Below are 48,795 nucleotides of genomic sequence, written 5' to 3'. Positions count from 1 at the left end.
AACGCCTCACCCGCCTGGAGGAGACCGTCCAGCGCCTCATCGAAGCCCAGGCCCAGTTCGAACAACGCCTCACCCGCCTGGAGGAGATCGTCCAGCGCCTCATCGAAGCCCAGGCTCTGACCGAACAGCGCCTGGCCCGCTTGGAGGAGATCGTCCAGCGCCTCGTCGAGGCCCAGATCCAAATGCAGAAGCGCCTGGATGAAGTCCAAAACCACCTGAATCTACTCCGCGGTTGGCAGTTGGAGGAACGCTACCGGGCCCAACCTCACCGCTTCCGGCGTCTAGTGGCTAATCCCCACGTCCTCGAGCCCGCCGAGCGTGCCCGCCTGGTCGAGGAGGCCGAGGAGACCGGGCGGCTCAGCCCCGAGGAGGCGGACGATCTGGGAGCGACCGACCTGATCGTCCGCGGGCGCATGCCCCAGGGGCGCGGTAGGGTGTATCTCGCGGTGGAAGTTTCGATCACTGTCAACACCGACGATGTGGAGCGGGCAGCGGCCCGGGCCCTCCTTTTGGAGCGGGCGCTGGCTCGCGGCCGGCGCCGGCCGACGGTGCGGGCCGCGGTGGCCGGTTTGCGCATGCATCCGCTGGCGGCGGAGCGGGCCCGCGCCCTGGGAGTCTGGTGGTTGCGGGACGGTCAGGTCGTCCCGCCGGAGCGGATTCCGCTCCCTGCGCTTCCGCCAGAGCCCTGACCGGTCCAGCCGCGGGTGTCCCAGCACTGCCCTGAGGCCGACCCATCGCCCAAAGCCTCCGAAGGGGGAAGAGGCCCTGAAAGGCCCATCCGCACCCCCACCTCGTCCAGATGGCGCAACAGATCCGCGGGATCCTCATATACCCGATAGGCGCCAGCCCGCTCCAGCTCCTCACGGCCGTAACCGCCTGAGAGCAGTCCGACGCCCAAGGCGCCGGCCCGCCGGGCCGCCAGAAGATCCCACACGCTGTCGCCGACTACCACGCAGGCAGCGATGGGGACACCCAGCCGCTCGGCGGCGGCCAGGAAGAGATCGGGGTCCGGCTTGGCGTAACGCACATCCTCCCGTGTGACCACGGGGACCTCCGGGCCCAGGCCCAGCAAGTCTACCATCGGCTGCGCCACCGCTCGCTGGGCGCTGGTGGCGATGGCCCATGGGACGCCCAACCGGGTGAGGGCCGCCAGCAACTCCCGGGCCCCCGGGAGCGGCCGCACCTGATGCTGCCACCGGGCGAAGGCCTCCGCGTGACGACGCTGGATCTCCGCCACTTCCTCAGGGCCTACCTCCCGCCCGGTTTCCCGCAGAAGCGCCCGCAGCAACAACCCGCCGCTCATCCCGATCCGCCGGTGGATGCGCCAGACCGAGAGGGCGATCCCTACGGCCTCCAGCGCCTCCCGCCAGGCCAGCACATGCTGATAAACGCTGTCGACCAGCGTGCCGTCCAGGTCGAACAGGAACGCCAGGCTTTGCCCCATGCGGCCTCCCCGGTATCGGAATCGGCAACTTTCGCAGGGCACCCGCGGCTCACCGGACGGGCTCCCCACCGATCCACACCGCCGCCGGACGACCCCAGCGGTCCCACAGGACGAGATCGGCAGGAGCCCCCGGCTGCAGCCTTCCCAGCCACCGGAGGCCCAGGGAGCGCGCGGGCGTGAGGGTGGCGCTCCGGACAGCCGTCAGGGGATCGAGGCCGACTTCTTCGATGAGCACCCGCAGGCCCTCGTTCATCAAGGCGACGGAGCCCGCCAGGGCCCCATCGGGGGTTTGGCACCGGCCGTCAGCGACCTCCACTTCGTAGCCCAACCAGCGATAGCGCCCGGGGGGAAGGCCCGCCGTCGGCGCGGCGTCGCTGATCAGCGCCACGCCCCCCGCCCCTTTCACCCGGAAAAGCAGCCGCAGGGCCGCCGGATGCACATGCTGCCCGTCGGCGATCACCTGGGTCACCACCCGGCGGTCCAGCAGGGCCGCGGCGAACAGACCGGGCTCCCGGTGATGAAAGGGCCGCATCGCATTGAAGAAGTGAGTGACCTGTCGGACCCCCCGCTCGATGGCCTCGACGGCCTGGGCGTAGGTGGCATCGCTGTGCCCCATGACCGGGAGGATGCCCCGGGCCACCAGAGCGGGGATGGCCGCCATCGCCGCGCCCTCCTCCGGGGCGAAGGTCCACATCCGGATCCATCCCCTCGCCGCCGCCACATACCGATCGACGGCCTCCGGGGTGAGGGGCCGGAACCAGGCCGGGTTGGCCATCCCCGGCCGCCTTGGGGAAAGATGAGGGCCCTCAATGTGCACGCCCAGAATACGGGCGCCCGCGGGCCGGCCCTCGATCTCTCGCGCCATGGCCGCCAGCCGCCCCAGGATCTCCTCCTCCGGAAGGGTCAGGGTCGTGGGCACAAAGGCCGTCACCCCGTAGCGGGGCAGCCGCCGGGCCGCCTCCGCCAGCTCGGGCCCGAAGACATCACAGCCCTCCACGCCGTGAAGGTGCAGGTCGATCAGGCCCGGCGTCACCGGACGCCCGCCGGCGTCGATCCGCTCGGCCCGCCGAGGAAGACGGACCTCCCGGGTCGGGCCCACGGCCACGATCCGGCCGTCCGCGATGAGCACCGTCCCGTCCAGGATGCGGCGGGTCGGCGTGTAGAGATCCGCGTGGACCAGGGCGATCGGATGCGCCGCCATGGGGAGAGGCTATCCCTCCACATCTACCCAGACGCTGTCGCCCTCCACCCGCACCGGGTAGACCGGAATGGGGGCGACGGCCGGCAGGCGCAGGGCCCGGCCTGTCCGGATGTCGAAGCGGGCGCCGTGGCGGGGGCACTGGACCGTGAAGCCCTCCAGTTTCCCCTCCCCCAGCGGGCCGCCGTCATGGGTGCAGACATCCCCGAAAGCGAAAACCTGGTCCCCCACTCGGGCCAACGCCACCCGGCAGCCCTCGGCCACGAAGACCTTCACCGAGCCGACCGGGACCTCATCCAACGCCGCGACGCGAACCCACACGTTCTTCACCTCCGCTGGCTGTAGGGCGATGCTGCCTCAATCCGCGAAACGCAGGAGCCCCTTCTCCCGCAGGCCCCGCAGCACGGCCTCCAACACCCCGCCCCCAACCGCCCAGGCCTTGTCCGAAACGGTAAAGCAATGCCGAACCTCCGCCCGGGGGTCCACATCGCCGACCTTCATGCCGGGGGTGACCTCCAGGCCATCGGCCAGCAGGCCCCGCAGCACGCCGGCGATGGCCGTCCGCACCGGGGTCTCCCCCACGAAGGCGACCACCTCGCCCGCCTCCACCCGGTCGCCGATGCGACGAACCTCTCGGAAAAGGCCGGCACAGGGTGCCCGCAGCACCCGCAACACGTCGTGCCCCCCCAGGGTCCCGGGGATCCCGGTGTCGGGCAGAGCGCTGCCGGTGTAATACACCCGCCCCAGGTCATGGCCACGCGCCGTCTCCACCACCGCATAGCAGTCCACCCCGGCGACGAAACCCGGACCCAAGGCCACCACCACCGGCGCGTCCGTGAGCGCCGTCCCGGTGTTGCGCTTGGCCATGATGGCGTCCACCACCACCTCCGGCCGCAGGGACCGGATGCTCTCCCCCTCCGGATCCACCAGGACCGGGATCTCCCCCCGCGCCCAGACCGCCGGGAACGCCGAGGGGTCCTCCACCCGCCGCGCGGTGTGGCCTTCGATGGTGACGGCCCCCTCATAGACGGCGCTGGCCACAGCAACCGCCCGGCGGATGGCCAGGGGGCGGGGGAGCTCCGTGACCCAGACCCGGAACCCGGCCCGGTGCAGCCGCAGGACAGCCCCAGTCCCCAGATCGCCACCCCCCTTCACGGCCACCCAGATCGCCGGCATCGCGCCTCCCTCGGGCCCCGCGCTCATCCGAGATACGCCCGGAACCATTCCCCCACCAGCGGGACAGTGGTCTCCAGATACTCCAGCGGGAGCATATGGCCGGCCCCTGGCACCACCACCAGATCGTGGCGGCACCGCAACCGGGCCGCGAAGGCTCGATGGACCTCCGCCGGGAGGATCCGATCGCCCTCCCCGACCAGGATCCGCACCGGGGTCTCCATGGCCTCGATCGGCGGCTTGTCCGCCGGGTTCAGGAAAACCGAGATCCAGGACCGCAGCCGGTAGACCCAGACGCAGAGCCGGTCGGCCTTCCAGCGACGAAGGTTCTCGGGCCGCTCGAAGACGTGGGCGGGCTCCAGGAACGCCCGCACCGGGATGGGCAACCATCCCAGGACACCGGCCAGCGGCCGCAGCGCCTCGGCCAGGGGAACCAGGACGAAATGGCGGCGCAGGTAGAGAACCGGATGGATATCCCGCAGGTCCAGCACGTTGTGGCAGACCGCGGCACGGATCCGACGGTCCTCCAGGGCTGCATAGAAGGCCAGGATCCCGCCCATACTGGAGCCGGTGACGCCGACGCGGTCGTTATACCGATCGCGGGCGAAGTCCACCGCCCGGCGGATGTTGCCGATCAGTTCCCGATACGTGAAGAGGCCCCGCGCCCCCCCGCTCCGGCCGTGCCCCTGCAGATCGAGACCGATCCCATTGAAGCCGGCCTCGGCCAGCGCCCTGAGGTAGTTCGCCCCCGGGATCATCTCCATATAAAAGCCCGCGTGGGCGGTCATCCCGTGGAGGAAGATCAAGACAGGGGCTCGGGGGTCGACCTCCAGAAGGGTGAGATGGAGCGGGAGGTGGCGGTCCATGATCCGCAGCGAACGGACGGCGATCGGCATCGGCCTCCTCCACGGATCGAAGGGGCTTGGGACCGCCCTCAGGTCTCGGGGACCACCCGGATGTGCTGGGCGAGCTCCGGGCCGATGATCACGTCGTGCGGGGCCAGGCGGAGGCGCAAAGGGCCGTTAAAGGGGGCGCGGGCGATCAACTCGAAGGCCGCCCCGGGCACCAAGCCCAGGGATCCCAGGTAGCGCAGCTGCTCGGGGTCCTCGGTCTTCACCCGCGTGATGCGGCCCCGCGTCCCCACCGGGACCTCGCTCAGGCGCACGTCGAAAAGAGGCGGCAGCCGCCCATCGGGGGTGGGGATCGGATCCCCGTGGGGGCAATGGGTTGGCCGTCCGGCGACCTCATACATCCGCTCGCACAGCACCTCATCGACCACCGGGTCCAGCCGGTCGGCTAGCGCGTGGACCTCCTCCCAGCCCACCCCGAGCACCCGGGTTAGGAAAGCCTCCAAGATCCGATGCTGCCGGATCCCCCGCAGCGCCTCCCGCTCCCCTTCGCGGGTCAGAACGATGCCATGTCGGGTCCGCCGGATCAGGCCCAACGGCTCCAGCCGGTTGAGCATCCGGACCACCGCCGGGACGGTCACATCCAACCGTCGGGCGAGGGCAGAGGCCCGCACCGGGCCCGCCTCGCCCATCCGGTAGATCTCCGCCAGATAGGCCCGCATCCCCGGGCTGATGGATCCCGCCGGGCACTCCGGAGCGTTCAGCGCCATCCCTCCTCGTCGGCATGAAATCGGCCGGACATGGCCGAGTTGCTGGACAATGCATCGGTGAGTGTAGCACAATCCGATGGGAGGTTCAATCATGGATGACCGTCCGCCGCCGGAGGGCATGCCGGGGACCTTTCCGGATGGAGCGATCATGGCGCCGCCAGCGCCTTTCGCGATGGAATTGAAAAAGAGGGCGCGAGGGGAATGGCCGGCCGTCGGCCTGTGGGGAGTGGCCGTGGGGGCCTTTGGAGCCCTGGCCTTTCGCCAGGAGCGGCTGGAAGAGGCCCTGCCGGCAGTGGGAGGGTTCGCCCTGCTGCTGGCCCTGTATCTGGGCAGCGTCCTGGTCCCCGGGGAGGCCCTCCGGCGATGGGCCGGCCGGGAGGCCGGGCGGATCTACATCGTCCCCTTCGGGCTGTGGCTGGGGGAAGGACTCCTCCGGATCCTGCGGGGGCTCCCGCTGGCGCCAGGGTTCCTGCTTTCCAGCCTGCTGCTGTTGTGGGTTCCCACCCTGCTGATCCGGCACAACCGCGCCCCCTGGGGGCCGATCCAGGCTCTGATCGCCCTGGGGGCGCTGGCCGGGCTGCTGCTCCCCGGCCCCTTCCCTTCGGATCCCGTCGGCTGGGCCTTCCGCGTCGGCGCCGGAGCGTGGCCGCTCGCCCTCATGGCCGGATGGCCACCCGCCTCCCGCCCCCGGGCGCATCTCCTCTTCTTCACCGCCGTCCTTTTCATTTGGTATGCGGTGGAGTTCGACCGCCTGCCGTCCGATCCCCTTCTCCCCAGCGGGCCCTCCGCCTTCTATCTGATCTGGATTGTCCTCTTCCTGTGGCTGCTCCTCATCGCCGGACGCTTCCCGGACCTGGGGTTCACCTTCCGCTGGCGCTGGGCAGACCTCCTGGCCGTCTTGGGGAACCTGGCTGGGTTCGCCGCCTTCGCCCTGCCCTTCGGACTGCTCACCGGCTTTATCACTCCGGCGCCGACCCCTCCGGACGCGGCCGGGGCCCTGGCGCGACTGCTGGCCATCTACTTGTTCATCGGGCTGCCCGAGGAGATCCTCTTCCGGGGCGTCCTCCATGTGCACTTCCAGCGGGTGCTGGAATGGCCCCCGCTGCGCACCCTGCTCCTGTCCTCCCTCCTCTTCGGCCTCGCCCACCTGAACAACCCGCCGAAGGTGCCCCTCTATGCCATCCTGGCCACCGTCGCCGGATTTTTCTACGGGCGGACCTATCTTCAAACCGGGAAGGTCACCGCGGCCGCCCTGGTCCACGCCTGGGTCGACGCCCTCTGGGCGCTGTTCTTCCAGACCTGAGGGCACCTGGGCCCCTGGGGGACCTCATTCGGTCTTGCGGAACAGCCACACGGCAGGGACCAAGAAGAGCATCCAGAAGGCAATGAGGGCGATCAGGTTCACCTCCATCGGATGCAGGACGAGGACCTGGAGGACCGGCTCCGGCACCAGCCCCCGCAGGGCGGTTTGCCGTATCGCGTCCACACCATAGGTGAGCGGGTCTACGCGGGCCAGCCACTCCATCCACAACGGCACCTGCCGCAGCGGGAAGAAGGCCCCGCTCACGAAGAACATGGGCATCAGCAGGAAGTTCATTATCATGTGGAAACCTTCCATCGAGCGCATGCGGGCGGCGACGAGGATCCCGAAGGAGGTCATCGTGGCGGCCACCAGGATCATCATGAAGATCAGGGTGATGACCTGGCTGGGGGTGAAGCGGACGCCCACCAGGGGGGCCAGCAACATGATGAGCAGGCCCTGGATCATGGCGGTGGTGCTGCCACCTGCCACCTTCCCCAGCGCCACGGCCGTGCGGGAGACGGGGGCCACCAGCACCTCTTTCAGGAAGCCGAACTCCCGGTCCCAGACGATAGAGACAGCCGAGAAGACGGCGGTGAAGAGCACGGCCATGCTGAGGATCCCGGGGAAGAGGAAGGCACGGAAATCCACCCCGCCCATCCCCGCCGCCACCGCCGGGGCCAACCCGTTCCCGAAGACGATCAGGAACAGCAGCGGCTGGCCCAGGGAACTGACGATGCGAGAGCGATCCCGCAGGAACCGCAGGAGATCCCGATACCAGATGGTGTAGACGGCCTTCAGGAAAGCCATGGCCTTCACCTCCGGCTCCAGAGTCGACGGCTGAGGCGCATGCGGTCCAAGGGGGAGGCCTCCTCCTCCCGGATGGCCCGGCCGGTCAGTTTGATGAACACATCCTCCAGGCTGGGCCGCCGCAGGCTGATGCTGTGGACGATCAGGGGCGGCTCGGCGCCGTCCCGGAAGGCTTCCAGCAGGCGCGGGATCATCTGGTCGCCTCGGGCAACCTCGATGAGGACGCCCTCCCAGGTGACCCGGGGCTCCAAGCCCAGGGCCTCCTGCAGACGGGCGGCGGCCCGGGCGTCATCGCTGGTCCGCATCAGGATCACATCGCCCCCGATCGTCGCCTTCAGGTTCTCAGGCGTGTCCAGGGCGATGATGCGACCGTGGTCGATGATGGCGATGCGATCGGCCCGCTCCGCCTCGTCCATGTAGTGGGTGGTGAAGAAAACCGTGGTCCCCTCGCTGTCCCGCAAGCGGAGGATGTAGTCCCAGATATGGCGGCGGGTCTGAGGGTCCAATCCCAGGGTGGGCTCATCCAGGAAGAGGACCTTGGGCTCGTGAAGCAACCCCCGGGCCAGTTCCAGCCGGCGCTTCATCCCCCCGGAGAAGGTGCCCACCTCCTGATGGGCGTGGTCCGTGAGCTCCACCAGGTCCAGCAGCCGCCTCGCCCGCTCCTCGAAAACACGCCGGGGGACGTCGTAGAGCATGGCGTGGAACCGGAGGTTCTGCCACGCCGTCAGCCGGTCGTCCAGGCTGGGGTCCTGGAACACCAGCCCGATGCGCCGGCGCACGGCGTCCGGCTCGCGCACGATGTCGTGGCCGCCCACCCGGGCAGTGCCTGAGGTGGGCCGCAGCAGCGTGCAGAGCATGTTGATCGTGGTGGTCTTGCCGGCCCCGTTGGGGCCCAGGAAGGCGAACAGTTCCCCTGCCCGTACCGCAAACGAGACCTCGCGGACGGCCACGAAGTCCCCAAAGCGCCGGGTCAGGCGCTCCGTCTCAATGGCGTTCATCGTCCTCCACCTCCTGGATGGATAGTGGTTCGCTCCTCCGCGGCCGGGAGGCCGCCGCCCAGGGTGCGCCGCAAGAGCCTCGCCGCCTGCGCCAGGAGAGCGCGCTCCTCGGGGCTCAAGGCGGCCAGCCGTCGCCCCAGACGGGCCGCGGCCCGCGCCCGCAGGCGGTTCAAGGCCCGACGGCCTTGGGGAGTCAGGCGGATCCACACCCGACGCCGGTCCTGGGGATCCCGCTCGACCGCCACCCACCCCCGGGCCGCCAGGAGACGGACAGCGCGAGAGACCGTGGAGGGGCGGACGGCCTGGGCGCGGGCCAGTTCCGTCAAGGTGTAGGGGCGGTGGGCCAGCATGCCCAGTAACCGATAGGACTGGATGGGGAAGGCCTCCCCCGTCTTCCCCCGCACCTCCGCCCAGACGTGCCGCATCACCAGATGCAGGGCGTCCAGGAGATATCGGGCCAGCCATCGCTCATCCATCGTGGACCCCCAGGCCGTCCGGTTCGATCCCCACAAGATTGTTGCCCTGGCTAAAGATCAGCGCCGGGATTATAATGCCGGCGGGTCCGGGCGTCAAAAACCTACCGGCCCCGTGGGCCCACCGTAGCCTCCGAAACACAGGCCCTAAAACAGAACATGGAATCCAATTAATAAAACTCCGGGGTGGACCTAGGGGTGGTTTTGCTTGACAGTCTCAGCGAAAATCTCTATCATCGATCTGGGTTCCTTACGGGAAGATCCTTTGGATCGGCCTTCTTCTGCCCGGAGGCAGGCGAGCGGGATCTGAGCGGGGAGGAGGATGGATGGTGGAGATCCAGCGGATGGGCCGGCGGGTGTTGCAGGGGATCGGATGGGCGCTGCTGGGAGCGGGGGCCCTGGCGGGATGTGCCGCTCGCAGCCCTTCGGTCCTCGCCCCGGTCTCCCCCAAGGGCCGCGCCGAAGCCGAGCTGTTTTGGTTCATCGTCGCCATCACGGCGGCAGTCTTCGTCCTGGTGGAGGCCTTGCTCCTTTATGCGATCTTCCGCTTCCGGGCGCGGGATCCCCAGGCCATCCCGCCGCAGATCCACGGCAACAACGCCCTGGAGATCTCCTGGACCACCGCCACCGCCCTGGGGCTGGCCTTGATTTTCGCCATGACCTGGCGCACGATGGCCGCCACCGCCCGCCCGCCGTCTGATGCCCTGCCGGTGAAGGTGATCGGCCATCAGTGGTGGTGGGAGTTCCAGTATCCCACCCTGGGGATCACCACGGCCAACGAGCTGGTCATCCCCGTCGGCCGCGCGGTCCGGGCCGAGGTCACCTCCAAGGACGTGATCCACAGCTTCTGGGTCCCCCAGTTGGGTGGCAAGATGGACGCCATCCCGGGGCGGGAGAACGTCCTCTGGCTCCAGGCCGACATCGAGGGGGTCTACTACGGCCAGTGCGCCGAGCTCTGCGGGATCTCCCACGCCAACATGCGCCTGCGGGTCCGTGCGGTCCCCGCAGCGGAGTTCGACCGCTGGGTGGAGGCCCAGCGGGCCCCGGCCACCCCGCCTACAGATCCCTTGGCCCAACAGGGCTTCCAGGTCTTCATGGGCAAGGCTTGCGTCGGCTGTCACACCATCGCTGGCACCAAGGCCCAGGGGCAGGTGGGGCCAGACCTCACCCACGTGGGCAGCCGCTCGATCATTGCCGGAGGGCTTTTGGAGAACACGCCGGAGAACCTGGCCCGATGGCTGGACAACCCACCGGCCATCAAGCCGGGCTCTCTGATGCCGCGCTTGAACCTGACCCCGCAGGAGATCCAGGCGCTGGTGGCTTATCTTTCTTCCCTGAAGTGAAGGGAGCGGGGGAGGTGACGGATGACCAGCCAGGCAGCAGCGATGCTCCAGATCTACGAGCGGCGGGGTCTGCTCTCGTGGCTGACAACCGTCGACCACAAGCGCATCGGGATCCTCTACATCCTGGGCGCCGGGCTCTTCGCCCTGATCGGCGGGCTGGAGGCCCTGCTCATCCGGACCCAGCTGGCCGTCCCCAACAACCGGGTGCTGGTGGGGGATGCCTATAACCAGGTCCTGACGATGCACGGCACCACCATGGTTTTCCTGGTGGTGATGCCGGTGCTGGCCGGCCTGGGCAACTATGTGGTGCCCCTGATGATCGGGGCGCGGGACATGGCCTATCCCCGCCTGAACGCCTTCGGGGTCTGGATGTTTCTGCTGGGCGGGCTCTTCCTCAATTTGAGCTTCCTCTTGGGGGGCGCCCCCAACGCCGGATGGTTCGGTTACGCCCCGCTGACCGAGAAGACCTTCGCCCCTGGGGCGGGGATCGATTTCTGGATCCTGGGCCTGCAGCTCCTGGGGATCTCCTCCATCACTTCCTCCATTAACTTCGTGGCCACCATCCTCCTGCTCCGGGCGCCCGGGCTGACGCTCAACCGTCTGCCCTTGTTCGCATGGACCACCCTGGTGACGGCCTTCCTCATCCTGTTCGCGATGCCCAGCATCTCGGCCGCCCTCTTCCTGCTGTTCCTGGACCGGCACCTGGGGACGCACTTCTTCAACCCGGCGGCGGGCGGGGATCCTCTCTTGTGGCAGCACCTCTTCTGGTTCTTCGGCCACCCGGAGGTCTACATCATGATCCTGCCGGCCATGGGCATCGTCTCAGAGGTGCTGCCGGTCTTCTCCCGCAAGCCCCTCTTCGGCTACACGGCGGTGGCCTACTCCTCGGTGGCCATCGGCTTCATCGGCTTCACCGTCTGGGCCCACCACATGTTCGCTGTGGGGCTGCCCCCTGTGGTCAACGCCTTCTTCTCGGCGGCCAGCATGCTGGTGGCCGTGCCCACCGCCATCAAGGTCTTCAATTGGATCGGCACCTTGTGGGGCGGCTCCATCCGCCTCCGGACCCCCTTCCTCTTCGCGGCCGCCTTCGTGGCCCTGTTCGTCATCGGGGGGCTGAGCGGGCTCTTCCTGGCGGCGGTGCCGGTGGACTGGCAGGTCACGGATACCTACTTCGTGGTGGCCCACTTCCACTATACGCTCTTCGGCGGCTCCATGTTCGCCATCGTCGCCGGGATCTATTACTGGTTCCCCAAGATCACGGGGCGCTTCCTGGACGAGCGCCTGGGCCGCCTGCACTTCGCGTTGCAGTTCATCGGCTTCAACCTGACGTTCTTCCCTATGCACTTCCTGGGCCTGATGGGGATGCCCCGGCGGATCTACACCTACGCCCCCGGCCTGGGCTGGGAGGGGTTGAACCTGCTGGCCACCGTCGGCGCCTTTGTGCTGGCGCTGGGCTTTGGGGTCTTCTTGGTGAACATCGCCCGGAGCCTGGTGGCCGGCGCCCCGGCGCCCGCCGACCCGTGGGACGGCCACACGCTGGAGTGGCTGACGGCCTCCCCGCCGCCGCCCTATAACTTCGAGCGCATCCCGGTGGTCCACAGCCGGCGGCCGGCCTGGGATCGGAAATACACGGGGAATCCCCACCCGCGGCCGGCCGGGGCGGCCGTTGTCCCAGAAGCCCCTGAAGGGAACGGACCGTCGGGGGAAGGGGATGCCCCGGCGGAACCCATCCATCTGCCGGCCCCCAGCCCGTGGCCGCTGGTCATCGCCGCCGGGCTGACCCTCTTCGCCCTCGGGCTGGTCACCCACTGGGCCTTCCTGATCCCCGGCCTTCTGCTTTTCGCCATCGGGCTGGCCCGGTGGGCAGCTGAGCCCCTGTTCCCGGAATCTTCCGGGGCGCATTCCGGCACGTGATCCGCAGCCGCCCTCCTCGCTTGCAAAAACTCCAGGAGGGGAGACCATGAAACGGTGGATCGAAGGCCTGAGGTGAATCCTGGCGGTGGGGCTGCTGCTCATCGGCTGCGCCCAGCCCGCCGGGCCCGTCGAGATCCGCATCACGATGAACGAATACAAGTTCGAACCCGACACCATCCGGGTGAAAGCCGGCCAGGAGGTCCGCCTGGTCCTGGTGAACGCCGGCCGGAGGGACCACGAACTGATGATCGGGCGGAACGTGATGCGGAACGTGAGGAGCGGCAACCCGGCCGGCTACCACACGGATTTCTTCGCCGGCCTCTCGCCCCAGGTGAGCGGGGAGAAGATCAAAAAGGAGGAAGAGGAAGCAGAAGCGCACGCCGGCTTCATGGTGGCTCTGGAGACCGGGGGGTGGGCCACGTTGGTCTTCACCGTGCACGCCGACCGCGTCGGGGAGTGGGAGATGGGCTGCTTCGAAGAGAACGGGTCCCATTATCTCTCTGGGATGAAAGGCAAACTCGTCGTGGAACGCTGAGCATGCGAGGAGGTCAGGCATGGCGCATCCGCCCACGGCCGGCCCCGAGGTCGCCGTCGACAGCCGCAAACTGGGGGTCTGGGTCTTCCTGGCCTCGGAGGTGATCTTCTTCACCTCCCTGATCATCTCGTATCTGGTGCTGCACAACCGGGTCACCAGCGGGCCCACCGCCCACGAGGCGTTGACCCTGACCATCCCCACCGTCAACACGATGATCCTCCTGGTCAGCAGCGTGGCCATGGTGTTGGCCCTGGCCCACCTGCGAGATGGGAACCGGCGGGCGTGCATCGCGTGGCTGCTGACCACCGCCTGGCTGGGGATCTGCTTCCTGATCCTGAAGGCGGCCGAATACAGCCAGCACCTCCGCGAGGGCCTGACCCCCAGCGTCAACGTCTTCGGCTCGGCCTACTACACCGTGACGGGCTTCCACGCCGCCCACGTGGCCGTGGGGGTGATCTGGATCCTGAGCGTGGCTCTGGGCCTGCGCCGCCGGATCTCCCCCCAGAACGACGTGCTGGTGGAGACAGTGGGGCTCTACTGGCACTTCGTAGACCTGGTCTGGGTGGCCGTTTTTATGGTGGTGTATCTCTTGCGCTGAGGGGGAAGGATATGGAGGCCAAGGCGCATCGGCACCCGAACTACGTCTTGGTGGGTGTGATCCTCATCCTCCTCACCATCCTGGAGGTGAGCGTCCTCCGCCTGCCGGTCCCGCAACTGCCCTTCCTGATCGGCTTCGCCGTCGCCAAGGGGGCCCTCATCGTGCTGTATTTCATGCACCTCAAGTTCGACTCCCGTCTGTACGCGCTGCTCTTCGCCTACCCCTGGCCGCTGGCCCTGCTGCTGGTGGGAATGCTCCTCTGGATCTACCTCGGGTTCCGGATGTGACGCCCGCGGCTTCGAGAAAAAACCGGGGGCGGCCCTTGGGCCGCCCCCGGTCGGTTGCAGGGGAGCGCATCACTCCCCGCCGCCAGCCGCCGCCGGCCGGGCCGGGGCCGCCCGCCAGCGGTTGAAGGCCTGGAGGCCGTCGTAGCCGATGAGGGCTGCGGCGATGAAGAGCAGGGCGGCCAGGACCAGCATGGTCACCGAGCCGATGATGGCCACCACGTTGCCCTTTGCCAACGCCGCGTTGAGGGCCGGGATCTGGTTGTAGAGCGTCACCAGGATGGCGGCCATGGTGGTGACATACATGAAAACCCCAGGGATCCCAGCATACCAGGCGGGCCGCCGCTCCGAGACCAGCCAAACGGTGACGATGAGCAGGGCCAGGCCGGCCATCAACTGGTTGGCGGCGCCGAACAGTTGCCAGAGATAGATCCAGGTCCCGGTGAGCACCAGGAAGGCGGCCAGGGCCATGGAGATCAGGCTGGCCACGTGCATGTTCTTGAAGATCGGCTGGGCCTCCCCGACCCACTCGCCCAGGGTCACCCGCATCAGGCGGAAGACCAACTGGACCACGGTGACGACGATGACCACGAACGTCGCGAAGCCCAAGGCCGTCCCATAGACCTGGAAGCCGGAGCCGAAGATCTGGGAGAGCAGGGTGCCCACGCCGCTGGCGAAGGCCGCCGCGCCCGCCCCCTTCCCGGCGATGGAGATGGCGATCAGGGAGAGCAGCCCCAGGGTGTTCTCGCCGAAGAGCATGGCCCCACCGCCCACCGGCAGGGCGTCGGTCTCATACTCCAACTGTCGGGCGGTGCCCACCGACCCGAAGAGGGCGTGCCAGCCCGAGATGGCCCCGCAGGCGATGGTCACGAAGAGCATAGGCCACAGGGGCTGGATCCCCACCGCCGCCGGCTGGAAGCCACGGAAGGCCGGCAGCTTGAAGGAGACCGCCTGGGGGTTGGTGAAGAAGCCGACGACACCGCCGATGTAACTGAGCAGGATCACCAGGGCGGTGACCCAGAACCCCAGGTAGTTGACCGGTTGGGCGAAGCGCCAGATGGGCAGGTTCGCCCCCAGGTAGCAGAAGGCCAGGGTGAACAGCATCCAGAAGACATACGAGAGGCGGACCGGCCGGTCGGCCCCCAGCAGGCGCCCGGTCTTGGGATCTGGGTTCGCCGTGGGATCAAAGTAAGTGTAGAGCGGCTTGCCGCCGGCCAGGCCGTCAAGGGCTGCGTTGAAGCCGGCGAAGATCCGGCCCACCGGCCCCTGGATGGTCTTCACCTGGTCCCCCTCCTTCACCTGCTGCATGCCCAGCGGCCCGATGGCCATCGCCACCAGCGTGATGAGGAGGGTGATGGCCGTGACCGCCACCAGGTCCATCTTCCAGCGGTAGAGCATCTGCCCGGCCAGCAACCCCATCACCGCCAGGGTGATGATGCCCAGAGGCACCGTCGGATCCGTCAGGACGCCAGCGATCAGGTTCACGAAGGCGCCGGCGACGAGCAACAAATAGAAGAAGATGAACACGAAGAGGAGGGTGCGGACGCGCGGGTTGATCAGGCGGTAGGAGATGGCGCTCAGGGAGTTCCCGTCGTTGCGGACCGAGAGGATGATGGCGCTGTAGTCGCTGGCCCAGCCGATGAAGGCCACGCCCCCCAGCAGCCACAGGAGCGCCGGGAGCCATCCCCACAGGCCAGCCGCGGTGATCGGCCCCACGATGGGGCCGGCGGCGGCGATGGACTTGAAGTGGTAGCCGATGAGGATGTTGCGGCTGGTGGGGACGAAGTCCACGCCGTCCATATACATCCGGGCCGGGGTGGCCCGCTTCGGATCGGACCGGATGATCTCCCGGTCGATCCGCTTGGCGTAGAGGTTCCAGATCAGCAACTGGACCAGGATGCCGAGGATGATCACCCAAAAAGCGCTCATGGCTTCTCCTCCGAGAGAGGGGTGAAACCACAGAGCCGGCCCTTGAAACCTCCGTTCCGCACGCGCCCGAGGAGGAGCGCGGCCCCACATCCACCGACCCGTCGGCTCCCTCAAGCGGATCCAGCCCCGTTCCACCTCCTTTCGCTTCGCCGGAAAGCCCGCGGGCGGCCGCCTGAGCCGGGTTCAGGCCGCCGCCCGCGGAGCCCCCAGCCGCCGGGCAATGGCCGCCTCCGCCGCCGCGAAATCGCCCCCCGTGAAAACCTGCCCTTCGACGATCACAGCCGGGTAGCGTCGGGCACCATAGCGCAAGGACTTCCACCACCCCTCGATGGAAACAGCGTCCACCACCTTCACCGCGATGCGATCGCAATAGAGGGCCAGCAGTCGGGCGATCCAGGCGGCGAGATCCTGGTAGGCTTTCTGGAGATCCTCGGGGAGTCCCGTCTCCATCTGCTCCTGACGGACCGACCCGCCCAGGCCGGCCTCCCGCCAGACCAATTCACAATGGAGGCAATGGTAAAATGCGGTGGGCGCGTAGGCGATCACTTCCACCCGTAAGGGCCGTTCCATGGGCCCCTCCTGGAAACACAACGAATCCGGCGCGCCCTTCATCCGAAGCGCCCGCCAATGGCGGGCCTCAACAGGTTGCTGTCTTTATTTTAGACGGCCCAGGCCGCCTTTGTCAAGCCAAAATACGCCCATGGATCCCCTCAATTCGTGGTGATATTCACCATTTTGTTATTCATATCACAAAATGATGGGGGCCATGCGATGGAGGCGAAGGCGGGGGATCTGGCGTTGCTGGTGGGGCCGGGGGGGAAGACGTTTCTGGTCCGGCTGGAGCCCGGGGCCGTTCTGCACACCCACCGGGGGATGGTGGCCCATGCGGATTGCATCGGGCGGCCGTGGGGCACTGCCATCCGCTCCCATCGGGGGGAGATCTTCTGGCTGCTGGAGCCCTCGACCGAGGAGCTGATCCGCCATCTCCCCCGCCAGACCCAGATCCTCTACCCCAAGGACATCGGCTATATCCTGCTCAAACTGGCGGTCCGCCCGGGCCGCCAGGTGGTGGAAGCGGGGACGGGCAGCGGAGGGCTGACCCTGGCCCTGGCCCAGGCGGTCTGGCCCCTGGGCCAGGTGATCAGTTACGAGGTCCGGCCGGAGATGCAAGCCTTGGCCCGCCGCAATCTGGAGCGGGTGGGGCTGGCGGAGATGGTCACCTGGAAGGTGCGCGACATCCGCGAGGGCTTCGACGAGACCGCCGCCGACGCCCTCTTCCTGGACCTGCCCGAGCCGTGGGCCTACCTCCCCCAGGCGGCCGCGGCGCTGCGGGGGGGCGGTTTCTTCGGCGCCATCCTGCCCACCGCCAACCAGGTGATCCGCCTCCTGGAGGCCCTCCCCGCCCACGGTTTTGGGTTCATCGAGACCGTCGAGATCCTCCTGCGGCCCTACCACACCGCCGGCTGGCGCTTCCGGCCGGCCGATCGCATGGTCGCCCACACCGGCTTTTTGATCTTCGCCCGCCGCCTCCTCGGCCCTCCGGAGGCCCTTCCAACCCCCGAGGCCCTCCCCGACGCCGAGGAACCGACAGGCCCCGGATCGGCGCCCCCCGATTAGGCCTGGAAGGCCTCCATCCGGAGGGTGACCCGGTCCACCCGCCGCCGATCGATGGTCACCCCCAGGCCCGGGCCCTGGGGGACCGTCAGGGTGCCGTCCGGGTTGAGGACGAAGGGCGGGTCCACCAGGTCCTCAAAATAATAGCGGTCGCTGGCGGAGAGATCACCGGGGAGGGTGAACCCGGGCAGGGAGGCCAGGGCCACGTTGGCCGCCCGGCCGATGCCGGTCTCCAGCATCCCCCCGCACCAGACCGGGATCCCCCGCTCGCGGCAGAGGTCGTGGATCCGTTTGGCTTCGAGCAGCCCGCCGACCCGCCCCGGCTTGATGTTGATGATCCGACAGGCCCCCATATCGAGGGCCGCCCGTGCGTGGCGGACGGAATGGATGCTCTCGTCCAGACAGATGGGCGTGCGCAGGCGAGCCTGGAGCTGGGCGTGCTCGCAGAGATCGTCCCAGTGGAGGGGCTGCTCGATCATCATCAGATGGAAAGCGTCCAGGGCCGCCAGCCGGTCGGCGTCCTCCAGGGTGTAAGCGGAGTTGGCGTCGGCCATGAGGGGGATCTCGGGGAAGGCGCGCCGAACAGCGGCGATCATCTCCACGTCCCGTCCCGGCTTGATCTTCACCTTGATGCGGCGGTAGCCCTCCGCCAGGTAGCCCTCGATCTTCTCCAGCAACGCCGCATCGGTGGGCTGGAGCCCGATGCTCACCCCCACCGGGACCCGATCCCGGGCGCCCCCGAGCATCCGGGAAAGGGGGAGGCCGGCGCGGCGGGCGAAAAGGTCCCAAAAGGCCGCCTCCAGGCCCGCCCGGGCCATGGGATGGCCTCGCAGCCGCTCTCCTAGCCGGGCCACCGTCTCCACGTCGGGGATCTCCTGGCCCAGCACGGCGGGGATCAGGAACCCCCGCAACACCATCCAGGCCGTCTCCGTCGTCTCATAGGAGTAGCCAAAATCCCGCGAGGCCACGACCTCTCCCCAGCCCTCCAGGCCGTCCGCGTATACGGTGACGAGGAGGGCCTCCCGATCCTGCTCCCGCCCGAAGGAGGTTTCGAAGGGCTCCTTCAAGCGCATCCGGATCCAGCGAAGCTCCACCCGTTCGACGACCATCCTTCGGCTCCTGGTTAAGGAAGTTCCCGCCAGACGAAGGGGCGCCGCCGGGATCTTGACGAAGCCCGAGGGCCTGCCTATCATTCTAGTGCATGCGGCCCGGAGACGGGCGCGGCTGGGAGGGGATCTCTGATCGGAGAGGCAAAGGATCGATGCCGCCGCTTCTGGATGTGCGGAACCTGGAGTTGCGGTTCTTCACCCGCGATGGGGTGGTGCACGCCGTCAACGGGGTCTCCTTTTCGCTCCACGAAGGCGAGACGCTGGGGATCGTGGGGGAGTCCGGGAGCGGGAAGAGCGTGACCATGCTCTCCATCCTCCGCCTGATCCCGCAACCGCCGGGCCGAATCACTCGGGGCGAGGTCCTCTTCCAAGGGGTGGATCTCCTCAAACTGAGCGAGGCGGACATCCGCCGCATCCGCGGCTCCAAGATCGCGATGGTGTTCCAGGACCCCATGACCTCTCTCAACCCGGTGCTGACCATCGGGCGGCAGATCACCGAGGTCCTGGAGACCCATCTCAACATGTCCCCCCAGGAGGCCCGCCAGCGGGCCGTCGAGCTCCTCCAGATGGTTGGGATCCCCAACGCCGAGGAGCGTCTCAACGATTATCCGCACCAGTTCTCCGGGGGGATGCGACAGCGGGTGATGATCGCTATGGCCCTGGCCTGCCATCCCCAAATCCTCATCGCCGACGAGCCCACCACGGCCCTCGACGTAACCATCCAGGCCCAGATCATCGAACTGGTCAAGCGGCTCCGGGACGAACTGGGGATGGCCATCATCTGGATCACCCACGACCTGGGGGTGGTGGCCGGCCTGGCCCACCGGGTGGCGGTGATGTATGCGGGCTACATCGTGGAGGAGGCGCCGGTCCTGGAGCTCTATCACAACCCCCGCCACCCCTACACCCTGGGGCTGCTGGGTTCCCTCCCGCGGCTGGATCGGTGGGAGCGTCGGCGCCTGGTCTCCATCGACGGGATGCCCCCCGACCTGCTGGAGCTGCCGCAGGGGTGCCCGTTCGCGCCCCGTTGCCCTTACGCCTTCGACCGGTGCTGGGAGGAGAACCCCCGACTCGAAGAGGTAGGCCCCAACCATCGGATCGCATGCTGGGTAGATGTGACCACGGGGAGGCCCCGGTGAGCCGGAACGGACAGGTCCTGATCCGGGTTGAGAACCTGGTGAAGTGGTTCCCGATCACCCGGGGGATCATCTTCACCCGCACCATCGGTTACGTCCACGCCGTGGATGGCGTCTCCTTCGAGATCCGGCGGGGGGAGACCCTGGGTCTGGTCGGGGAGTCCGGATGCGGGAAGTCAACCGTCGGCCGGACCCTCCTCCAGCTCCACCGGCCGACGCGCGGACACGTTTACTTCGACGGCGTCGACCTCACCCGCCTCAAGGGCAACGAGCTGCGGCGGATGCGGCGCCGGATGCAGATCATCTTCCAGGACCCCTATGCCTCCCTGAACCCCCGGATGACGGTGGGCCAGATCATCGCCGAGCCCCTGGAGATCCACGGCGTGGCCCGGGGGAAGGAGGCCCGGGAACGGGTGGAGGAACTGCTGCGCCTGGTCGGCCTGAACCCGGTCTTCGCCGATCGCTACCCCCATGAGTTCTCGGGCGGCCAGCGCCAGCGCATCGGCATTGCCCGCGCCCTGGCCCTGCAGCCCGATTTCATCGTCTGCGACGAGCCGATCTCCGCCCTCGACGTCTCCATCCAGGCCCAGATCGTGAACCTGCTCCAGGAGCTCCAGGAACGCTTCCACCTGACCTATCTGTTCATCGCCCACGACCTGGCGATGGTCCGCCACATCAGCGACCGGGTGGCGGTGATGTATCTGGGCAAGATCGTCGAACTGGCGGACCGCAACGAGCTCTACGAGAACCCCCTGCACCCCTACACCCAGGCGCTGCTCTCGGCCGTCCCGGTGCCCGACCCTGCGGTGGAAGCCCGACGGCAGCGGATCATCCTGCGCGGCGAGGTGCCCAGCCCTGTCAACCCGCCCAGCGGGTGCCGGTTCCACCCCCGCTGCCCCATCGCCCAGGAGATCTGCAAGCACGTGGAGCCCGAATGGCGGGAGGCCCGCCCTGGCCACTGGGTGGCCTGTCACCTGGCGGCCTAACCGATGGGGGCTTCGCCGTTAGGCGGAGCCCTGAAATCGGGGATCCTCCTGAAGCATCCGCCGCAGGCCCTCCTCCAGGGAGACGCGGGGGCGGTAGCCCAAGCGCCGCTCGGCCTTCCGCAGGTCGGCGCAGAGCCGAGCCACCCCCCCGTCCTGGGCGGGGCTGTGGATCACTTGGGCCCGCCGACCCACCACCCGCATCACCACCTCAGCCAGCTCGTTGATGGCGGTCTCCTGCCCGCTTCCGACGTTGATGATCTCGCCGTTCAGTCCCCGCAGGCGCCCCGCCGCCACCATGGCCTCCACCACATCCTCCACGTAGACGAAATCCCGGGTCTGGCTCCCATCGCCGAAGATCACCAGCGACCCCCCCTCCACCGCCTGTTTCAGGAAGCGGGAGGTCACCGGGGCATGGGCGGCCGGGAGCGGCTGCCCAGGGCCGTAGGCGTTGAAGATCCGCAACACCACCACCTCGAACCCCCACAGCCGGCCCAGGGTGAGGGCGAACTGCTCGGCCGCCAGTTTGGTGACCGCGTAAGTCGAGCGGGGCCGCGGCATGAGATCCTCGTGGACCGGCTGGACGGGCTGGTCGCCGTAGACGGCGCCGGAGGAGGCGAGGATCAACCGCCGGACCCCTGCGTCGCGCATCGCCTCCAGCAGGGCCACGGTGCCGCCGACGTTGACATCCTGATAGATCCGCGGATAGAGAATGGACTCTGGGACCGAGACCCGCGCGGCCAGGTGATACACGACGTCCACGCCCTGCAGCAGGGTCCAGAGCCGGGGGACATCCCGCACGTCCCCCCGGGCGAAGACCACCCGCGGGTCCAGGCGCTGCGGATCCCCCGCGCTCAGGTCGTCCAGGACCAGCACCGTCCACCCCTCCCGGACCAGCCGGTTGGCCAGGGCGGATCCGAGGAAGCCGGCACCTCCGGTGATCAAGACCCGCATGGTTCCTCCTGGAGCGGAAGAGTCCGTGGGGAGAGCCTGTTCACTGGGCGAGCAACCACCCGACCAGGGCGTCCATGTCCTCCACGACGTGGGTGGGCCACAGGTCCTCGGGAAGGGGCTCCCCATAGCGGTTCCGCCAGACGCAGTCCCGTTTCAGGCCCAGGGCGGGCTGGACGTCGTGGAGGAGGCTCTGGGCGATGTGCAAGACCTCCTCCCGGCGGGCCCCGTAGCGGGTGCAGAAGGTCAGCCAGTGCTGCGGATGGGGCTTGTAAGTCCGCGTGTCCTCCGCGGTGACGGCCCCGTCGACCTCCAGCCTGTGGCACCGGATGGTCTCGGCCAGCAGGTCCCGATCCACGTTGGAAAGGATGACCCGCCGGAAGCCCATGGCCCCGAGGGCCTTCAGCCCTTCTACCGTATCCGGGAAGGGCGGCCAGGCCGGGACCGATGCGGCGAAGGCCACGGCCTCGGCCTCCGGCAACGCGACCCCGAAACGGGCGGCCACCGCCCGCGCCGCCTCCGCCAGGACCTCCCGGTATCGGCGGTAAGGCCCCGTCTCCACCCGGTGCTCCTCCTCCACGTAGGCCGCCAACAGCGCCTCGGGGGGCAGGTCCACCCCGTGCCGGCGCAGGATCCCCCCAGATGTTCGGCGATCCCCGCCCGCCAGTCCATGAGGGTCCCGTAGCAATCGAGGGTCAGAAAGCGATAGCGGGCCATCGGCTGTCCGCTCCTTCCGCAGGATCTTCAAATCCCTGCCGAGAGGCCGCGGGGGCGCTCGTTGACGATCCCCGCCAGGCGCGGGACAATATCTCCGGCGGCCGTCTTCAGGATAACATCGTCCCCCAGCCCGGACAACTGGAGGTCGGATGTCCCCGATGGACACGGCGCGCAGCGACGGCGAACCGATCCCTAACCGGGAACTGGACATCCGGGGGGAGGTCTGCCCCTACACCTATGTGAAGACCCGCCTGGCCTTGGAGGAGATGGAAGTCGGCCAGGTGCTGCGGGTGCTGGTGGATTACGAGCCCGCCGTCCACAACGTCCCCCGCAGTGTCCGCCTGCAGGGGGATGAGGTGCTGAAGGTGGAGCCGGTGGGGGAGGGCCTATGGGCCATCTGGATTCGGAAGCAGAACCCTTCCATCTGAGGCGATCGGACGCAGAGCGGATCCTCGCCCACGCCCGGGACGAGTGGCCCCTGGAGGCCTGTGGCCTGCTGGGCGGGATCGGCCGGCGGGCCCTGGCCGTTTACCCGGCCCGCAACGAATGGGCCAGCCCGGTCCGCTATCGCGTCCACCCCGAGGATCTGATCCGGGTGCTGCAGGATCTGGAGGCCAAGGGGTGGGAACTGGTGGGGATCTATCACTCCCATCCCCACGGGCCGCCGACGCCCTCCCCCACCGACATCCGGGAGGCCTACTACCCGGAGGCCGTCTATCTGATCGCCGCCCCCGTCCAGGGGGAGTGGCGCCTGCGGGCCTTCCACCTCCGGGATGGGACCGCCCAAGAGATCCCGCTGATCCTGGAGCCGGACTGAGAAGGCTGGCGATGCACTGGTCGGCGGCGGAGGGGACCCCCCTGGGGACCATCTGGGTGGTGGCGGATGCCCGGGGGGTGCGCTGGGTGTTCTTTGGGGAGCACGGGGAGCAGGCGTGGGCGGCCTTCCTTGCCGCCCACCCGGGGCTGGAGCGCCTGGACCGCGGCCTGGCGGCCCAGGCCCTGGCCCAGATCCTGGCCTATCTGCGGCGGGAGCGCACGGTCTTCACGGTGCCCCTCGCGCCAGAGGGCACATCCTTCCAGCGGCGGGTCTGGGTGGAGACGGCGCAGATCCCCTACGGCCAGACCCGCACCTACGCGGAACTGGCCCGCCGGCTGGGGCGGCCGGGCGCGACCCGCGCGGTGGGGCAGGCCCTCGGGGCCAACCCGCTGCCCCTCCTGATCCCCTGCCACCGGGTGATCGCTGCCGACGGCCGGCTGGGGGGCTACACCGGAGGCGTGCATGTGAAGCGCTGGCTGCTGGCATTGGAGGGAGTCACGGTTGCGGTGGCATGAACTGGACACCCCGCTGGCGGCGTTGCTTCGGCACTGGCATGCGGATCCCCGCTTCCGGCAGCGGATCGCCGCGTGGGGATGGACACCTGCCCGCCCTGCCCGGATCGTCCCCTTCCCGGAGGATCTGGATCCCCGCTGGCGTGCCGCCCTGACGCGAGCTGGCTACGCGGGCTTATACGTCCACCAGGCGGAGGCCTATCGGGCCGCCCGCCAGGGGGCCCACGTCGCCCTGTTCACGGGCACCGCCTCCGGGAAGACCCTGGCCTTCCTCCTGCCGATCCTGCAAACCCTCTGCGAGGACCCGCAGGCCACGGCCCTGTTCCTGTATCCCACCAAGGCCCTGGCCCACGACCAACGGGCCATCTTCCGCGCGTGGCTCTCCGCCCTGGGGCTCCCTGCCGCCGCCCTGCCCTACGACGGGGACACCCCGAGCGAGGCCCGGCGGTTCGTCCGCGAGCGGGGGCGCCTGCTGGTGACCAACCCGGACATGCTCCACAGGGGGCTTCTCCCGTGGCATCCGCGCTGGGCCTCCTTCCTTAGCCATCTGCGCTTCGTGGTGATCGACGAGGCCCACGTGTATCGCGGGGTGTTCGGGAGCCACGTGGTGAACGTGCTGCGACGGCTGCGGCGGCTGGCCGCCCGCTACGGGGCCGCTCCCCAGTTCCTCCTGGGATCGGCCACGGTCGCCAACGGCCGGGAACTGGCGGAGGGGCTGGTGGAGGCCTCTGTCCATCTGATCGAGACCGACGGAGCCCCTTCTGGCGAGCGCCACTTCCTCCTCTATAACCCGCCCCTGGTGGACGCGGCCCTAGGCCTGCGCCAGAACGCCCTGGCCGCCGCCGCCGACCTCATCGGGACCCTCCTGGCCCACGGCATCCCCACCATCGCCTTCGCCCGCTCCCGCATGGCGGTGGAGCGGCTGCTGCGACGGGTCCGCGCGGCCTGGCTTGCGGGCGGGGGGGACCCGCAGATCATCCAGGGCTATCGGGGCGGTTACCTGCCAGAGACCCGGCGGGCCATCGAGAAAGGCCTGCGCGAGGGGCAGATCCGCTGTGTGATCGCCACCAACGCTCTAGAACTGGGCGTGGACATCGGCAACCTGGAAGCGTGCGTGATGGTGGGCTACCCGGGCACCATCGCCTCCGCGCGGCAGCAGGCCGGCCGGGCGGGCCGCCGCGCGCCCCTGAGCGTCGCCATCATGGTCCTCACCCCCACTCCCCTGGATCAATATCTGGCTGGGCACCCCGAGTTCCTGTTCGAACGCTCCCCCGAGGCCGCCCGCTTCGATCCCGATAACCTTGCCCTGCTGGCCGGCCATCTGCTGTGCGCCGCCTTCGAACATCCGCTGGACCCTGGGGAGGCCTTCGCCCGGACCCTGGACACCGATCGGCTGGTGGCGTTGCTGATGGAGGACGGCGCGCCCCTCTACCGGAACCCCACGGACGGCCGGGTCTACTTCGCCGCCGATCGCTACCCGGCGGGATCCCTCAGCCTCCGGACCGGGACGGGGGACCGGATCGCCGTCCGGGTTCGCCGTGGAGGCGAGGGACACCGGATCGGCGAGGTGGATCGCCCCTCTGCCCCCTGCCTGATCCACCCCGGCGCCGTCTACCTGCACGAGGGGCAGGCGTATCGCATCCAGGTGGTGGACTGGGAGCGGAGGGAAGCGTGGGCTGAGCCCTTCGAAGAAGACGAGATCACCGAGCCGATGGTGGAGGCCACGTGGCGCCTCGACCTGGAGCGGGCCCGGCGGGCCACCCCATGGGCCGCCGGCGCGTGGGGGGAGGTCACCATCACCAGCCGAGTGGTGGGCGCGCGGCGGCTGCGATGGTCGGATGGGGCGCCCCTGGGCACGATGGCCGTCGAGACGCCCGAGACGGCCCTGAGCACCACCGCGTGGTGGCTAACCCTCCATCCGACCCTGGTCCGGCGGTTGGAGGCGGAGGGCATCACCCTGGGCCCCCTCGATTACGGCCCGGATTGGGAGGCCCTCCGCCGGGCGGTCCGGGCCCGAGACGGCCACCGGTGTCGGATCTGCGGGGCGCCGGAGCCGCCGGGCCAGGCCCACGATGTGCACCACCTGCGGCCGCTGCGGACCTTCCGGGACCGCCGGGAGGCCCATGCCTTGGAGAACCTGATCACCGTCTGCCGGCCGTGCCATCGGCGCCTGGAGCGGGGGCTGGGGACCCGCAGCGCCCTCTCGGGGCTCGGCGCCCTCCTGCACGGCCTGGCCCCCCTGTTCTTGATGAGCGATCCGGCAGATCTCGGTCTCCTGGTCGATCCGGAGGGCCGGGAGACCGGGGGGCCCACCGTGCTGCTTTATGAACAGATGCCCGGCGGCGTCGGCTTCGCCGAGCACCTGTGGGCCGTTCAGGAGGCGCTGCTGGAGGCCGCCCGGGAGGTAGCGGCGACATGCCCCTGCGAGGCCGGGTGCCCCGCCTGCGTGGGGCCTCCCGTGGCGTTCATGAACTTAAAGGCCGAAACCCGACGCCTGCTGGAGGCGCTCCGGGAGCCCACGGGCGGGCTTCCCCAAAACGGGTAAAATGAGGACAAAGCCATCCCAGCCCCTGTGGAGCCCGATGCGCGACCGGAACGCCCCGACGGAGCCGAAGACCGAGGAGGCAATGGCCCTGGAGGACCTGGCCCGGCGCCCCCATCGGCCCCTGGTGGTGGTGATCTCGGGGCCCTCCGGCGCCGGGAAGGATTCTCTGATCCGCCGGATGAAGGACCTCCAGGTCCCCTTCCACTTCGTGGTCACCGCCACGTCGCGCCCGCCGCGGCCGGGGGAGGTGGACGGGGTGGATTACCACTTCCTCTCTCGAGAGGCCTTTGAGGCCGCCATCCGCGCAGGGGAGTTCCTGGAATACGCCGTGGTCTATGGGGATTACAAGGGGATCCCGAAGGGGGAGATCCGGAGCGCCCTGGCCAGCGGCAAGGATGTCATCCTGCGGGTCGATGTGCAGGGGGCGGCCACCCTCCGCCGGCTGCTCCCGGAGGCGGTCTTCATCTTCGTCGTCCCGGCCTCGCGGGAGGAGCTCCTGGGGCGCCTGCAGGCCCGCGGGACCGAGACCGCGGAATCCATCGTCCGCCGGCTGGAGGCCGTCAAGGAGGAGCTCCGCCATTGGACGGAGTTCGATTACCTCGTCGTCAACCGGGATGGCGGCCTAGACGAGGCCGTGGCCGACATCCTGGCTATCATCCGGGCGGAACATTGTCGGACCCACCCCCGCCGGATCCCCTGGGAGGGCCTGGCAGGCCCTTCGGATCGGGGTGCCGGCGGTTGAGCGGGGGGGCTGGAGTGGCGGTGGGTGGAAAGGACGGATCATGACGAAGAAACCGGATCTGTTCGCCCAGGGCCGGGCGGAGGCGATGCGGCGGGAGGCCCCCCTGGCCGCGCGCCTGCGGCCTCGGCGCCTGGAGGAGTTCGTCGGCCAGGCCCATCTGGTGGGGCCGGGCGCGCCGCTGCGACGCCTCATCGAGGAGGGCCGGCTGCTGAACTCGATGATCTTCTGGGGGCCGCCCGGCACTGGCAAGACCACCCTGGCCCTCCTGATGGCCCAGGCCGCCGGAGCCCACGTCGAGACGCTGAGCGCGGTGACGGCCGGCCTCGCCGACCTGCGCCGGGTGATCCAGGAGGCCCAGGAGCGGCGCCGGCTCTACGGGCGGCGCACCCTCCTGATCGTCGATGAACTCCACCGCTTCACCCGGGTTCACCAGGACGCCCTGCTGCCCTTCGTGGAGGACGGCACGGTCATCTTCATCGGCATCACCACCGAAAACCCCTACTTCGCCGTCGTGCCCGCCCTGGTCTCCCGCTCCCGCGTCTTCATCTTTCAGCCCCTCACCGAGGAGGAGATCCTCCTCCTGCTGCGCCGGGCCCTGGCGGACCCGGAGAACGGCTACGGCGGACAGCCCATCGAGGTGCCGGAGGAGGTCCTGCGCTTCTGGGCGCGCCTCAGCGAGGGAGACGCCCGCAACGCGCTGAACGCCCTGGAACTGGCCGTCAGCGCCGCCCTGCCTGACCCCGACGGTCGGATCCGCATCTCCATGGACATTGCCCAGGCGGTGGTCCAGCGGCGGGCCCTGGCCTATGATCGGGAGGCCCATTACGACACCATCAGCGCCTTCATCAAATCCGTGCGGGGTAGCGACCCCGACGCCGCCTTGTTCTGGTTGGCGAAGATGGTGGAGGCGGGGGAGGATCCGCGGTTCATCATGCGGCGCCTGCTGATCCTGGCCGCCGAGGACGTGGGCCTCGCCGATCCGATGGCCATCGTGGTGACCGCAGCCTGCGCCCAGGCGGTGGAGTGGGTAGGGATGCCCGAGGCGGTCTACCACCTGGCGGAGGCTACCCTCTACCTGGCCACCGCCCCCAAGAGCAACAGCGCCGGCGCCTACTTCCAGGCGGTGGAATTCCTCCGCGCCCACGGCTCTGGGGCGGTCCCGGAGCACCTCAGGGACGCCCGCCGGGACGCCGAGGTCCTAGGGCATGGCCGGGATTACCGCTACCCCCACGCCTTCGAGGGCCACTTCGTCCGCCAGTCCTACTGGCCTGTCGGCCTGCCCCGGGTCCGCTTCTACCGGCCCTCCGGCCAGGGCTACGAGCAGGAGATCGCCGAGCGGCTCCGCCGATGGTGGGGGGAGACGGAGGCCTCCCCGCCCGCCGACAGCCCATCCCCTTCTTCCTGAGCAGCCCCGGAGGGCGCCATGGCCCGGACGATCGCGGTGGTCAGCCAGAAAGGCGGCGTGGGGAAAACCACCACGGTGGTCCACCTGGGGGTGGCCCTGGCTGGGCGGGGCGCTGCCACCCTGCTGGTGGACCTCGATCCCCAGGCCGCGCTGACCGCTGCCTTCGGCCTGACCGAGGAGATCTCCCCCACCATCGAGGCAGCGTTATGGAAAGGCATCCCCCTCGGGCAGGTGATCCGGACGCTGCGGCCTCGCCTGGACCTGGCCCCGGCCTCCTTCCAGTTGAACCAAGCGGAGATGGGTTTGGGGCCGCGGGGGCCGTATCGGCTGCGGGAGATCCTGCGGCCAGTGCAGGGCCGCTACACCTACATCCTGATCGACGCGCCCCCCGGGCTGGGGCCCTTGACCGTCAACGCCCTGGCCGCCGCCGACGCTTTCCTGGTGCCGATCCGGCCGGACTACCTCTCCCTCCGCAGCCTGAAGGGGTTGCTGATCGCCGTGGGCCGGCTGCGCCAGCAATTGAACCTCCCCATCGAGTTGCTGGGCATCCTGCCCACCATGGTCCAGTTACACATCCGCCATCACCGGGAGGTGCTCTCCGAACTCACCGCCGCCTTCGGCCGCAAGGTCTTCCCGGTGTTCATCCCCCAAACCATCCGCTTTGCCGAGGCGCCGGTCGCCGGCCGGAGCCTTTTGGACTACATGGCCAGCCACCCCGGCGCCCAGGCCTACCGCCGGCTGGCCGAACTGATCGACGGCGAACGGCCCTCCACCCAGGGAAGGACCTAAGGGAGCGATGGGCAAGGGAGAGCGACCAGAGATCTCCCTGCGCGGGAAAGGGCGCGTCCTCTTTGCGGATCTGGCCGAGTGGGTGGCGGCGCCCACGCCGGAGCCCCCTCGGGAGGCGGCCCCGGCGGAGGCCGTCGGATCCCCCGCTCCGCCTCCCCACAACCCGGCGCCGATGGGCCAGGAGCCGGAGGGTTCCGCCGAGGCGTTCGCGTTCATGGCCCTGGAGGCCGCCCGGGCGGCCCCGGTGGAGCCCATCTCCTGGGCTCCCCCTCCTCCATGGCCCGAGGAACCGACGGCTCCGTCCGCCGACGGGGAGGGGATCGCCATCGACCCCCAGGCCCCGATGCGGGCGTTGCGGATCCCCGGCCTCCTGGCCGGGATCGAACCCGAAGGCCCAGAGGTCACCCCCTACGGCGCAGCGACGCCGGAGACCCGGATGGAGGAAGCGCCGATGGAGACCCCACGGACAGTGGCGGGCGCGCCGGAGAGACCGGCGGGACCCCCGCGGGCGCCCGATGAGGCCCGCGTGCGCGCCCTCAACGGCCGGATCGACGATCTCTACCGCCGCATCGCCAACGGCGCCATCCCGGATCCATCCACGGCGGATCAGGCCCTGGCGTGGCTGAAGCAGGCGCGGGAAGCCCTGCTCACCCCGGAGGGCTACGACGAAGCCGAGTATTACTACAGCCTGGCCTATACCCGCTACGCCATCGCCCGTCGGCTCTGGCGCTGGTCTTACACCTACGGCCTCTTCGTCTTCCTCTGGGGCCTCGCCTGGCTGGGGGCCTACCTCTGGGCGCTGACGGCCGGCCGGGGCTACAGCGCCCAGGTGGTCCCCCCCGGCTACGAGGGGATCTGGGAGCCGATCATGTGGGGCGGCCTGGGCGGGGTGTGCGGCATCTTCTACAGTCTTTACTGGCACGTGGCCATCAAACGGGACTTCGACCGACAGTATGTGATGTGGTATCTCGTCCAGCCGCTCCTGGGCAGCATGATCGGGATGATCATCTACATGGTCATCACCGTGGGCTTCCTCACCGTCCAGGGGACGCCAAACCCTGCCAACCCCCTCTTCATGTATCTGATCGCCTTCGTGGCTGGCTTCCGCCAGCGCTTCTTCTTGGAATTGATCGATCGCATCGTCCAGACGTTCACCCCGAACCCGAGGAGCGCCGCGTGATGGGACGTATCGCCTTCGTGTTCCCCGGACAGGGTTCCCAATATGTGGGGATGGGTCGCGCCCTCGCGGAGGCCTTCGCTGAGGCCCGCCGGGTCTTCGAGGAAGCCGACGCCTGCCTCGGCTATCCCCTCTCCCGGCTCTGCTTCGAGGGCCCGGAGGCGACTCTGAATGATACCTTTTACACCCAGCCGGCCATCCTGACGGTCTCCGTCGCCGCGTGGCGGGTGTGGACGGCGCTGGGGGGGCCGCCCCCCGATATGGTGGCCGGGCACAGCCTGGGCGAGTTCGCCGCCCTGGTGGCCGCGGGAGCCCTCTCCTTCCCCGACGCCCTGCGCCTGGTCCAGGAGCGGGGGCGCTGGATGAAATGGGCAGGGGAGCAGCAGCCCGGGGCCATGGCCGCCGTCCTGGGGCTGGAGCGCGAGGTCCTGGAGGCGATCTGCGCAGAGGCCGCCCGGGAGACCGGCGAGGCAGTCGTGGTGGCCAACGACAACTGCCCCGGGCAATTGGTGATCTCCGGCGGCAAAGCCGGGGTGGCCCGGGCGGGGGAACGGGCCCGGGCCCAGGGGGCGAAACGGGTGATCCCGCTGGCCGTCAGCATCGCGGCCCACTCCCCACGGATGGCGCCGGCCGTGGCCCCCTTCCGGAAGATCCTCGCCGAGACCCCTTTCGCCGCCCCCCGCATCCCGGTGATCGGCAACGTGGAGGCCCGGCCGCTGGACGGCCGCCCGGAGGCCCTGCGGGAGGAACTGGTCCGACAGCTCACCGCCCCGGTGCGCTGGACGGAGAGCGTCCGCTATATGGTCGAGGCGGGGGTGACCCGCTTCGTGGAGCTGGGACCGAAGGATGTGCTGAGCGGCCTGATCCGTCGCATCGCCCCCCAGGTCCGCACGCAGGCGGTGGAGGACCCCGAGGGCCTTCGCCAGGCGCTGGCCGCCATCGGCGCCGGGCCCGATCCGTGAGACCATCCCCTCATTCGAGGATCCAGCGGTCGACCTCCCGCTCGTAGGACAGGATCTCCTCCTCTCGGAAGAAGAGGCCGATCTCGAAGGCCGCCGTCTCAGGCCCGTCGGAGCCGTGGACCAGGTTGCGGCCGATGGTCAACCCGAAGTCGGCCCGGACGGTCCCTGGCTCGGCCTTGGCCGGATCCGTTGCCCCCAAGGTCTTGCGCACCACCTCGACGGCCCGGGGGCCCTCCAGGACCATGGCCACCACGGGCCCGGAGGTGATGTATCGGATGAGCCCCTCGTAGAACGGCTTGCCCTGGTGGGCAGCGTAATGGCGGGCCGCCAGTTCGGGGGAGATCCGCATCATCTTCATGGCCACGATCCTCAGCCCCCGCCGCTCCAGCCGGGCGATGATCTCCCCGACCAGACCACGCTGCACGCCATCCGGCTTGATGAGCACCAGCGTCCGTTCCACAGGAGGTTCCTCCTCGCAGGATGTCAAGGCCCGCATTCTACCACCGTTTCCCGCCACCATCCCCTACGGAGCGGCCAGCCAGCGGGCCAGCCAGGCGATCAGGAGCCCCAGCCCCCCGAACTCCACCGCCACCCGGGCGGAGAGCCGCTGTCCCTGCAGATGCCACAGGCTCATCTCCGTCAACTCATACAGCACCAGCATCCACCAGAGCCCCAGGACCACCGGCGGGAGGGTCCAGTATCGGAAGGCAGCGGCGACCCCTCCCATGCTCCATCCGATCAGCCCCACATACAGCCAGCGCCGGCGTTCCGGGATCTCCGCCTCGGCCAGACGGGCCAGGGCCAGCGCGGCGGCGATGCCGCCCCCCAGCCCGAACAGCATCAGCGTCCGCAGCCCGCTTTGAAACCCCCATCCGATGGCCGCCAGGGCGACCAGGTAACCCAGGGCCGGATGGACGAGGCGGACCAGCGTGGCTCGCAGCCCGGCGACTTCCACCCGGTAGCGCTCCCCCACCATCGCCAGGGCCAGCCCGAGCCCGCCCAGGCCCAGCTCCAGCAGCCAGGCCAGGCCCGTCGGAAGGGAGCGGGTGAACACCAGCCCTCCCACTGCCACGCCCATCGGGGTGATCCAACGGCCCATGAGGCGCCAGGGGCTCTCCTCGGGGAAGCGGGGATGGGTTCGGAGGAGGGCCTCCGTGCCGGCGGCGGCCAGCAAGGCCCCGAAGATCCCGATCCAGAAGGCGGGGGTCAGTCGGATCCCCAGCGGCGAGCCCAGGATCCAGACAGAGAGCTCCGGGCCCTCCGCAGGAAACAGCCGGACCATCACCCAGCCGAGGACCACCAGGCTGACGGTGATGGGGACTGGAAGCCAGGTCGTCTCTTCCTGCTCCATCGGCGACGCCTCGTGGGACGGTTCTCCCTCAAGGATTCTGGTCGGTGGCCTGCCCGGCCCGCCGCGCCTCCCATTCCCGATCCAGGATCCCATAGATGACGAGGTCTCCCCAGCGGTCCCGATAGCGGATGGCCTCCCGGAGCACCCCCTCCATCCGGAAGCCCAAGCGCTCCGGGATCGCCCGGCTGCGCCGGTTCTCCGGGTCCACCCGGATCTCCACCCGGTGCAGGCCCCGTTCGAAGAACAGATCGTCCAGCACCGCCGCCACGGCCCGGGTCATGATCCCTTGGCCCTGATGCGCCGCGTCCAGCCAGTAGCCAATGGAGGCCTGGGCGTTCTGGGCGTCGATCTCGTGGACCCCGATCACGCCCACCAGGGCGCCCCCCTGCCAGATCCCCAACTCGTAGCCGGCCCCGCGGGCGAAGCGCTGAAGCCCTTCTTCGATGAAAGCCAGGCTGTCGGCCGCGGAACGGACCCCGTCCACCCAGGGCAGCCAGGGTCGCAGATGGGCCCGGTTCTGGTCCGTCAGGGCGAAGAGGACGTCCGCATGCCTCCGCTCCAGGAGGCGCAGAGAAAGGCCCGATCCGAGGTTCTTCTCGAACATATCGGCCCCTTATGCCCGAAGGTCGGGGAGCAACGCGGCCAGCCGGCGCATCTGCGCCACCTGGGCCTCCGCCGACGGGGCTTCGAAGGTGAGGACGACCCCGTCTGCCCCCGCTGCGCGCAGGGACCGCAGGCCCGCCGCCACCTGCTCCGGGGAGCCCGTCAGCCGCATACGGCGCTCCCCCGTCGGCGAGGTGTACACCGGGGGGAGGGCGGCGTCCAGGGCGACGTACATCCGGCAGATCACCGTCACTGGGCGGCCGTTGGCCCACGCCCGCAGCCGCTCCACCCGCTCCCGCAAGGTCTCCGGGTCCAGGCCCACCGGGTGCCATCCGTCCCCCAGGCGGGCCGCCCGCCGCACCGCCGCCTCGGTGTTCCCGCCGATCCAGACGGGAGGACCTCCCGGCTGGGCAGGCAAGGGCTCGAACACCGCGTCCGTGATGCGGAAGAACCGGCCCTCGAAGCGTGGGCGCGGATCGGCCCACAGCGCCCGCATCAGGGCGAGGCCCTCCTCCAGGAGGCGGATGCGCCGCCGGAAGGGGACCCCCAGGTGCTCGAACTCCTGGGCCAGCCACCCAGCCCCCACCCCGAGGATCAGGCGGCCGCCCGATAACTGATCCAGGGTGGCTGCTTGCTTGGCCACCAGGACGGGATGGCGCAGGGCGAGGAGGAGGATGGAGGTGCCCAGGCGGACGCGCTGGGTGATGGCCGCCACGTAAGCCAGCGTCGTCCACGTCTCGAAGATCCGTCCGTAGGGCTCGAGGTGCGCCTGGGGCACCAGGATGTGATCGGTGGTCCAAACGGAATCGAAGCCCAGCGCCTCCGCCGCCAGGGCCACCTCCCGGATCGCCTCCGGCGAGGCGGCGCGGCCGTAGTTCGGCAGACAGACACCGATGTGCATCTTTGCCTCCTTGGGACCGGCGCGATGGAAACCCAGCGCGGGCCGCGCCTCAGGCCACACCGACGATCTTCACCAGGACCCGTTTGCGCCGCTGGCCGTCGAACTCGGCGTAAAAGATCTCCTGCCAGGGGCCCAGATCGAGGTCCCCATCGGTGACAGGGACGAGGACCTCGTGGTGCAGCAGCAGGCTTTTGAGATGGGCGTCCGCGTTGTCCTCCCCGGTCCGGTGATGGCGGTAATCCGGGCGGAAGGGCGCCAGGCGATCGAGCAGCTCCATCATGTCCTGCATGATGCCCTCTTCGTGGTCGTTGACGTAGACGGCGGCCGTGATGTGCATGGCGCTGACCAGGGCGAAGCCCTCCCGGACGCCGCTCTCCCGCACGGCCTGACGCACCCGATCGGTCAGGCGGATGATGGACCGACGCTCCCGGGTTTGGAACCACAGGTAGAGGGTGAGGGCGCGATAAGGCCCGTTCTCGTAGCGGCGGACCTCCTCCCTCACCAGGTTCTCCGCCAGCGGCGCGTCCAGTTCCACCGGGCGGTTGTCGCTGAGGATGCGTGCCGTCATGCGGCCCCCTCCTGTCGCGGGCAGGGTTCGACCGTGCAGGCTTATTTCCCCTCCACCAGCGCCCGGAGCCGCTCGACCTCTGCCTGCAAGGCGGCGATCTGCTCCCGCAGGCGCAGAATGATCTCCACCCCGGCCAGGTTGACCCCCAGACGGGTCAGCTCCACGATCTGGCGCAGGCGCTCCACATCCCGGTCCGAATACAGGCGGATGCGGCCCCGGACGCGACGGGGGGCGATCAGGCCGATGGCCTCGTAGTAACGGATGGTCTGCGGATGTAACTGCACCATCGCCGCCACCACGCCGATGCGGTAGCGGGGCTCCGTCTCATCGATCACCTCGATCGCGGCCCGATGGAGATCCCCCATCGCCCACCTCCTCTCCTTTCCTTGGGATCCCATCATCCGCCAGGGCGCTCCCCCAAGCGCACCTCAAGGGTCTGCGAGCGGCCATCCCGAAGGATGGTGAGCGTGACCGTCTCGCCAACCCGCTTGTGGTTCTCCAGGTAGATCACGAGTTCGTCCACCGTCCGCAGCGGACGGCCGTCGATGGCGACGACGAGGTCGCCGCCCAGGAACACCTCCCCGAAGCGGGTGCGCACCCGCTGGGTGGCTCCGCGCAGGCCGGCCCGGTCCGCCGGCCCGCCGGGGACGACCTGGACAGTCAACAGGCCATGTTCCGACGGGAGGCCGAAGGCTTGGGCGAAGGCGGGGGTGACCTCAAAGAAGGCAGCCCCCAGCCAGGGATGCGGGTAGCGCCCGTGGGCGATCAACTCGGGGACCACCCGCTTGATCGTGTTGACAGGGACGGCGAAGCCGATGCCGATGGAACCCCCCGTGGGCGAGCGGATGGCGGTGTTGATCCCGATCACCCGCCCGTCCAGATCGAGCAGCGGTCCCCCCGAGTTGCCCGGGTTGATGGCCGCATCCGTCTGGATCACCTCCCCGAGGGGGCGATCCGAGAGCTCCAACGTCCGGCCCAGGGCGCTGATCACCCCCACGGTCATGGTGCGATCCAGGCCGAAGGGGTTGCCGATGGCGATCACCCACTGGCCCACCCGCAACCGGGAGGAATCCCCCAGGGCGACCGGGGCCAGTTTCTCGCGTGGGACCCGGACGCGGATCACCGCCAGGTCGTTATAGGCGTCAGCGCCCACCTGTTCGGCGGGGACAGTGGTGCCGTCGGCGAAGACCACCTCGATGCGCTCCGCCCCCTCCACAACGTGATTGTTGGTGACGATGTGCCCTTGGCGATCCCAGACGAACCCCGAGCCTGTCCCCTCCTGGTAGATCGGCCCCCGCAAAAGATCGAAGGCCGCCGCCCGGGTGGTGATGTGGACCACCGAGGGGCTGACCAGCTCGTAGACAGCGATGAAGGCCGCCTCCAACGCCCGGGCCGCAGCAAGGGCCTCGGCGGGCGGTGGCGTGGGCGCCGCCGTGGGCGTCGACGTCTCGAGAGCGCCCGGGGAGGCTGTCCCTCCGCGCCCCAGCAGCGCCGATCGCAGCCCGAGGACGCCGGCCGCGGTCGCCGCCGCGCACACTGCGATGACCCCCAACGCGCCTAGAACCACCAGGATCCATCGCCGCATCGGCATCGCCCTCCGCGCCTGCAGGATGAAGACCGCCGACGGCATCACGGAGCGGGGCGCTCCCCCAGCGTGACCGGGATGGAGAGCGCGCGACCGTCTCGCAGGACCGTCAGGGTCACCGTCTGGCCCACCTCGGTGTGGTTGACCAGATAGGAGACCAGTTCATCGAAAGAGCCCACCGGATGGCCGTCGATGGCCGTGATGATATCCCCGCCCAGCAGGACCCGGATCCCCCGCACGCGCACCTCGTGGGTGCCGCCACGCAGGCCGGCCCGGCCCGCCGGCCCGTCGGGGAGGACCTCCTGGACCAGGACGCCACGCGTCGCAGGCACGTCGTAACCGCGGGCGCGCAACTCCGCCAGGGAGATCGACCCGGTGGAGGAGATCCCTAAGTAAGGGTAGCGAACCCGCCCCTCCCGGATCAGTTGCGGCACCACCCGCTTGACGGTGTTCACCGGGATGGCAAACCCGATGCCGATGTTGGCCGGCCCGGCGTTCGGGTCGGTCCGGATGGCGGAGTTCACCCCCACCACCCGCCCTTGGAGATCCACCAGCGGCCCGCCGGAGTTCCCCGGGTTGATGGCCGCGTCGGTCTGGATCACGTCTGGGATCTGAAAGCGGGTCGGGGTCTCCAGAGCTCGCCCCAGCGCACTGATCACCCCTAGCGTCATCGTCCCCCGCAGGCCGAAGGGGTTGCCGATGGCGACGACCTTCTGCCCCACCCGCAGCGCGTCCGAGTCCCCCAGTTCGGCGGGCTGCAATCCCTCCGGGAGGGCCTCCGCCCGGATCACCGCGAGGTCGCTGTAGACATCCCGGCCCACCACCCGGGCCCTGGTCACCGTGCCGTCGTAAAAGGTCACCCAGATCTCCTGAGCGTTCTCCACCACATGGTTGTTGGTCACGATGTGCCCCTGGTTGTCGTAAACGAAACCCGAGCCGCTGCCGAAGGCCGAGACCTCCGCCCCCTCCACGTCGATGTTCACCACAGAGGGAAGGACCTTCTGATAAAGGGCGACCAGGCGCTGCTCCTCCTCATCGAGCCCCGACGGGAGCGGGGGCAGCGCCGGCGCCGGCGAGGCCGGAGCCACCGGGCGCGGCGCCGCGCCCGTCGCCGGCGTTGGGGTGACGAAGACCAGTTCCCGCAGACGGAAGGCCTGGCAGCCCCCCGCGAAAAGGACCAGGAGCGCCCAAAAGAACCCACGCAACCTTCGTCGGCCCATGGCGGATCATCCCCTGAGAGGAATTCAACGGCCCCGACGCAGGCGGGCCAGTTCCGCGAAGAGCTCCCGCTCCCGCGGGGTGAGGCCCCGCGGCAACTCCACCGCGACGCGGAGGTAAAGATCGCCCCGCTCGCCTGGGCGCTGGGGATGGGGCATGCCCTCCCCCCGCAGACGGATCAGCGCACCGTTCTGGGTCTCCGGCGGGATCTGCACCATCAGGGTCCGCCCGTCCAGATGCCGGAAGGGAACTTCGCCCCCCAGGAGGGCGGTGTAGAGATCCACAGAGAGGGTGGCGTAGAGATCCTGCTCCCGACGCTCGAACCGCGGGTGGGGAGCCACCTCGATGACCAGGTAGAGATCCCCCGGCGGCCCCCCGTAACCCGGCTCCCCCGCCCCGGGGACCCGAACCCGGGAGCCGGACTTCACCCCGGGGGGGATCCGCACCTCCAGCCGGCGCCCGTCGCGGGTCCGGATCAACCGCGTGGTCCCCTGGAAGGCCTCCTCCAGCGTCAGGGTCACCGGCTGCTCCATATCCCGCCCCCGCCACCGCCCTGTCGTCCAGGCCCGGGTCCGTCGGGGCATGCCTCCGAACAGCATCTCGAAAAACTCGGAGAACCCGGAAAGCAGATCCTCCAGGTCCCCCATCTCGACCCGGACGCCCCCAGGCTGCACCCATGGGGACCAGTCGAACTGGCCCGGGTCATAACCGGCCCGCCGCCACGCCTCATACTGGCGGCGGAGCTCGTCGTATTTGCGGCGCTTCTCGGGATCCGAGAGCACCTCGTAGGCCTCATTGATCTCCTTGAATTTCTCCTCCGCCGCCTTGTCCCCCGGGTTCACATCCGGGTGATACTGTCGGGCCAGTTTCCGATAGGCCCGCTTGATCTCCTCCTCGCTGGCGTCGGGGCTCACCCCCAGGATGGCATAGTAATCCTTGAACTCCATCGCCACGTCCCGCCCTCCCAGATCTCCCCGGCCCCTCGGCCGGGCCCTTTGACAATGTCATTGTAAATCCGAGCGCCCCGCCGTCCAAGAAGGTTCCCCCCAGGCCCGAGAGGTATAATCCGAAGGGCGGGGAGAACCGGATCGGAGGGCCAGATGGATCTGCAGGCGCTGGAGCAGGCGATGGAACGGTTCGTGACCGCCAAGGGGTGGTATGCGCCGGACTCGCCCCGGCCGCAGACGCCCCGCAACCTGGCCATCTCCCTCGTCCTGGAGGCCGCCGAGGTCCTTGAACTGTTCCAGTGGAAGGAGTCGGCGGACCGCGACGCCCTGGCCGAGGAATTGGCCGACGTGCTGCTTTATCTGTTGCAATTGGCCCGCCTGCACGGGATCGACCTGGGCCAGGCCGTGATGGACAAACTGGCCCGGAACTACGAGCGGGAGTGGTCATGAAGACGGGGCGGCCGGTGCGCATCCTGGCGGTGTCGGATCAGGTGGCGGAGGCCCTCTACACCCCTCACGCCCGATCATGGCTGCCGCATGTGGACCTGATCCTCTCCTGCGGGGACCTGCCCTACGGGTATTTGGAGTTCCTGATGGAACTGTTCAACGTCCCCCTCCTCTACGTCCACGGCAACCACGACCGGCCGGAGACCCGCGCCGACGGAACGGTCCGCGCCGCCCCGGAGGGCGGCCAGAACGTGGACAGCCGCGTGGTCTGGGAGCAGGGGCTCCTCATCGCCGGGCTCGAAGGATCCCCCCGCTACCATCCGGAGGGACGCTATCAATACACGGAGGGGGAGATGTGGCTGCGGGCGCTCCGCCTGGCCCCCCGCTTGCTTTGGAACCGGGCGCGCCACGGACGGGCGCTGGATCTGCTCATCGCCCATGCCCCACCCCGAGGCCTGGGGGACGGACCCGATCCGGCCCATCGGGGCTTCGCCGCCTTCCGGTGGTTGATCCGGCAGTTCCGCCCACGCTATTTTCTGCATGGCCATCAGCACATCCCCCGGTCGGCCCGCCGAGCCCTGTCCATCGGCTCGACCTGGGTGATCAACGTCTTCCCTTACTATGTGCTCGAGATCCCGCCGAGCATCGCGATCGAAGCGAGGTGAACGATGGAGGAGTTCCCGATGGAACGCCCGGCGACGGCCGAGGCGGCGGCTTGGTACCGACGGGCCCGCCTGCGGGCCGCGCTGCGGGCGCTGCTCGCCCGCCTGACCGGACAGCCCAACCGGCTGCTGTCCTTTGAGGAGGTCCGGGCGAAGCTCGGCCTGCGCGGCTCCGCCTATCGGGGCCTCCAGCGGGTCCCCCTGGCCCACATCATCGGCAGCGTCAACCGGTATCAGGACTTCGACCGGGCCTTCCTGCCGATCCAACGCCACACAGCCGATCGCTGGATCGCCGTGGGCACTGTTCTCTTCCAGGACGGCCACCTTCCTCCGGTCCGGCTCTACAAAGTCGGGGAGGCCTATTTCGTCCTCGACGGCCACCACCGCATCTCAGTGGCCCGGGCCCTGGGATGGACCGAGATCGAAGCCGAGGTCATCGAGGTGCAAAGCCGCGTGCCCATTGGGCCGGAGCTGCGGGCCGAGGATCTGGAGATCCTGCGGGAGTATGAAGAGTTCCTAGAACAAACTCAGTTGGATCGGCTGCGCCCTGAGGCCGACATCCGCTTCACCATCGCCGGAGGCTACCAGCGCCTGCTGGAGCACATCGCCGTCCATCGCTACTTTATAGGCCTGGAAACCGGGCGGGAGATCCCAGCGGACGAGGCCGTGGCCCACTGGTATGATACCGTCTACCGCCCGGTGGTGGAGGTCATCCGCGAGCACCGCCTGCTGGAGGATTTCCCGGGGCGGACGGAGGCCGATCTTTACTTGTGGATCATGGACCATCTGTATTACCTGCGGGAGGCCTACGGCCCGGAGGTGGACGCGGAGGCGGCGGCACTGGATTACGCCGGCCAGTTCACCGAGCACCCCATCCGCCGCTTCCTAAGCGAGGTGCGCCGGGCGGTGGAGGCCCTGGGGACGCTCCCGCCGCTGGAGACGGAGCCCAAAGTCTGAGGACACCGCCCTGCGTTCGGAAAGAGGCCGCGATGGCGGGATCGCCATGTCGTTCCCACGCCCGGAGCGCCGAGGGGGCCGCCTGCCGGGTTCGATGGCTGGCGGCCCTCGGGCTGGGGGTGATCCTTCTCGCCGCCCCGGCCCAGGCCTATCAGAATGAAGAAGCCGAGCGGGGCGCCGCCGTCTTCGCCCGACGTTGCTCCACATGCCACGGCGACCGGGGGCAGGGGTTGACCGACGAGTGGCGGGCCACCTGGCCCCCCACCCATCAAAACTGTTGGAAGGCCAACTGCCACGGCCCCCAGCCGTATCCCGAGGACGGCTTCACCCTGCCCCGGGTGGTCCCGGCGGTGATCGGCCCGGGGACGCTGCGCCGCTTCGCCACGGCGGCTGACCTCTACACCTACATCCGCACCCGCATGCCCTTCCACGCCCCCGGGAGCCTTCCGGAGGCCGATTACCGCGCCGTCACCGCCTTCCTGCTCCAGCAGCACGGGATCCCGCCCGATGGCCGACCCTTCGATCCCGTCGCAGCCCATGCCCTCCCCTTGAACCCGCCCCCCGCGCTCCCCGCCCCGCCCTGGGCGTGGCTCGCCGTCCCACTGCTCGGCGGGGCCGGCCTCGCCGCCGGGGGACTTCTTTGGTTCTGGCGACGGAGGGGGCAGGGATGAGCCTCGTCCTGCTGGATCGGCTCTCCACCCATGAAGCAGAAACCCGCCGCTGGGGAGCGGCCCTGGGCCGCCGGCTCCACCCCGGCGACATCGTAGCGGTCCAGGGACCCCTGGGGGCGGGAAAGACCCGCTTCATCCAGGGCCTGGCGGAAGGCCTGGGGGTGACCGATCCCGTTCAGAGCCCCTCCTTCGTCCTCATCCAGGCCTATCCGCTGCCCGGGTCGGGGACCTTCTATCACGTCGATCTCTATCGCCTGGAGGACCCGGAGGCGGTCTGGTCGCTGGGGCTGTGGGATCTGTTCGACGAGGCGGCCGTGGTGGCCATTGAGTGGCCGGAACGGGCCGGCCGCTGGCTGCCCGAGCCCTACCTGTGGGTGACCCTGATCCCCATCGATGCGGCCACCCGCCGGATCCGCCTGGAGGCCGTCGGGGAGTTCCCCCCGGAACGCCTCCAGGCGCTGCGGACGTTGGAGGAGGAAGGATGAGGGCCCGGCGCGACATCCTGTTGGCGCTGGATACCGCAACCCTGGGGCTGGCCGTGGCGCTGTTCGATGGATCCGAATGGGCCGCAGTGGCTTACTGGCGCTCCGGCGACCGGCACACCGCCGACCTGATCCGACGTTGCCAGGAGACACTGGCCGCCGCCGGCCTGTCCCCAGAGGCGATCCTCGCCGTGGCCGCCGTCCGAGGGCCCGGATCCTTCACCGGGCTTCGGGCGGGGCTGGCTGCGGCCCAGGGGTTGGCCATGGCCCTGGAACGGCCGCTGTTTGGGATCGGGACGGAGGAGGCGATCCTCGCGGAGATCCCCTCGGCAGTGACGCGCCTGGACCTGGTGATCCCAGCTGGGCGGGGGCGTCTGGCCCTCCGCCGCTATCGGTGGGAGGACCGCTGGGTCCCCGAGGGCGAGCCCACGCTGACCACCGCGGAAGCCGTGGCGGCGGCCTGGGCTCCGGGCCGCTGGCTGGCTGGGGAATGGACCGCCCGCGAGCACGCGGTGTTCCAGCAGCGGCCGGGGGAGGCCTGGTTGATCCCTCGGGACGGCCCGGCGCGGGTGATGGGCGCCGCCCGCCTGGCCTGGAGCCGTTATCAGGCCGGCGAGCGCCCGGATCCGGCGGGGGTCCGCCCCCTTTATCTGCGGACCCCCAGCGTGCCGGAAGAGGGATGAAGGCTGCGTTTCCCCGAGGAGGCACCGTTGGGAGAGGGGATGACGGCCCTGGTGATCCCGGAGCGGGTTCCTTTCCGGATCGACCCGATGCAGTGGGAGGACGTGCCCGAGGTCATGGGGATCGAGCGGCGGGCCTTCTCGATGCCATGGCCGATGCGGGCCTACGAGCAGGAGATCCTCCATAACCCCAACGCCCACTATCTGGTGCTGCGCCCGCGGGCAATGCGGGCCGTGGCCCCTGTCCTGCCCCCGCGACGGATGCCCATCCTGGGGTATGGAGGGTTCTGGCTCGTCCCCGACGAGGCCCATATCAGCACCATCGCCATCGACGCGCCGTGGCGCGGCCGGGGGCTGGGCGAACTGATGTTCCTGGCCCTGGTGGAAGAGGCCATCGCCCGGGGCGCCAACCTGATCACCCTGGAGGTGCGGGCCTCTAACCTCGTCGCTCAGCACCTTTACCGCAAATACGGCTTGGAGGTGGTGGGGCGCCGTCCGCGCTACTACCGGGACAACAACGAGGACGCCCTGTTGATGAGCGTGGAGGGCGTCCGGCTTCCGGCCTACCGCCAGCGGCTGGAGGCCCTGAAAGCCCGCCTCTGGGACCGCCTGGCGGCTGCTGGCCCGATCCCCGCCGCTCCCATCGACACGAACTGAGCCGGGAATCGCCATGCCATCTCCTCGGGGCTTCTTCAGCGTTCGGGATCCGCCGCGAAGGCAGGGGTTCCCAAGGGGAGTCCATCGCCCAGCGGGAGCGGATGGGAATCGAACCCACCCCGGGCCGCGCCGCGGCCCGACACCGGTTTTGAAGACCGGGGGCCTCACCAGAGGCCAACCGCCCCCATCTTTTGATTATAGCCCTTACCGCTCGCCTGGCGGGGAGATCCCGCGGGCCGGGGCGCCTGCCTCATCATCCCTCCCGGAGGAGCGCCCGCGGCGTCACCGACCAGCGATCCCATCGAAGATCGTAAATAAGATCGAACACCATGCCATCGGCGGTCCGCACCCGGAAGCCCAGGGCCTCCGGCGTCCGCCAACGGCTCAGGATCTCCGCCACCGCTCGCTCCTCGCCCTCCCATACGAGAGCCACCGGGCGCTCCGGGGCGGTGGCACCGGCATAGCAACGGACGTGGGTCATCGCGGCCACCGTTCGGACCAACGGCTGTCCTTTCCACGCCTTCAGTATAAACTGCAGCGTATGGAACTTCCAGGCCCGGCGCGGCGTCGGTCTCTTGGGAAACCCGGAGGCCGCGCCGTCCCAGCGAGAGGAGGACCCGAGATGCGAAGGCTTCAAGGACAAAGGCTCTTCGGGGCGGCCCTCGCCCTGTTGGCAGCGTGTCAGACGGCCCCCCCGCCGACCGTCACCCCGGTGCCGCCTCAGCAGGCGCCGAACCCGACCCCCACGGCCTCTCCCACCCCCGCCCTCCAGGGGCCTTTCGCCGTGGTCTTGGTCCCGCCCACCGACCGCCTGAAGGTCCGGGCCGGGCCGGGCCCCGATCAGCCCATCCTGGCGGATCTCCCGCCGGACGCCACCGGCCTGTTCCTCACCGGGCGGGCGCAGACGGTCCAGGGCGCCCGATGGGTGGAGATCCGCATGCCGGACGGACGGATCGGTTGGGTGAACGCTGCCTTCCTGACCCGGGAGGTCTCCCCTGCGGTCTTCTGCGCCGATCCACGGGTGGCCGCCCTCGTCGCCAACTTCGAGGCGGCGGTCCGCAACCGGGACGGCCCGGCGCTGGCGGCCCTGATCAGCCCGGTCCATGGCCTGCGGATCCACATCAACCGCCTCAGCGATCCGATCCTCGTCAATCCCGGCGCGGCGGCCGCCCTCTTCACCGACCCGACGGTCCGCCGCTGGGGGGTTCATCCCGCCAGCGGCATGGAGATCACCGGGACCTTCGCGGAGGCCGTGCTGCCGGACCTCCTCGATGTCATCGCCCGTCCCCATGAGCGGCGCTGCGGTCTGCTGGTGCCGCCGGTGACCTACCAGCCGGCCTGGCCGGAGGCCTATCGGGCCTTCGCCCTCTACAGCCTGCACCGGCCGGGGACCCCGGGCAACGAACTGGATTGGCGGACCTGGGCCCTGGGCATCGCCTTCGTGGACGACGCCCCCTCCCTGGCCGTCCTGATGCAGTTCTTCTGGGAGCCCTAAGCCGGGGGCGAGGCGGACGGCCTCATTCCGCGTAGTAGGCGAGGCCGATCACCCCGGGCCCCGTGTAGAGGCCCATCACCGGCGAGAAGACAGTGAGATCGCACTCCCGGCAGTCGAAGCGCGCCATGACCTGGCGGCGCAGGGCCTCAGCCTCCTCCGGGGCGGCGGCGTGGAAGACCGCCGCGTGCACAGGCCGGTCGCCCACATCCCGGGCCATCTGCTCCAGCATCGCCTCAACGGCCCGACGGCGAGTGCGCACCTTCGCCAACACCTCGATGCGGCCGTTCTGAAGCGTGAGGATGGGCTTGATCTGCAACACGTCCACGGCCAGGGCCGCCAGGGCCGGCGCCCGTCCGCTGCGGATGAGATAGGTCACCGTCTCCAGCACCGCGAAAAACCGCAGGCGGGGGCGCAGGGCCTCCACCCGCGCCACCACCTCGTCCAGGGGGGCGCCGGCTTCCGCCGCCCGGGCCGCCTCCAGAACCAGGAACCCCTGGGCCATGGTGGCCGCCTGGCTGTCGATGACCCGGATGGGACCTCGGGGACCATCTGGGCGGCCAGGAGGGCGGCATTGTAGGTGCCGGTCATCGCCGCGGAGACGTGGATGGAGACGATGCCCTCCGCCCAGGCCGCCAGTTCCCGATAGGTCTCCAGGAAATCCCCCACCGAGGGTTGGGAGGATGTCGGCAAGATCCCCGCTCGCTGCCAGGCGTAGACCTGCTCACCCAGGATCAGACGCACCGGGACCACCCGGATCCCATAGGCCTCCACGAGCTCGGGCGGCAGGCAGGCCACGCTGTCGGTGACCACAGCGATCTTCACCATGTCCCCTCCCTCTGGCAGGGATCGGGAGGATCGGTCGGAGACGCCTTGGGGCGCCAACGGTCCGACGGGCCGTTGGGCGCGGGGCCGGGCCCCTCGCCCCTATGCCGATCCGGTGGGCCGTCGGAACATCCAGGCCTCCCACGACGTTGCATCCCGATCCAGCCAGAGGCGGCGCCAGAGCACCCGGCGGCGCTCCTCCGGATCCGCGGGCAACGGCTCTCGGTTGGCCTCCAGGCGCTTGATCACCGTGATCCCCAGCATGGCTAGCCCTCCTGCCGCGACCTCGAGGGGCCCACCGGCCAGAAGGACCACCGCCGGCAGCCCACCGATGGCCAGCAAGGCGAGGACGGCTGTGGCGCGCAGCAGTCGTCCCACTGCCAGGGCAGCCAGGAGCCCCACAGCGCCCGGCGGGAAGGTCACGGCCAGCATGCCCAGGAAGGGGCCGATCCCCCGGCCGCCGTGGAAGCCGAGCCACCACGGCCAGTTGTGGCCCACCACCGCCGCCAGGCCCGCGGCCACGGCCAGGGCCTGGGGGCGTCCCAGGGCCAGGGCCAGCACAGTGGGAACGGCCGCCTTGGCCACATCCACCAGGCCGACCGGGAACAGGGCCCATCGGGCGACGTGGTAATACACCATGGTCCCGCTGACCGTGCCGCTCCCCAACCGGCGCAGATCCACTCCCCGCAGGAGACGGCCCGCCAGATACGCTGTGGGGATCGAACCGAGGAGATAACCGAGAAGGATGAGTCCGACATCTGCCATCCGCCACCTCCGATGCCACCGTCCACGACAAGCATAACGCAGCGGGAAGGGCCCCGTCAACTTGCCTTCTTTTGTTGGTTTTGGCAAATCTCAATGCGGCCCCGGCGCCCTCCCCGAGGATCTATGCTAGGATAGGAGGCTGGGACAAGGGTGGGAGCCGAACGATGGGGAACATGCGAGGGGTTGGGACAGCCGCCGCGCTTTTCGCCCTGTTGCTCTCGGCGTGCCGGCCAGGGCTGCCGCCCGCCCCGACGCCGACGGCGCCGCGCTTCCCCGACCTGGGGCTGGGCAGCCCGGCCTTCGCCGACGGGGAGGCGATCCCGGCCCGTTACACCTGTGATGGCGCGGACCGCTCGCCGCCCCTGCGCTGGGGACCGCCGCCCCCGGGGACCCGCAGCCTGGCCCTGGTGGTGGACGATCCGGATGCCCCGCGCGGGCGTTTCGTCCACTGGTTGCTCTACCGCATCCCTCCGGAGCGGACCGCGCTGCCGGAGGGCGTCCCGGCGGAGCCGACGGTGGCGGGCCTGGGCGTCCAGGGCCGCAACGACTTCGGGCGCATCGGCTATGGCGGTCCGTGCCCCCCGCCGGGGCCGCCCCACCGCTACCGGTTCACCCTCTACGCCTTGGACATCGATCCCGACCTTCCGCCAGGGGCCTCGGCCGCGGCGGTGGAGCGAGCCCTCCAGGGACATATCTTGGCCCAGGGGTCTCTGACCGCCCGCTACGGACGATAGCCGGCGATGGAAGGCCTGGTGTGGACATTGGAGCTGCGGCTGGCCCTGGCGCTCCTGCTCCTCGGGCTGCTGGGGGCCTTCGGGCTGGGCCGGTGGACCGTCCGTCGGTCCCTGGACCGCTGGCGTCCTTCGATGGCCCGCACCCCGCTGGGGTTCCTGCGCCTGCTGCCGGTGGGCCGCTATGCCGACGCCAACCTTCCCGCCCGACGGATCCTCGGGCTGGACCGCCCGGCGGGTCCGTTGCCGTCCGCCCCCTGGCGCCCGCTGCTTGAGGAAGATCAACAGGCCGTCCAGCGGGAAGGGGTTGGGCGCGCCCGCGCCCTCTCCCTCCCGGACGGGCAGGCGCTGCGCTGGTGGCTGGTCCCCGAAGGGGAAACCCTCCTCCTCTTCGTCGCCGACGCGGCCACCGATCCCTCCGCATGGCCCGCCATGCGTCGGCTCCTCGGCGGGATGGCCCACGAACTGCGCACTCCCCTGGCCACCTTCTTCGTCCATCTGGAGATCCTCAAACAGCCCCATCTCGACCCGGAGCGCCACGCCCAATCCCTGCGGCTGATGGAGGAAGAGGCCCGGCGCATGAGCCGCCTGGTCCACACGGTGCTGGAACTGGGCCGGCTGTCCATGGGGGAGCCGCTGGTCTTCCGGCCTGTGGATCTGGCCGCCGTGGCTGAGGCCGCGGCCGCCCAGAAGCAGCCGGAGGCCCTGGCCCGCGGCCAGACCCTGACCCTGGAGATCGCGGAGGGCCTGCCCCGGGTGCGGGGGGACGCCGATGCCCTTAAACAGGTCTTCCTCAACCTCTTAGACAACGCCATCCGCTACAGCCGCCCGGGGGACCGCATCAGCGTGGCCCTGCGCCGGTCTCCGGAGGGGGTGGAGGCCGTGGTCGCCGACACCGGTCCGGGCATCCCGGCGGCCCATCGGCCCTATCTCACCGAGCCCTTCTACCGCGGCGAGGCGGCTGATGCCGAAGGGATCGGCCTGGGCCTGACGGTGGTGGCGGAGATCCTGCGGCATCACGGCGCCCGCCTGGAGATCGACAGCAGCACCGAAGGGGAGACGGGGACCGTGGTGCGCTTTGTCCTCCCGGCGGAGGAGGGGATGCCATGAGCCGGCTGCGAGGCGCCATCGGCGGGCTGGCCGTCCTGGGGGTGGTGATCGCCCTCCTCTGGATTCCCTCCGGTCAGGTCGTGGTCCGCCTGGGCCCGGCGCCCGAGGAGCCGTGGCCTCGACTCCGGGTCCAGCCACCCTCCCCCCGCTCCGGAGCGCCCATCACCCTCGTCGTGATCGACCGCGTCCCTTGGGCCCACATCCGGCTGACGGTGAACGGGAAGCCGGCGGCGCTGCAGCGGATCGAGGAGGGGCCTCCGCCGGGGTTCTGGCGCTGGACCTGGACCTTCCGCATGCCGCCGGGCGGCGCGATCATCGCCTTCTACCGGGATTGTCACGAGGGCTGCCGGCTACGCGGGCGATGGGCTCTGGGTGGCCCTGAGCCCACCCCCGCGCCGCCCGGGCTGCCCACCCGCCTGGGGCTGGTCTTCCCCCACCCGGATCGGGACTGGAAGGGTCGGGCCGGATGGGCGGTGGAACTGACCTATGCGCGGCAGCCGGAGGATCCCACATGGGGGATAGACGCCCTCGCTGGCCGCGTGGCCCATCACCTGGCCAAGGGCCTGCGGGTGCTGATCCGGGTGGACTACGACCGCGGCCAGGCCCTCCCACCAGCCGGGGACGCAGCGGCCCTCGCGGAATACCTGGCTTATCTGCGGCGGCTGGCCCACGATGAACGCTTGCAGGGTGTTTACGGCTACATCGTGGGAAGCGGCTACAACGAGGCGTCCGCCAACCGGCTGGCCCCAGACCGGCCTGTGACGCCGGAGTGGTTCGCCCGGGTGTTCCTCGGCTTCGGCGAATCCCCCGGGCGCACCGACAACGCCCTCCAGGTCCTGCGGGCCGCCAACCCGCGGGCGCGCCTGCTGGTGGGGCCAGTGCGGCCCTGGGTGCGGGACCATGACGGCGCGCGGCGTCACCGCGTGGACACGCCATGGCTCAACTACTTCAACACCCTGGTGGCCGCCCTCGATGAAGGGGCGCGGGCCAAAGCCGCGGTGGGGGTCCCGGACGCCCTCCCCGATGGGTTCGCCTTGCATGTGCCGGGGCGCCCCGCGGCGGCCCGG

The 48,795-nt window shown here is 69.7% G+C and carries 54 protein-coding genes, 1 tRNA gene and 3 pseudogenes; 30 read left to right on the top strand and 28 right to left on the bottom strand.

Annotated features, from left to right (window positions below; all coding sequences use genetic code 11):
* A pseudogene (locus C4313_RS03775) lies at window positions 1-689 on the top strand (hypothetical protein); the annotation flags it as partial.
* 89 nt (window positions 690-778) lie between these two features.
* Here C4313_RS03775 and C4313_RS03770 read toward each other — a convergent pair.
* The 6 genes and pseudogenes from C4313_RS03770 to C4313_RS03745 all read right to left on the bottom strand — a co-directional run.
* Window positions 779-1,444 (bottom strand): annotated as a pseudogene (locus C4313_RS03770) (HAD family hydrolase); the annotation flags it as partial.
* Between the two features lie 49 nt (window positions 1,445-1,493).
* Window positions 1,494-2,645, bottom strand: a complete 1,152-nt coding sequence (gene nagA / locus C4313_RS03765) for an N-acetylglucosamine-6-phosphate deacetylase (RefSeq protein ID WP_352428539.1) — start codon at window positions 2,643-2,645, stop codon at window positions 1,494-1,496.
* A gap of 9 nt (window positions 2,646-2,654) precedes the next feature.
* On the bottom strand, window positions 2,655-2,963 hold the full coding sequence (locus C4313_RS03760; protein WP_352428538.1) for a non-heme iron oxygenase ferredoxin subunit: 309 nt from the start codon (window positions 2,961-2,963) through the stop codon (window positions 2,655-2,657).
* A gap of 36 nt (window positions 2,964-2,999) precedes the next feature.
* The gene (yqeB, locus tag C4313_RS03755; RefSeq protein ID WP_352428537.1) at window positions 3,000-3,818 is read right to left on the bottom strand and encodes a selenium-dependent molybdenum cofactor biosynthesis protein YqeB; all 819 of its coding nucleotides are present in this window, start codon (window positions 3,816-3,818) and stop codon (window positions 3,000-3,002) included.
* A 23-nt stretch (window positions 3,819-3,841) separates the two neighbouring features.
* The gene (locus C4313_RS03750; protein WP_352428536.1) at window positions 3,842-4,711 is read right to left on the bottom strand and encodes an alpha/beta fold hydrolase; all 870 of its coding nucleotides are present in this window, start codon (window positions 4,709-4,711) and stop codon (window positions 3,842-3,844) included.
* A gap of 38 nt (window positions 4,712-4,749) precedes the next feature.
* Window positions 4,750-5,433, bottom strand: a complete 684-nt coding sequence (locus tag C4313_RS03745; protein WP_352428535.1) for a metal-dependent transcriptional regulator — start codon at window positions 5,431-5,433, stop codon at window positions 4,750-4,752.
* Window positions 5,434-5,524: 91 nt separating this feature from the next.
* Between C4313_RS03745 and C4313_RS03740 the strand changes: the two genes are divergently transcribed.
* Entirely contained in the window at window positions 5,525-6,736 is a 1,212-nt protein-coding gene (locus C4313_RS03740) for a CPBP family glutamic-type intramembrane protease (RefSeq protein WP_352428534.1), read from the top strand.
* A 24-nt stretch (window positions 6,737-6,760) separates the two neighbouring features.
* Here the strand turns inward: C4313_RS03740 and C4313_RS03735 are convergent, their stop codons facing one another.
* Genes C4313_RS03735 through C4313_RS03725 form a run of 3 tightly spaced genes read right to left on the bottom strand, consistent with a single transcriptional unit; the run spans window position 6,761 to window position 9,017 of the window.
* Window positions 6,761-7,543, bottom strand: a complete 783-nt coding sequence (locus tag C4313_RS03735) for an ABC transporter permease (RefSeq protein WP_352428533.1) — start codon at window positions 7,541-7,543, stop codon at window positions 6,761-6,763.
* Between the two features lie 5 nt (window positions 7,544-7,548).
* Window positions 7,549-8,541: an ATP-binding cassette domain-containing protein gene (locus tag C4313_RS03730; protein ID WP_352428532.1), complete on the bottom strand. Its 993-nt coding sequence runs from the start codon at window positions 8,539-8,541 to the stop codon at window positions 7,549-7,551.
* Complete coding sequence (locus C4313_RS03725) at window positions 8,538-9,017, bottom strand: MarR family transcriptional regulator (RefSeq protein ID WP_352428531.1); 480 nt, start codon at window positions 9,015-9,017, stop codon at window positions 8,538-8,540. The genes C4313_RS03730 and C4313_RS03725 overlap by 4 nt, the downstream gene beginning before the upstream one ends.
* A gap of 323 nt (window positions 9,018-9,340) precedes the next feature.
* Between C4313_RS03725 and coxB the strand changes: the two genes are divergently transcribed.
* From coxB to C4313_RS03700, 5 genes are all read left to right on the top strand, one after another.
* Window positions 9,341-10,357 carry a cytochrome c oxidase subunit II gene (coxB, locus tag C4313_RS03720; RefSeq protein WP_352428530.1) on the top strand — a complete coding sequence of 339 codons (1,017 nt, stop codon included), beginning with the start codon at window positions 9,341-9,343 and terminating at the stop codon, window positions 10,355-10,357.
* A 21-nt stretch (window positions 10,358-10,378) separates the two neighbouring features.
* A complete protein-coding gene (gene ctaD / locus C4313_RS03715; protein ID WP_352428529.1) occupies window positions 10,379-12,271 on the top strand; it encodes a cytochrome c oxidase subunit I in 1,893 nt (630 codons plus the stop codon).
* An 85-nt stretch (window positions 12,272-12,356) separates the two neighbouring features.
* A complete protein-coding gene (locus C4313_RS03710) occupies window positions 12,357-12,806 on the top strand; it encodes a cupredoxin domain-containing protein (RefSeq protein WP_352428528.1) in 450 nt (149 codons plus the stop codon).
* A gap of 19 nt (window positions 12,807-12,825) precedes the next feature.
* Entirely contained in the window at window positions 12,826-13,404 is a 579-nt protein-coding gene (locus C4313_RS03705) for a cytochrome c oxidase subunit 3 (RefSeq protein ID WP_352428527.1), read from the top strand.
* Between the two features lie 11 nt (window positions 13,405-13,415).
* A complete protein-coding gene (locus C4313_RS03700) occupies window positions 13,416-13,691 on the top strand; it encodes a cytochrome C oxidase subunit IV family protein (RefSeq protein WP_352428526.1) in 276 nt (91 codons plus the stop codon).
* Window positions 13,692-13,760: 69 nt separating this feature from the next.
* Here C4313_RS03700 and C4313_RS03695 read toward each other — a convergent pair whose 3' ends face one another.
* Window positions 13,761-15,617: a carbon starvation CstA family protein gene (locus C4313_RS03695; RefSeq protein ID WP_352428525.1), complete on the bottom strand. Its 1,857-nt coding sequence runs from the start codon at window positions 15,615-15,617 to the stop codon at window positions 13,761-13,763.
* A gap of 183 nt (window positions 15,618-15,800) precedes the next feature.
* Complete coding sequence (locus C4313_RS03690) at window positions 15,801-16,187, bottom strand: hypothetical protein (protein WP_352428524.1); 387 nt, start codon at window positions 16,185-16,187, stop codon at window positions 15,801-15,803.
* A gap of 201 nt (window positions 16,188-16,388) precedes the next feature.
* Here C4313_RS03690 and C4313_RS03685 point away from each other — a divergent pair, with 201 nt between their 5' ends.
* Window positions 16,389-17,234, top strand: a complete 846-nt coding sequence (locus tag C4313_RS03685) for a tRNA (adenine-N1)-methyltransferase (RefSeq protein WP_352428523.1) — start codon at window positions 16,389-16,391, stop codon at window positions 17,232-17,234.
* Here the strand turns inward: C4313_RS03685 and menC are convergent.
* The gene (gene menC / locus C4313_RS03680) at window positions 17,231-18,340 is read right to left on the bottom strand and encodes an o-succinylbenzoate synthase (RefSeq protein WP_352428522.1); all 1,110 of its coding nucleotides are present in this window, start codon (window positions 18,338-18,340) and stop codon (window positions 17,231-17,233) included. The genes C4313_RS03685 and menC overlap by 4 nt on opposite strands.
* 152 nt (window positions 18,341-18,492) lie before the next feature.
* On the opposite strand from menC, the gene C4313_RS03675 reads away from it, so the two are divergent.
* The gene (locus C4313_RS03675; protein ID WP_352428521.1) at window positions 18,493-19,479 is read left to right on the top strand and encodes an ABC transporter ATP-binding protein; all 987 of its coding nucleotides are present in this window, start codon (window positions 18,493-18,495) and stop codon (window positions 19,477-19,479) included.
* Window positions 19,443-20,462 (top strand): ABC transporter ATP-binding protein, encoded by a 1,020-nt coding sequence (locus C4313_RS03670; RefSeq protein ID WP_352428520.1) that lies wholly within the window; start codon window positions 19,443-19,445, stop codon window positions 20,460-20,462. The genes C4313_RS03675 and C4313_RS03670 overlap by 37 nt, the downstream gene beginning before the upstream one ends.
* A gap of 18 nt (window positions 20,463-20,480) precedes the next feature.
* Here the strand turns inward: C4313_RS03670 and C4313_RS03665 are convergent, their stop codons facing one another.
* Window positions 20,481-21,413: an NAD-dependent epimerase/dehydratase family protein gene (locus C4313_RS03665; RefSeq protein ID WP_352428519.1), complete on the bottom strand. Its 933-nt coding sequence runs from the start codon at window positions 21,411-21,413 to the stop codon at window positions 20,481-20,483.
* A gap of 40 nt (window positions 21,414-21,453) precedes the next feature.
* Complete coding sequence (locus tag C4313_RS03660; protein WP_352428518.1) at window positions 21,454-22,002, bottom strand: HAD-IA family hydrolase; 549 nt, start codon at window positions 22,000-22,002, stop codon at window positions 21,454-21,456.
* A 274-nt stretch (window positions 22,003-22,276) separates the two neighbouring features.
* On the opposite strand from C4313_RS03660, the gene C4313_RS03655 reads away from it, so the two are divergent.
* The 9 genes from C4313_RS03655 to fabD are packed head-to-tail and all read left to right on the top strand — an operon-like array spanning window position 22,277 to window position 31,076.
* Window positions 22,277-22,555, top strand: a complete 279-nt coding sequence (locus tag C4313_RS03655) for a sulfurtransferase TusA family protein (protein WP_352428517.1) — start codon at window positions 22,277-22,279, stop codon at window positions 22,553-22,555.
* Window positions 22,516-22,944 carry a M67 family metallopeptidase gene (locus tag C4313_RS03650; protein WP_352428516.1) on the top strand — a complete coding sequence of 143 codons (429 nt, stop codon included), beginning with the start codon at window positions 22,516-22,518 and terminating at the stop codon, window positions 22,942-22,944. The genes C4313_RS03655 and C4313_RS03650 overlap by 40 nt, the downstream gene beginning before the upstream one ends.
* A gap of 11 nt (window positions 22,945-22,955) precedes the next feature.
* A complete protein-coding gene (locus C4313_RS03645) occupies window positions 22,956-23,459 on the top strand; it encodes a methylated-DNA--[protein]-cysteine S-methyltransferase (RefSeq protein WP_352428515.1) in 504 nt (167 codons plus the stop codon).
* On the top strand, window positions 23,446-26,001 hold the full coding sequence (locus C4313_RS03640; protein WP_352428514.1) for a DEAD/DEAH box helicase: 2,556 nt from the start codon (window positions 23,446-23,448) through the stop codon (window positions 25,999-26,001). The genes C4313_RS03645 and C4313_RS03640 overlap by 14 nt, the downstream gene beginning before the upstream one ends.
* A gap of 37 nt (window positions 26,002-26,038) precedes the next feature.
* Window positions 26,039-26,743 carry a guanylate kinase gene (locus C4313_RS03635; protein ID WP_352428513.1) on the top strand — a complete coding sequence of 235 codons (705 nt, stop codon included), beginning with the start codon at window positions 26,039-26,041 and terminating at the stop codon, window positions 26,741-26,743.
* A 40-nt stretch (window positions 26,744-26,783) separates the two neighbouring features.
* Window positions 26,784-28,148, top strand: coding sequence for a replication-associated recombination protein A (locus C4313_RS03630; RefSeq protein WP_352428512.1), 1,365 nt, complete (start codon window positions 26,784-26,786; stop codon window positions 28,146-28,148).
* Window positions 28,149-28,166: 18 nt separating this feature from the next.
* Entirely contained in the window at window positions 28,167-28,937 is a 771-nt protein-coding gene (locus tag C4313_RS03625; protein ID WP_352428511.1) for a ParA family protein, read from the top strand.
* 7 nt (window positions 28,938-28,944) lie between these two features.
* On the top strand, window positions 28,945-30,117 hold the full coding sequence (locus tag C4313_RS03620; protein ID WP_352428510.1) for a hypothetical protein: 1,173 nt from the start codon (window positions 28,945-28,947) through the stop codon (window positions 30,115-30,117).
* Window positions 30,117-31,076, top strand: a complete 960-nt coding sequence (gene fabD, locus C4313_RS03615) for an ACP S-malonyltransferase (RefSeq protein ID WP_352428509.1) — start codon at window positions 30,117-30,119, stop codon at window positions 31,074-31,076. The genes C4313_RS03620 and fabD overlap by 1 nt, the downstream gene beginning before the upstream one ends.
* 10 nt (window positions 31,077-31,086) lie before the next feature.
* Here the strand turns inward: fabD and ndk are convergent, their stop codons facing one another.
* The 9 genes from ndk to C4313_RS03570 form a co-directional block, all read right to left on the bottom strand.
* Entirely contained in the window at window positions 31,087-31,536 is a 450-nt protein-coding gene (gene ndk / locus C4313_RS03610) for a nucleoside-diphosphate kinase (protein WP_352428508.1), read from the bottom strand.
* Window positions 31,537-31,599: 63 nt separating this feature from the next.
* On the bottom strand, window positions 31,600-32,427 hold the full coding sequence (locus C4313_RS03605) for a DUF5656 family protein (protein ID WP_352428507.1): 828 nt from the start codon (window positions 32,425-32,427) through the stop codon (window positions 31,600-31,602).
* Between the two features lie 28 nt (window positions 32,428-32,455).
* Window positions 32,456-33,031, bottom strand: a complete 576-nt coding sequence (locus C4313_RS03600; protein ID WP_352428506.1) for a GNAT family N-acetyltransferase — start codon at window positions 33,029-33,031, stop codon at window positions 32,456-32,458.
* A 9-nt stretch (window positions 33,032-33,040) separates the two neighbouring features.
* Window positions 33,041-33,931, bottom strand: a complete 891-nt coding sequence (locus C4313_RS03595; protein ID WP_352428505.1) for an LLM class F420-dependent oxidoreductase — start codon at window positions 33,929-33,931, stop codon at window positions 33,041-33,043.
* Window positions 33,932-33,980: 49 nt separating this feature from the next.
* Window positions 33,981-34,499, bottom strand: a complete 519-nt coding sequence (locus C4313_RS03590) for a secondary thiamine-phosphate synthase enzyme YjbQ (protein WP_352428504.1) — start codon at window positions 34,497-34,499, stop codon at window positions 33,981-33,983.
* A 41-nt stretch (window positions 34,500-34,540) separates the two neighbouring features.
* Complete coding sequence (locus tag C4313_RS03585) at window positions 34,541-34,864, bottom strand: MerR family transcriptional regulator (protein ID WP_352428503.1); 324 nt, start codon at window positions 34,862-34,864, stop codon at window positions 34,541-34,543.
* Window positions 34,865-34,896: 32 nt separating this feature from the next.
* Window positions 34,897-36,084, bottom strand: coding sequence for a S1C family serine protease (locus C4313_RS03580; RefSeq protein WP_352428502.1), 1,188 nt, complete (start codon window positions 36,082-36,084; stop codon window positions 34,897-34,899).
* Window positions 36,085-36,128: 44 nt separating this feature from the next.
* The gene (locus tag C4313_RS03575; protein ID WP_352428501.1) at window positions 36,129-37,304 is read right to left on the bottom strand and encodes a S1C family serine protease; all 1,176 of its coding nucleotides are present in this window, start codon (window positions 37,302-37,304) and stop codon (window positions 36,129-36,131) included.
* A 24-nt stretch (window positions 37,305-37,328) separates the two neighbouring features.
* A complete protein-coding gene (locus tag C4313_RS03570; RefSeq protein WP_352428540.1) occupies window positions 37,329-38,249 on the bottom strand; it encodes a DnaJ C-terminal domain-containing protein in 921 nt (306 codons plus the stop codon).
* Between the two features lie 153 nt (window positions 38,250-38,402).
* Between C4313_RS03570 and C4313_RS03565 the strand changes: the two genes are divergently transcribed.
* From C4313_RS03565 to rimI, 7 genes are read left to right on the top strand one after another with little or no spacing between them, the layout of a single operon-like run.
* Window positions 38,403-38,699 (top strand): MazG-like family protein, encoded by a 297-nt coding sequence (locus C4313_RS03565; RefSeq protein WP_352428500.1) that lies wholly within the window; start codon window positions 38,403-38,405, stop codon window positions 38,697-38,699.
* Window positions 38,696-39,361 carry a metallophosphoesterase family protein gene (locus tag C4313_RS03560; protein WP_352428499.1) on the top strand — a complete coding sequence of 222 codons (666 nt, stop codon included), beginning with the start codon at window positions 38,696-38,698 and terminating at the stop codon, window positions 39,359-39,361. Before C4313_RS03565 ends, C4313_RS03560 begins: the two co-directional genes overlap by 4 nt.
* Window positions 39,362-39,364: 3 nt before the next feature.
* Window positions 39,365-40,315, top strand: a complete 951-nt coding sequence (locus C4313_RS03555; protein WP_352428498.1) for a DUF4032 domain-containing protein — start codon at window positions 39,365-39,367, stop codon at window positions 40,313-40,315.
* Window positions 40,316-40,347: 32 nt separating this feature from the next.
* Complete coding sequence (locus tag C4313_RS03550; protein WP_352428497.1) at window positions 40,348-40,986, top strand: c-type cytochrome; 639 nt, start codon at window positions 40,348-40,350, stop codon at window positions 40,984-40,986.
* A complete protein-coding gene (tsaE, locus tag C4313_RS03545; RefSeq protein WP_352428496.1) occupies window positions 40,983-41,471 on the top strand; it encodes a tRNA (adenosine(37)-N6)-threonylcarbamoyltransferase complex ATPase subunit type 1 TsaE in 489 nt (162 codons plus the stop codon). Before C4313_RS03550 ends, tsaE begins: the two co-directional genes overlap by 4 nt.
* Entirely contained in the window at window positions 41,468-42,151 is a 684-nt protein-coding gene (gene tsaB, locus C4313_RS03540; protein ID WP_352428495.1) for a tRNA (adenosine(37)-N6)-threonylcarbamoyltransferase complex dimerization subunit type 1 TsaB, read from the top strand. The genes tsaE and tsaB overlap by 4 nt, the downstream gene beginning before the upstream one ends.
* A gap of 27 nt (window positions 42,152-42,178) precedes the next feature.
* Entirely contained in the window at window positions 42,179-42,805 is a 627-nt protein-coding gene (gene rimI / locus C4313_RS03535) for a ribosomal protein S18-alanine N-acetyltransferase (protein ID WP_352428494.1), read from the top strand.
* A gap of 91 nt (window positions 42,806-42,896) precedes the next feature.
* On the opposite strand, the gene C4313_RS03530 is transcribed toward rimI, so the two are convergent.
* Together C4313_RS03530 and C4313_RS03525 are read right to left on the bottom strand one after the other, a co-directional pair.
* Window positions 42,897-42,991 (bottom strand) — tRNA-Sec (locus C4313_RS03530).
* A 67-nt stretch (window positions 42,992-43,058) separates the two neighbouring features.
* Window positions 43,059-43,286, bottom strand: a complete 228-nt coding sequence (locus tag C4313_RS03525; protein ID WP_352428493.1) for a hypothetical protein — start codon at window positions 43,284-43,286, stop codon at window positions 43,059-43,061.
* Between the two features lie 141 nt (window positions 43,287-43,427).
* On the opposite strand from C4313_RS03525, the gene C4313_RS03520 reads away from it, so the two are divergent.
* Window positions 43,428-44,300 (top strand): SH3 domain-containing protein, encoded by an 873-nt coding sequence (locus C4313_RS03520; protein WP_352428492.1) that lies wholly within the window; start codon window positions 43,428-43,430, stop codon window positions 44,298-44,300.
* Window positions 44,301-44,322: 22 nt separating this feature from the next.
* On the opposite strand, the gene C4313_RS03515 is transcribed toward C4313_RS03520, so the two are convergent.
* From C4313_RS03515 to C4313_RS03505, 3 genes and pseudogenes are all read right to left on the bottom strand, one after another.
* The gene (locus tag C4313_RS03515) at window positions 44,323-44,802 is read right to left on the bottom strand and encodes a DegV family protein (RefSeq protein WP_352428491.1); all 480 of its coding nucleotides are present in this window, start codon (window positions 44,800-44,802) and stop codon (window positions 44,323-44,325) included.
* A 95-nt stretch (window positions 44,803-44,897) separates the two neighbouring features.
* Window positions 44,898-45,125 (bottom strand): annotated as a pseudogene (locus C4313_RS03510) (DegV family protein); the annotation flags it as partial.
* 99 nt (window positions 45,126-45,224) lie between these two features.
* Window positions 45,225-45,887, bottom strand: coding sequence for a glycerol-3-phosphate acyltransferase (locus C4313_RS03505; RefSeq protein WP_352428490.1), 663 nt, complete (start codon window positions 45,885-45,887; stop codon window positions 45,225-45,227).
* Between the two features lie 164 nt (window positions 45,888-46,051).
* On the opposite strand from C4313_RS03505, the gene C4313_RS03500 reads away from it, so the two are divergent.
* The 3 genes from C4313_RS03500 to C4313_RS03490 form a co-directional block, all read left to right on the top strand.
* Window positions 46,052-46,621 carry a YbhB/YbcL family Raf kinase inhibitor-like protein gene (locus C4313_RS03500; protein WP_352428489.1) on the top strand — a complete coding sequence of 190 codons (570 nt, stop codon included), beginning with the start codon at window positions 46,052-46,054 and terminating at the stop codon, window positions 46,619-46,621.
* Window positions 46,622-46,639: 18 nt separating this feature from the next.
* The gene (locus tag C4313_RS03495) at window positions 46,640-47,728 is read left to right on the top strand and encodes a sensor histidine kinase (RefSeq protein WP_352428488.1); all 1,089 of its coding nucleotides are present in this window, start codon (window positions 46,640-46,642) and stop codon (window positions 47,726-47,728) included.
* Window positions 47,725-48,795: hypothetical protein (locus tag C4313_RS03490; RefSeq protein WP_352428487.1), on the top strand; the 1,071-nt coding region annotated here is incomplete at its 3' end. The genes C4313_RS03495 and C4313_RS03490, both read left to right, overlap by 4 nt.

This window comes from Thermoflexus sp., from assembly GCF_040289485.1.
Lineage (GTDB): Bacteria > Chloroflexota > Anaerolineae > Thermoflexales > Thermoflexaceae > Thermoflexus.
The sequence above is the reverse complement of the archived record's forward strand: the minus strand, read 5'-3'. Positions and strand labels throughout refer to the sequence as shown.

Excerpts from the sequence above, each read along its gene's own strand:
- C4313_RS03750 (WP_352428536.1), bottom strand. The coding sequence starts at position 4,711 with ATGCCGATCGCCGTCCGTTCGCTGCGGATCATGGACCGCCACCTCCCG.
- coxB (WP_352428530.1), top strand. The coding sequence starts at position 9,341 with ATGGTGGAGATCCAGCGGATGGGCCGGCGGGTGTTGCAGGGGATCGGA.
- C4313_RS03570 (WP_352428540.1), bottom strand. The coding sequence starts at position 38,249 with ATGGAGTTCAAGGATTACTATGCCATCCTGGGGGTGAGCCCCGACGCC.
- tsaB (WP_352428495.1), top strand. The coding sequence starts at position 41,468 with ATGAGGGCCCGGCGCGACATCCTGTTGGCGCTGGATACCGCAACCCTG.
- C4313_RS03650 (WP_352428516.1), top strand. The coding sequence starts at position 22,516 with ATGGGCCATCTGGATTCGGAAGCAGAACCCTTCCATCTGAGGCGATCG.
- C4313_RS03590 (WP_352428504.1), bottom strand. The coding sequence starts at position 34,499 with ATGACGGCACGCATCCTCAGCGACAACCGCCCGGTGGAACTGGACGCG.
- C4313_RS03520 (WP_352428492.1), top strand. The coding sequence starts at position 43,428 with ATGCGAAGGCTTCAAGGACAAAGGCTCTTCGGGGCGGCCCTCGCCCTG.
- menC (WP_352428522.1), bottom strand. The coding sequence starts at position 18,340 with ATGGTCGTCGAACGGGTGGAGCTTCGCTGGATCCGGATGCGCTTGAAG.
- C4313_RS03595 (WP_352428505.1), bottom strand. The coding sequence starts at position 33,931 with ATGCACATCGGTGTCTGTCTGCCGAACTACGGCCGCGCCGCCTCGCCG.
- C4313_RS03505 (WP_352428490.1), bottom strand. The coding sequence starts at position 45,887 with ATGGCAGATGTCGGACTCATCCTTCTCGGTTATCTCCTCGGTTCGATC.
- C4313_RS03645 (WP_352428515.1), top strand. The coding sequence starts at position 22,956 with ATGCACTGGTCGGCGGCGGAGGGGACCCCCCTGGGGACCATCTGGGTG.
- C4313_RS03730 (WP_352428532.1), bottom strand. The coding sequence starts at position 8,541 with ATGAACGCCATTGAGACGGAGCGCCTGACCCGGCGCTTTGGGGACTTC.
- C4313_RS03585 (WP_352428503.1), bottom strand. The coding sequence starts at position 34,864 with ATGGGGGATCTCCATCGGGCCGCGATCGAGGTGATCGATGAGACGGAG.
- C4313_RS03675 (WP_352428521.1), top strand. The coding sequence starts at position 18,493 with ATGCCGCCGCTTCTGGATGTGCGGAACCTGGAGTTGCGGTTCTTCACC.
- C4313_RS03690 (WP_352428524.1), bottom strand. The coding sequence starts at position 16,187 with ATGGAACGGCCCTTACGGGTGGAAGTGATCGCCTACGCGCCCACCGCA.
- C4313_RS03620 (WP_352428510.1), top strand. The coding sequence starts at position 28,945 with ATGGGCAAGGGAGAGCGACCAGAGATCTCCCTGCGCGGGAAAGGGCGC.
- C4313_RS03670 (WP_352428520.1), top strand. The coding sequence starts at position 19,443 with ATGCTGGGTAGATGTGACCACGGGGAGGCCCCGGTGAGCCGGAACGGA.
- C4313_RS03550 (WP_352428497.1), top strand. The coding sequence starts at position 40,348 with ATGGCGGGATCGCCATGTCGTTCCCACGCCCGGAGCGCCGAGGGGGCC.
- C4313_RS03740 (WP_352428534.1), top strand. The coding sequence starts at position 5,525 with ATGGATGACCGTCCGCCGCCGGAGGGCATGCCGGGGACCTTTCCGGAT.
- C4313_RS03695 (WP_352428525.1), bottom strand. The coding sequence starts at position 15,617 with ATGAGCGCTTTTTGGGTGATCATCCTCGGCATCCTGGTCCAGTTGCTG.
- C4313_RS03560 (WP_352428499.1), top strand. The coding sequence starts at position 38,696 with ATGAAGACGGGGCGGCCGGTGCGCATCCTGGCGGTGTCGGATCAGGTG.
- C4313_RS03700 (WP_352428526.1), top strand. The coding sequence starts at position 13,416 with ATGGAGGCCAAGGCGCATCGGCACCCGAACTACGTCTTGGTGGGTGTG.
- C4313_RS03605 (WP_352428507.1), bottom strand. The coding sequence starts at position 32,427 with ATGGAGCAGGAAGAGACGACCTGGCTTCCAGTCCCCATCACCGTCAGC.
- C4313_RS03635 (WP_352428513.1), top strand. The coding sequence starts at position 26,039 with ATGCGCGACCGGAACGCCCCGACGGAGCCGAAGACCGAGGAGGCAATG.
- fabD (WP_352428509.1), top strand. The coding sequence starts at position 30,117 with ATGGGACGTATCGCCTTCGTGTTCCCCGGACAGGGTTCCCAATATGTG.
- C4313_RS03685 (WP_352428523.1), top strand. The coding sequence starts at position 16,389 with ATGGAGGCGAAGGCGGGGGATCTGGCGTTGCTGGTGGGGCCGGGGGGG.
- yqeB (WP_352428537.1), bottom strand. The coding sequence starts at position 3,818 with ATGCCGGCGATCTGGGTGGCCGTGAAGGGGGGTGGCGATCTGGGGACT.
- C4313_RS03725 (WP_352428531.1), bottom strand. The coding sequence starts at position 9,017 with ATGGATGAGCGATGGCTGGCCCGATATCTCCTGGACGCCCTGCATCTG.
- C4313_RS03500 (WP_352428489.1), top strand. The coding sequence starts at position 46,052 with ATGGGGAACATGCGAGGGGTTGGGACAGCCGCCGCGCTTTTCGCCCTG.
- C4313_RS03600 (WP_352428506.1), bottom strand. The coding sequence starts at position 33,031 with ATGTTCGAGAAGAACCTCGGATCGGGCCTTTCTCTGCGCCTCCTGGAG.
- C4313_RS03735 (WP_352428533.1), bottom strand. The coding sequence starts at position 7,543 with ATGGCTTTCCTGAAGGCCGTCTACACCATCTGGTATCGGGATCTCCTG.
- C4313_RS03745 (WP_352428535.1), bottom strand. The coding sequence starts at position 5,433 with ATGGCGCTGAACGCTCCGGAGTGCCCGGCGGGATCCATCAGCCCGGGG.
- C4313_RS03525 (WP_352428493.1), bottom strand. The coding sequence starts at position 43,286 with ATGACCCACGTCCGTTGCTATGCCGGTGCCACCGCCCCGGAGCGCCCG.
- C4313_RS03630 (WP_352428512.1), top strand. The coding sequence starts at position 26,784 with ATGACGAAGAAACCGGATCTGTTCGCCCAGGGCCGGGCGGAGGCGATG.
- C4313_RS03575 (WP_352428501.1), bottom strand. The coding sequence starts at position 37,304 with ATGGGCCGACGAAGGTTGCGTGGGTTCTTTTGGGCGCTCCTGGTCCTT.
- C4313_RS03655 (WP_352428517.1), top strand. The coding sequence starts at position 22,277 with ATGTCCCCGATGGACACGGCGCGCAGCGACGGCGAACCGATCCCTAAC.
- nagA (WP_352428539.1), bottom strand. The coding sequence starts at position 2,645 with ATGGCGGCGCATCCGATCGCCCTGGTCCACGCGGATCTCTACACGCCG.
- tsaE (WP_352428496.1), top strand. The coding sequence starts at position 40,983 with ATGAGCCTCGTCCTGCTGGATCGGCTCTCCACCCATGAAGCAGAAACC.
- C4313_RS03555 (WP_352428498.1), top strand. The coding sequence starts at position 39,365 with ATGGAGGAGTTCCCGATGGAACGCCCGGCGACGGCCGAGGCGGCGGCT.
- C4313_RS03515 (WP_352428491.1), bottom strand. The coding sequence starts at position 44,802 with ATGGCCCAGGGGTTCCTGGTTCTGGAGGCGGCCCGGGCGGCGGAAGCC.
- C4313_RS03705 (WP_352428527.1), top strand. The coding sequence starts at position 12,826 with ATGGCGCATCCGCCCACGGCCGGCCCCGAGGTCGCCGTCGACAGCCGC.
- C4313_RS03625 (WP_352428511.1), top strand. The coding sequence starts at position 28,167 with ATGGCCCGGACGATCGCGGTGGTCAGCCAGAAAGGCGGCGTGGGGAAA.
- C4313_RS03580 (WP_352428502.1), bottom strand. The coding sequence starts at position 36,084 with ATGCGGCGATGGATCCTGGTGGTTCTAGGCGCGTTGGGGGTCATCGCA.
- ctaD (WP_352428529.1), top strand. The coding sequence starts at position 10,379 with ATGACCAGCCAGGCAGCAGCGATGCTCCAGATCTACGAGCGGCGGGGT.
- C4313_RS03565 (WP_352428500.1), top strand. The coding sequence starts at position 38,403 with ATGGATCTGCAGGCGCTGGAGCAGGCGATGGAACGGTTCGTGACCGCC.
- C4313_RS03665 (WP_352428519.1), bottom strand. The coding sequence starts at position 21,413 with ATGCGGGTCTTGATCACCGGAGGTGCCGGCTTCCTCGGATCCGCCCTG.